This is a genomic window from Paenibacillus larvae subsp. larvae, from assembly GCF_002003265.1.
GTDB classification, from domain to species: Bacteria; Bacillota; Bacilli; order Paenibacillales; family NBRC-103111; genus Paenibacillus_H; species Paenibacillus_H larvae.
Genome location: NZ_CP019687.1, coordinates 4110801 through 4167106, shown reverse-complemented (window position 1 = coordinate 4167106; position 56306 = coordinate 4110801). Strand labels below are relative to the sequence as shown.

The following is a 56306-nucleotide window of genomic DNA, read 5'->3' as shown; positions in this document are numbered from 1 at the left end:
ATAACCAAGCCCTTTGGCTGCTGAACTTGAAAGGAGTTAAGTATGGGTATACAAATTCAAGACAAGAAAATCGCCTGGGCGGAATTTTTACTTCCTTATAAATTTGCCGTAGATGAGCTTTTCACCAAATTTACGAACATTAAAAGTGAATTTCATTTAATAAAACGGACAACCCCCATTGAACATGTAAAACGCCGGGTTAAAACCCCTATGAGCATTGTCAATAAGCTTGAGCGCAAAAGGCTTCCTGTGAATATTGAAAGTGCCAGAGAGCATATTCAGGATATAGCCGGCATTCGGATTATCTGTCCTTTTATCACCGATATCTACCTGGTCTATGAACATCTATTGAATTTACACGGCATCCGTGTAATTCAAACCAAGGACTACATCAAAAACCCGAAAGCAAACGGATATCAGAGTCTGCATATTATCGTTCAAGTGCCAATCAGCCGCCCCCACGGTGTAGAATGGATCTATGCGGAAATCCAGCTCCGCACCATGGCCATGGATTTCTGGGCCAGTCTGGAACATATCATCTATTACAAATTTGACAAAAAGATTCCGGACAAATTGCTCGACGATCTTCATGAAGCTGCGTTAGTGGCGGACCAGTTGGACAAAAAAATGCTGCAAATTCGTAACGAAGTACAAAGTATCAAGGATGAAGATGTTCCTTATCCCTTCCTTGAATCATCATTAACAATTTAAAAGGAACCTTTTTCCCCCAAAAAAACCGGTGATGCCGAATTTTAGCACCACCGGTTTTTCATTTTTATTCTATTTAAGCCGGACCTATCTGGAACCGCGGAAACGCTGGGTAAATTCCTTTGCCTGCTGGGCGGTTTGAATCCGGTTGCGTCCCCATTCCAGCAGAATGCGGTCAATATAACGGAAATGTATCTTTCCGGCAAATACGGCTTCTTTTAAAGCAGCCAGAATAAGTTCTTCAGCATACTGATCCTGATCCAACCACCCGGATATAGTCTCCAGTTCCATGGGAGTGAGGGGTCTGGCAAACTCCTGTTCAAAAATGGAGAAAAGATTCCCACTGCCCTCCGGTTCAGCCGGATGCTCTTCCATTCTTTTGAGCTGCTCATCCAAAACCAAGTCTGCTATCTTGTCATAAAGCGGGTCCAGATTGTACCTCTCATAGTGGATGCCCGTTTCTTCATCCTTGTGATCTTCAATTAGAATAATTTTTTCTTTTAGCAATTTTTGCAGCGAAGAAATAACCAGCTCCGGGGGAGCCGACATTCTTTCTTGAAGCTCCTGAATCGTCGGAAACTGAATTTTTTCTTTATCCACAAAGGCAATCAGATGGAGCAGCAGCATCATATCCAGCTCGGAAAGATGCAGTCGGGAGTATCCCCGCAAAAGTATATAAGGAATGGATAACGATCCTTCCTTGATCCCCTGTCTGAGGGCTGATCTTTGCAGCTTATGCTGCGAAACATGAAATGTCATTCAGATCCCCCCTGGTTGCTTCGTTTACGGATACAAACGATACAAGAGACGAGGGAAAGGAATCGTCTCACGTACATGGTCGAGACCACAGATCCAGGCAACTGTACGTTCAAGGCCAAGTCCAAAACCGCAATGAGGCACTGTTCCGTATCTGCGGAGATCCATATACCATTGGTAAGCTTCCTCGGAAAGTCCGTGCTCTTTAAATCTTTGCTCCATCAGCTCGGGATCATCGATCCTCTGACTTCCGCCAATGATTTCCCCGTAACCTTCAGGTGCGATTAAATCCGCACAAAGCACTACTTCCGGGCGGTTAGGATCAGGCTTCATATAGAAAGCTTTGATCTCTGTCGGGTAATGAGTAATGAATACAGGCTTATTATAAGCCTCGGCAATGGCAGTCTCATGCGGAGCCCCGAAATCTTCTCCCCATTTAAAATCCTCAAAGCCGTTCTCATGCAGAAACTCAACCGCCTCATCATAGGCAATGCGCGGGAATGGTGTCACACATGCTTCCAGCTTGGATGTATCCCGGCCCAGCACTTTCAATTCTTTTTGGCAATGGGTCAATACGGATTTAATAATATGGGCTACGAATTCTTCCTGGATCCTCAGACTCTCTTCGTGTTCCACAAAAGCCATCTCCGGTTCGATCATCCAGAATTCAATCAGGTGGCGGCGGGTCTTGGATTTCTCCGCACGGAAGGTAGGACCGAACGAATACACCCGGCCAAGTGCCATAGCCGCAGCTTCTATATACAATTGTCCACTCTGGGTTAAATAAGCATCTTCATCAAAGTACTTCGTGTGAAACAGATTTGTTGTTCCTTCACAGGAAGATGGAGTCAAAATTGGCGTATCAACAAGGTGAAAGCCTCTCTCATCAAAGTATTCCTGAACCGCACGGATAATTTGGGAACGTATCACCATAATGGCTCGTTGCCGGGGAGCACGCAGCCACAGATGGCGATGATCCATCAGGAAATCAACCCCGTGTTCTTTCGGTGTAACCGGATACTCGTGGGTAATCTGAATGATCTCTACATGATCAACCGTCAGTTCAAATCCGCTTTGGCTGCGGTCATCTTCTCTGACTGTTCCTGTAACATATAAGGAACTTTCCTGAGTCAGCTTGGAAGCCGCATCCCAGACTTGTTCATTCACTTCACTTTTTACTACAACGCCCTGAATAAAGCCTGAGCCGTCACGAAGCTGCAGAAATTGGATTTTTCCGCTGGAACGTTTATTGTGGAGCCAGCATCCGATACGTACGGATTGTCCGACGTGGTGCTTGACATCCCGAATCATGCAAGTAGTGCTCATGCCTAACCAATTCCTCCTAAGGATGAAGTAACATCTTGTGTCTCATCATCCTATTGTACTACATTTTATCCGTTTATGCTTGGTTCTTAACCAGTCTATACGTATCGCTGGCGATAACCCATTCTTCATTGGTAGGGATAACCAGAACTTGTACTTTTGACTCATCTGTACTGATGCTCTTTTCAATGCCACGTCCGGTTGCATTACGTTCTTTATCAAACTCGATACCAAGGAAAGACAGGTTTTCACAAACGGCTTCCCTGAGTATAACCGAATTTTCACCGGCTCCGGCGGTAAATACCAAAACGTCAATTCCGTTCATGGCAGCAGCATATGCACCAATATATTTGCGGATCCGGTACGTGTACATATCAAAAGCGAGCTGAGCTTTTTTGTCGCCTTCTTCCATCGCATTTGTGATTTCGCGCAAATCGCTGCTGATTCCCGAGATGGCCAGGAGTCCGCTATGCTTATTAAGCATGGAATTTACTTCATTAAGGGTTAAATCTTCCTTGCCCATTGCATAAGGAACAACAGCCGGGTCCAGGTCACCGCTGCGGGTTCCCATCATAAGTCCTTCCAACGGGGTCATTCCCATGCTTGTGTCCACAGATTTACCATTCATAATGGCAGTACAGCTTGCTCCATTTCCGATATGGGCTGTTACAATCTTTAGTTCTTCCAGAGGCTTATTCAGGAACTTGGCTGCACGTTCACTGACATACTGATGGGAAGTCCCATGAAAGCCATACCGGCGCACCTTATGCTTTTTATACAGTACTTGCGGGATGGCATACATATAAGCATGCGGTTCCATAGTCTGATGGAACGCGGTATCGAACACAGCCACTTGAGGTACGTCCGGCATGTTTACCTCTACCGCTTGAATACCGAGCATACCTGCCGGGTTATGCAGAGGAGCCAGATCGAAAAGACGTTTAATCTCCATCTTCATTTCTTCCGTCACGATCACTGATCCGGAGAAGGACTCTCCTCCATGCACAATCCGGTGTCCCACCGCGTCAATCTCATTCGTAGATTGAATAACACCATGCTCCTTATGAACCAATTTATCAAGCACTTTCCGGATTGCAGTATTGTGTTCCAGGATTTCGCTTACTTCCCGAACTTCTTCTTTTCCTGTTGGTTCATGGGTCAAGATAGCTGATTCCATTCCAATCCGTTCAACTAGGCCTTTGGCTGATACGGATTGGTCGTTCATATTATACAATTGATATTTCAGAGAAGAACTTCCTGCATTGATTACGAGGATTTTCATATCCGGTCACCATCCTTGTCATACTTGAAAAATCCGTCTCCCGTCTTCACACCCAGGTGTCCGGCATGGACCATTTGCTTCAGCAGGAAAGACGGACGGTATTTCAAATCGCCAAACTCACGGAACATTCTTTCCAGTGCGGCCAATACGGAATCCAAGCCAAAACGGTCCGCCATTTCAAGTGGTCCAAGGCGGAACTCATAGCCGCTTTTCATGGCAAGATCAATATCTTCCGCAGATGCCACACGTTCAGCAAGCGTGTGTACCGCCTCGTTAATGAGCAGGCAAATAAGCCGAGATGTGACAAACCCCGGAGACTCATAAACCTTAATCGCTGTTTTTTGAAGCACTTCTTCCACAAAGCGGCGAGTGCGTAAATAAGTATTCTCGGAAGTTTTCAGACCACGGATAATTTCTACTAAATCCCTTTTTGCAACCGGGTGGATAAAATGCAGTCCGATCACGCGTTCCGGATGCTTGGTAGAGGAGCCCAGTTCTGTCAAACTAAGCGTGGACGTGTTGCTGGCCAGAATAATCTCGGAACCGCAAATGCCGTCCAGTTCTGTAAATAAGGCTTTTTTCAAACCCAATTCTTCACTGATCGTTTCAATTACCATGTCACAATCTGCCACTTCGGACAGTTCGGCAGTTTTATGAATGCGGGAAAGGATAAGCTTTTTCTCTACTCCTGTAATCGCCCATTTTTCCAGTTGTTTGTCCAAACTCACTTCAATTTGGTCCCAGGCAAATTCCATTCTTTCTGTATTTTTTTCTACAAGTACGACATCAATGCCTTTGCCAGCCAGCATTTCGGCAATGCCCTGGCCCATCGTGCCGCCACCAATCACGCCTACTTTTTTAAATTGCATGGTTAGACTCCTTTTCCTACTAAATTGTTGGATTCAATTTATATGGTCACACATCTTTTTTATGATACACCGAATTACCCACATTTTCATTAGTATATACAAAACGTTCAAAAGGCTTTCGCAATATTGGCAGGAAGTGTATGTGCCAGAAAGGGCAAAAGCCGCAAACGAATCCTTTGAGCAGTGCATATGGAATCGTACGGCTTTTTCTAAATTTATTGGCTTTTCTTTCATTGGGGAACAGCCGCCTTAATAGACGATGAATCTGTTTTTTCCTGGTTGATTAGCTGTTTACTTTCTTCCAGCAGCTTGCGGAACTGCTGTCCTGATAGAATTTCCTCTTTCAGAAGGATCGCCAGAGACTGTTCGAAGACAATCCGGTGCTGTTCCAGCATCGTTTTTGTTTTGGCAAACAGCTCATTCATTATCAGCGTATTTTCTTTCATCAGCTCTTCTTTTGTTACCATGTCCAAATCAATAATACCTAGAGAGGTAAGTCCAGAATCCATCATGGTCCGGACCATCCGGAGGGCCTGTTCAAAGTCATTTTTGGAACCTGTACTGCGGTTTCCGTAAAAAATCTCCTCCGAAGCGGCTCCGGCCATTGCGATCATAATTTGTTCTTCAATGGCATCCTTGGTATACAGATAAAGATCCTGTGGGGGATTATGACGTACATAACCAAGTGCTTTACCCCGGGGACTCAGAGCTACCTGGGAGACAGAATCCGGGCGGACCAGCTCTGCCATAATGGCATGTCCCAGCTCATGATAAGCAACACGTTCTTTTTCCTCCTGCGTGGATTCCCGGTCTGTTTTCTCTCCCATCATCACCTTGTCAATTGCGGATGATAAATGTTTCTGGTGAATAACTTCGCAGCTTTCCCTCATGGCATAAATTGCCGCCTCATTCAGAACGCTTTCCAACTGGGCTCCGGAAAATCCGAATGTCTGCTCCGCAACCTTCATCAGGTCAGCACTTTCCTCCAGAGGTTTATTTTGGGCATGGATCTCCAGGATGGCCTGACGGCCTTTCTTATCAGGCAGATCCACTTCTATATGACGGTCGAATCGGCCGGGACGAAGCAGAGCACTGTCCAGCATTTCCTTACGGTTAGTGGCCGCAATAATAAGAATGCGGGGAGTTTGGACCGAATGAATTCCGTCCATCTCCGTCAGCAGCTGGTTCAATGTCTGATCATATTCCCTTTGCTGGCCCCCATCCCTTTTTCCACCGATCACATCAATCTCATCAATAAAGATTACGGCATTTTCTTTGTCTTCTTTCTGAGCCCGGTTTCTGGCATCCTGAAACAGGTTACGGATGCGGCTGGCTCCTACACCTACATACATTTCCACGAATTCAGAGCCGGATGCGGCCACGAAAACCGAATTCGTATAATGAGCGGCAGCCTTTGCCATCAAGGTTTTACCGGTTCCCGGCGGCCCGGTCAGCAGAATGCCTTTTAACGGACGGATTCCCAGCCTTTCAATTTGCTCTGGTTTGATCAGAAAATCAAGTGCTTCGATCAATTCATTCTTGGCGCGGTCCTGTCCCCCGATTTGCTCAAACGTCAAATAGGTGGGCTTGCGGCCCGAGCGCCTTTGTTGGCGGCCCATAAAAACAGCCTGTCCTCCTCCACGTTGTTTGATCAGATAGTAACTCATGCCGATCAGACCCGCTGTGAATAACAGTGGCAGGGGACTTACCCCGATATAAAGAAGAAAAATAATGACAACGGGCAGAGCCCCGATTAAAATTTCTCTACTGTACCTGCTCATTCGGCCACACTCCTATCTTTGCCGATGTCCGCGGCAGGATCAGATTTTTACTTTCCTGACCTTTCGTCAGCGTGATATATACATTCTTGTTGTCCATCTCCGTTTTCACATTCAAACCCGCCATTTCTGCAGCATGCTTTTCCAATGCAGCCGGGATGTCCCCATAATGCCTGGTTTCCATGGCCTGCGCCACATCAAACAGGGACCTGGACCACCATTGTTCCAATTCTTTGGAAGGATCGTTCCCCTTCACCTCTACATTTAATTTCCGGGACCCGAGCAAGGACCTTCCTTCTTTTTCGATATATTGATAGATTTCTCTCAAACTAGCATTCTCTTTAGGTGTGACTTTCACATTCACCTGGCTTTTGCCAAACTCTATGGTAGAATCCTCCACACCGGGAGTTTTACTGATGATCTGAGAGAAAGGACTTTCCATCGCGAAACTTTGATAGGCAAACCATCCGCCAAATAAAACAGACGCTGTTATTACGACACTTATCACAATAGGAAAGAGACGCAGCTTTCTCATAAACGTCCCCCTTTCTGTAGGTTCATCTATACGTTCGTATAGCAAATAAATCTTCAAACAAAAGTATATCATAGTGGAGGACAAAATACCGAAAGAAAAGAGTGGGAAAATGTGAAAAAAAACTCAGCTTATTGTAAGCTGAGCGTATACGTATCTATAAAAGTACCGTCTGCAAATTTATAATAATCGTAATAATAACGTTTGGTTTTATTGTCTTTGACGGAATAAAACACTTCCCATACATATTCGTCCTTTAATTTGCCTGCATTTATGCGCAGGATTTCAGCACCTTCATGCTTTTTTGATACCTCATTACGAACCTGCTGTTCCGTATAATTCTGATCCGCCCGTTCAGTATGAACTTCCCCATTTTCACCTACCCAGACAATGACGGGGTTTCCCAGCTTATCCTGCCCATAGACAATCTGATAACTGCTTGTTCCGTGAAATGGGGTCACTTTGTCGGCCTTAGTCAGCACGGTTTTGGCATACGCCGCCTCCACCGCTTTCGTTTTTTCATTCCAATGTTCAGTCTGGATATTCATATAAAATCGGGTGACAACAAACACTATGGTCATCAACATAAATACAGATCCTGCGATCCATTTCCATTTCGTTGAAATTGCACATCCAGCTCCTTTCCAATTACTTTAGAATAAAGGCGGATGTCCTATTGTACCAGACGTTCAAAGCAAAGCTCAAATTCACGCTTAATCTTTTCTTCATCCAGCGTGAGGCATTTTCCGGATTTGACAAGCTGCCGGCCGTTTACCCAAACATCTATCACATCTTTTGCGGAAGCCGAGTAAACGACGTGGGATACATAATCTGTTTTCGGCAGAAAATGGGGCTGATCGATATCCAGTGCTATAAAATCAGCTTTAGCTCCCTGTTCCAGCTTACCGATATTTTCAAGCCAAATGGATTCAGCTCCTATGATAGTCCCCATACGCAAGGCTTCCGTTGCCGGAACAGCAACAGGGTCTCCGCTTACTGCTTTATGAATTAATGCCGCAAGTCTCATCTCCTCGAACATATCCAGGTTATTGTTGCTTGCCGGCCCGTCTGTTCCAAGAGAGACTTTCACTCCTGCTTGAATTAATTCGGGTACGCGGGCTACCCCGCTTGCAAGCTTGAGATTGCTTCCCGGATTGTGGGAAACCCGGACATCATGCTCGCTTAAAAGACGGATTTCCTCATCCGTCAGGTGAACCCCGTGGGCGATAAGGGCCGGTCTTGTAAAGACACCCAGTTTATAAAGATGCTCCACAGGACGAAGGCCATATTCCTTAACATTGGCCTCCACTTCACGTAAGGTTTCAGACATATGAGTGTGAATAGGCAAGTCCAGATCATGTGCGGCCTGAACGAATTGCTCAATGTAGGAAGGTGGACAAGTGTACGGAGCATGCGGCGCCATCATAGTGGTAATCCGTCCGTCAGCCTTGCCATGCCAGTCTCGGGCAAACCGGGCCGCTTCCGCCAGCTTCTGATCCTGCACTTCTTTTGGACAAAGACCGATCACGCCACGGGTAAGGCAGCCGCGCATGCCGGATTCCTCAACAGCTTTGGCTACCAGATCCATATGATCATACATATCCACGAAAGCTGTTGTTCCGCTCTTCATCATCTCAATTATTGAAAGAAGGGTGGCCCAATAAACGTCCTGGGAAGTAAATTTCGCTTCCATCGGCCACATTTTTTGCTCAAGCCAAACTTGAAGTGCCAGATCATCGCCATACCCTCTGAGCAGTGACATGGCTGCATGACCGTGAGTGTTTACCAGTCCGGGCATAAACAGTTTACCTATACCAGAAATGATTTCATCTGCTTGTTCAAGATCTTGAGGAGACGGATTTTCTCCTATATAAATAATTCGGTCTTCCTCTATAATCATGGACCCTTCCAGAACGGGACATTGCTCTTTTAGAGTCAAAAAAAACCCGTCAGTAATGACAATTTTTTTTGCCAAAGCCATAACCTCTTCTCCACCTTGGTTTTATACAAACGGGAACGACTTCGTCCGTCTACATGGGGACGAAAACGCTCGGTATATCTTCATTTTCACTCTACATCTTCCCTATGTCAAAATCAAGGGTGGCCAGCGTCAAAAAGTTCATTGCTTTCTTTATCTGTGTTATGCTATTTTATTTTTTGTGAGTTTAAGCTACAATTTTCTACATACGCACTTTGCATCCTTCATTCGAATATACAAGACATGTGCAAATTGCTAATTGAATTGTAATTTAAATCTATACGGAAATAAGGTATTCACTACAATTAGGAGGCACTTAAGACTATGGTATCCATTTTCAACAGCAAACGAGATGAAGTCGATTTTCTGGGCTTACTCGTGAAATCTGCCGATAACACACATCAAGCGGCGATCATGTTCCGCGATGCTCTGTTGGGCAATAAGCTCCCTGCTGATTTTTTTCAAAACATCAAGGATATGGAAACTAAAGGAGACCAAATCACTCACGAAATTTTCCGTGAATTAGACAAAGTGTTTATTACTCCTATCGACCGTGAAGATATCATGGAACTAGCTTCCAATCTTGACGATGTGATTGACGGAATTGAAGCAACAGCTGCCCGCTTTGATTATTTGAATATTCAAACGATCGATAAGTACATGCAGGAATTTACAGAAGTAATCGTAAAAGCTTGTGAACATTTGCTTGAAGCCTTTAAGCTGCTATCCAAGAAAAAATACAATTCAATTAAGCAACATACGGTGGAAGTTAACAGCCTCGAAAACGAAGGTGACCGCTTGATGAGAGAGGGAATTCGTGAAATTTTCACAAACCGCCGGGATCCGTATGATGATTTCAACTTGAAAGAACTCTATGAACGCCTTGAAGAAACAACCGATGTCTGTGAAGATGTCGCGAATATTCTTGAAAGCGTAGTTCTGCGCTACTCATAAGCGAAAGCCCAGCTGTAACATTAGGAGGCAAACATGATCACTTTATTCTTTATTGTAGCGCTTGCCCTGGCATTTGATTTTATTAATGGCTTTCATGATACAGCAAATGCTGTTGCCACTTCAATTTCGACCAGAGCCATGAAACCGCGTTTTGCGATTTTGAGTGCTGCAATCCTAAACTTCCTCGGGGCCATTTTCTCCTCGGAAGTTGCTAAAACCGTCGGGGGAAGCATCGCCAACCCTGCTGATATTGAGAACGGTGTTTATGTTGTTATCGCGGCTCTTCTCGCTTCAATTATCTGGAACCTTCTCACCTGGTATTATGGAATCCCTTCATCATCCTCCCATACCCTGATCGGTGCTCTTGCTGGTGCTGTCATGGCCGGTGCTGGTGCAGGGGCCCTTAATTGGGGAGGTTTCGGCAAGATTGTACTGATCCTTATCCTTTCCCCGGTCATTGCATTCGTGGCTGGTTACATGATTATGACGGTGATTAAACGCCTCATCATTCTAAGCGGTAACAAATCCCGTTCGAAGTTAAACCGTGTTTTCCGTTTTTTCCAAATCTTATCGGCATGGCTTCTGTCCTTTTCACATGGCGGTAACGATGCCCAAAAAGCTATGGGGATTATTGTTTTTGGACTCGTCGCTGCCGGTTTACAAGATACATTGGACGTACCTCTGTGGGTTAAACTGGCTGCGGCAACGGCCATGGGGCTTGGAACATCAATTGGCGGAATGAGGATTATTAAAACCGTCGGTTCAAAAATTATCAAGATCGAACCGATTAACGGCTTTGCGTCTGATTTAACATCGTCCGCCATTATTCAGGCCTCAACAGCTATGGGAATGCCGCTTTCTACCACTCATGTTATTTCTTCGTCCATTATCGGAACAGGTAGTGTCATGCGTTTGCATGATGTAAAATGGGGAACAGTTAAGCGGATGCTTGTTACTTGGGTAATTACAATTCCAATCAGTATTGCGATTGCCTATCTGATCTACATGCTCATGTTTAAATTTTTTGTATAAAGACTTAAAAACACCGAAGCTATTAAGCTTCGGTGTTTTTTTCTACCAGATAATAAGCGAGACTTTGAAGATCGGCTGTGAAATCCGCATTATGGACACGTACTTCCGGTGGAACTTTAATAATGATTGGAGCAAAGTTCAGGATAGCTTCCACACCTGCTTCAATGAATTGATTCGCTACATTTTGCGCTTCCGAAGCCGGAACGGTAATAATCCCAATCCGAACCCCCAGTTTTCTAACTGTTGGAATCAGGTCTTCCATCGGTTTCACCTGTAAATTATTGATGGTTTGACCGATTTTGCCCGGCGAAGCATCAAACACCGCTACAATCTTCATCTGATCGCTCAAATAGACGTTATAATTAGATAATGCACGCCCAAGGTTACCGGCGCCTACCAGCACTACTGGGTTTTGTTTGTCCAGATTTAGAATCTGCCGAATTTTTTCAATCAGATAAGCAACATCATACCCGATCCCCTTCTTGCCGAATTCACCAAAGTAAGCTAGATCCTTGCGGATTTGCGCCGGGTTCAGATCCAATTTCTGGCCCAGGTCCTGAGACGAAACAGTCATTACATTCTTTATGGCTAATTCGTTCAAGTACCGTAAATAAATCGGCAATCGCCGAACGACGGCTTCAGATATTTTTTCCGTCTTCATTCCTGCTTCTCTCCCATCCATTCTTCAATTCTTGGCACAATTTGTGTTCTTGTCATGTGCTCCATTTTAGGCCCTGGCAATGAATATAGGAAATATTTGCCATATTGGGTTTCTATTACACGAGTATCATACAGGATGACGATCCCTTTGTCTGTTGCTGTCCGCACAAGCCGGCCAAAACCTTGTTTAAACCTGATGACCGCTTGAGGTACGGATAATTTGATGAATGGGTTCTGATTCATTTTCTTCAATTTCTCACTTTTGGCTTCAACCAATGGATGATTTGGAGGTTGGAAAGGAAGCCTCACAATAGCCAGACAGGTCAGAGCTTGCCCAGGGATATCCACCCCTTCCCAAAATGAACTGGTCCCCAGCAGTACACAGGCTTCACTTTCTTGAAATAGCCTGGTCAGTTTGCTTCTGTTACCGGTATCTACACCTTGGCCCAGGACTTCAATACCATAAGGCCTGAGTTTTTCTTTAAGCTCCTTATGCGTATCTTTCAACATCCGGTTCGACGTAAAAAGCACCAGCATTCTGCCTCTAGTTGTTATAGCCACTTCCATCAGTGAATGAATGAGAGCCTCAACAAAAAGGGCTTCCCCCTGCCTGCCCCGTATACCCGGAAAATCACGCGGTATCATCACTAAAGCTTGTTGTCTGTAGTTAAACGTCGAAGGCAGCATAACCGTTCTCAGTTTAGCTTTCTCTTGCCCTTCTTCCGGAGATTCTAGACCAAACATTCCCAAAGAATAGCTAAAAGATTTGTTCACAGATAATGTAGCGGATGTCATGATAACACTATCTTTGGTATCAAATATCAGGTCACGCAGCAAGGGACTTACATCAAGGGGGACGCATACAAGCTGGACGGACCGGCTTTTGGTGTAAGTATTCGCTTCTAGCCAATATACAAAATCCTGATCTTCCCGTTTCATAAAAAATCGTATATTTTGCTTGTATTGGGCAATCTCTTTGGATATCCCCCCAAGGTCGGTCAATATGCTTTGCAGGTCATATTCATCTTGAACCTCTTTTAACTCTTGGATGAGCTGGTCCAATTTCTTATGAATGTCCTGAAGCGCGAGAAGCAAATTTTCCTCAATTTCTGCAAACTCATGCCAATTGTCAGGAAGAACATCCTCTTTAACCCGAATGATGAGCTGGCCGGTTTCAGCTCCGGAAGATTCATGGTTTCCGGAAAGCCATTCATACATTTTCTCCGTTAAACGGTCCCATTCCTCTTTGGCATCCACAATCCGTTCACTAATCCGTTCAACTGCCTGTAAGCTAACTGTGATTTTGTCGTTCTGTATTCCGTAAAACCGGGATAACAGCATGGGCAGCTGCCCTGAATGGCTGTCTTTGTATAGCTGTGAGAGCTGGTTGGCCAGCCCCATATAATGAAGATCCGTACCCAAATGCTTCCCGGCTACATCTTCAAAATGATGAGCCTCATCCAGAATCAGATGTTTATAAGAAGGAAGGAGCCGATTCTCAGCTTTTGTATCTGTGAGCAGCAGAGAATGGTTTGTAATGACAACATCGGATTCACCTGCTTCATATCTGGCTCTATGATAAAAACATTTCCTGAACCACGGACAATGCCTGTTCATACAGGAATCTGCATCACTGGAAACCTGATGCCAAAAAGACATCCCCCGGTTACCAAAATAAAGCTCCTCATCTTCCCCCGCTCTGTCTCATTAAGCCAGACTGTCATTTGGGCTGCCGTAAGCGTATCTTCCTTCCCGGGATCATAATCTCTGATATTCATTTTATTCTCAAATTTGCGAAGACACAAATAATGACTTCTTCCTTTAAGAACAGAAGCCGTAAACCCAATTGGCAAAATATGGTGAAGAAGCGGAATATCCCTTTCTCTTAGCTGTTCCTGAAGATTAATTGTATGTGTACTGACAACTATTTTTTCTTCATGCTTAATCCCGTAATAAAGAGCCGGAATCAGATATCCCAATGTTTTGCCGGTACCCGTTCCTGCCTCGATCATCAAATGTTTAGTATCTTCAAAAGCAGAAGCTACTTCGTGAATCATCTGTTGCTGTGCTTCTCTAGCTTCATAGTTAGGAAAGACCTTTTTGAAGGAATCATTTACCTGCTGCATATATTCATCAAATGTTCCCAGATTAAGAACATCCTGTTCATCCCGTACAGGCTCTTCTTTCCCCCAGTCATCGACATTTAAGGCAAATTGCCGATAATAACGGTAAGTTTCTTCATCCTCAGCCGTGTGAAGCTCTTTATAAGCGCGGATCTCATTAATAAACCAACCCAGGTCACTAACATTCGGATCCAGGATCTGGCTAATTCTCTGAATAGTAAGCAAAGGAAGTCCAAATAGCTTCTGCATAATGCGAATCCACAGCTCTGCTGTTACCTGGGCATCACAATTTGCCTGATGCGGGTTTTCATGTTCTATTCCAAACAAACTGCACACATGCCCCAGCTGAAAACTGCCAAGGGAAGGGAATGCAACCCTTAAAGCATCGATTGTATCGAGTACCCTTCCTGTAAAAGGAGGATACCCGGCTTTCGTTAGGGAACGCTGTAAAAAGGCGTGGTCAAATGAGGCATGATGGGCCACAAGGACACAATCAGACAACAGCGGGTATAAATCCGCCATTACTTTTTCCACTGAAGGAGCATTCTCCACCATTTCATCCGTAATGCCGGTAAGGGATGTAATAGAAGAAGGTATACGTACCCCTGGATTCACAAGGGAAGTATACCTGTCTGTAATATCGAATTCATCTATAATGACAAGACCGACCTGGATAATCGTATCGGTAGTGCTTGTTCCGGTGGTTTCAAAATCTAATACCGCAAATTTCATTCCTGTAGTTTCCATCCCTTCTTCCTTCTTCTCTTTAGCATACCAAATTATGAACGAAAAAGGGATAGCTGTTATTCTTCCAAATTCAGAAGAGGTTCCACAATAGACGGGTCAGCGCTGTAAGCTTTTTTGAAGTACTCAAATGCTTGCTGGAAAATTGAATACAACCAAGGGCATTATAAGTAATGGCCTTCATTTGAGCATTATCAACCAGAGGGGCAAGCAGCTGGAAATGTCTTTTTGCTTCAGGCAACTCTCCCTGTTTTAAATAACCCATAGCTAAATAAATTCGGGCAAGCAGAAAGTCCGGCTCTTTTTGAACAAGTTTTTCAAACTCTTGAATGGCCTGTCTATACATGTATAGTTTAAAATAACCCTGCCCCGCAGAAATTCTTCGGATTGTTTCCCTGTCCAGTCTAATTCCAATAGATCTTGATGAAGGGTTGGAGTTTTCATTGTTGCGCTATGGACGAATTGCGAGAGCTTCTCTTCAAACAGCAGCCATTGTTCAATGCACTCATCACTCATTGCTTTTAAGGCGGTCAACTGTTCTTCAAGCTCTTGTTTGGCAGCCCCTGTGGCTGTTTTCGACTCCTTGATGATATCATCCAGAACTTCATTCATGGTACCGAATAATTGTTTGAACATGAGTGTATCCCACCTTAACCTGGCATTCAAAGAAGCGATGGACTTCGTACCGATACACTCATTCTTTGCAGGGGCTACCCGTTTCATACATGTAAAACCCTTCAGCGGATCGTGGAATGTGTCTCCTCTTTTAGCACTTCTTCAATCCGGTTTCCTTCACCCATGAAGGCAATTGTAGGGCAGTGGTTCCTGCCTTCCTCGTCAGTCATCAAGGCATAGGAAACAATGATGACAATATCTCCAACCTGTACCAAACGTGCAGCCGCCCCGTTCAGGCAGATCACTCCAGAGCCGCGGGGGCCGGGAATAATATAGGTCTCAAGACGGGTACCATTATTATTGTTGACAATCTGAACTTTCTCACCCGGGAGCATATCCACAGCATCCAAAATATCTTGGTCTATGGTTACACTGCCTATATAGTTTAAATTTGCTTCTGTCACGGTTGCCCGATGAATTTTAGCTTTCATCATAGTTCTAAACATGGCTGATCTCTCCCCAATGAAATATGGCATTGTCAATTAAACGCGTACCACCAAAACGAACGGCTAAAGCAAAAATGATACGCTCGTCTACATTATTACTTAAGGTAAGCCGTTCAGGCAGGGGCTTGAGAGAAGGGTAACTAAGTACCTCTACATAATCGATGTCCGCCAATGGCTGACTGCTAATCTGGTCTACAAGCCTCTGTCTGACTTCCTGAGTATTGAATTCCTTTTGTTCGCTTAGCCAGGTAAGTGTATCGTTCAGTGCCGCGGAAAGAACCAGGGCTTGCTTTCGCTCTTCAGGACTTAAATAAACATTCCGGGAACTTTTCGCAAGCCCGTCCTTTTCACGGACAATCGGGCAGGGAACAATTTCTACATTCATGTTTAAATCTTCTACCATTTGTTCAATCACGGCCACTTGCTGTGCATCTTTAAGCCCAAAAAAAGCTTTATCCGGCTGAACAATATGGAATAACTTTGATACCACAGTTGTAACACCGTCAAAATGATCCGGCCTTGAAGCCCCGCACAGAACGTTCGTAAGTTCGGATATATGAACGGTAGTACGCTGTGACCGGGGATACATTTCCTCAACTGTCGGAAGAAAAAGAAGATCCACACCCGCTTCCGAAGCAAGCTGTTTATCACGCTCTATATCCCGCGGGTATTGATCCAGATCTTCATTCTGCCCGAACTGAAGAGGGTTCACAAAAATGCTCATTATAACGATAAAACACTGTTTTTTGGCTTCTTCCACAAGACTTAAGTGGCCTTCGTGCAAATATCCCATTGTCGGAACAAACCCGACGGGGGCAAGATGAAAACGGTTATGTCCCGTTTTTAATTCCCAAATGGCTTGCTTCAGCTCGGCAATACGTGTGATGACTTTCATCCAGAGTTCATGCTCCTTTGTAATCCTTTAGTCATAAGTTCGTAGGTTAGTTCCCTTTGTTTCCGTACAGACGGTCAACCGCCTCCTGATCCATCTTAAAGGTATGCTCCCCGGCCGGAAATTGGCGGTTTCTCACTTCATTGACAAATTGGGTAATTCCATCCCGGATGAGCTCTCCGGCGTGGACATAAGTTTTTACAAACTTTTTAGGCCATGGTTTGGATTCATAGCCTACAGCATCATGGAAAACAAGCACTTGTCCATCACAGGAAGGACCCGCTCCGATACCGATAGTCGGGATAGAGAGCTGATCCGTTATCCAAGCGGCCAGTTCGTCCGTAACGAGTTCCAGCACCAAACAAAAAGCACCCGCTTCCTGGATAGTCAAAGCATCTTTTAGCAGTTCCCGGGCCTGGTCAGAATTTTTCCCTTGAACCCGGTAACCCCCAATTTGATGAACAGATTGCGGAGTTAATCCCAGGTGGCCGACAACAGGAACTCCCGCTTGGGTTAGAGCCTTCACAGCCGGGGCGATTTCAGCTCCCCCTTCCAGCTTGACGGCTTTTCCCAATCCTTCCCGCATGATGCGCCCGGCATGATATAGGGTCTGGTCAAGACTTCCGTGATAAGTCATAAAGGGCATATCTGTTACAACGAAGGCAGATTTTACGGCACGGGTCACGGCTTTCGTATGGTAAATCATATCATCAACCGTTACAGGAAGGGTTGAATCATAGCCAAGCACCACATTTCCCAAGGAATCCCCTACCAAAATCATATCTACACCGGCTTCCTCAGCCAGCATGGCAGAGGGATAGTCATAAGCCGTGATCATTGTAATGGGAATGCCCTCTTTTTTCATACTTTTGATTTTTGCCGTCGTAAGCGGCTTGCGGTTTGTTTCCATGTCCTCACTCTTTCCTTATCATTGTAGGCGCAAAAAGCGAACTGCTGGTTTTCCCGCTTTAACATGCCGAGCAAAGAGGAAACGACCCTCCTGTCCAATTAAAGGTTTTTTCCCGTTACATGTTTATATTCCGTCAAAAAACCCTTCAGCAAAAAAACGCTAAAGGGCACACGTAAACAAAGAATCGTTGATCCTTCTGTCTCGGTCCCTCCAGGCTCAGAGCAGAATCCGTCATCATCCGTTAAGCTAACAATATGGTTCATGTTAAAAACGTTATAAATGAAGATCTTGTAAGAGTGCAGTTCGATATTGGATACCGCCTCATCAGGTAGTATAACAAATTTATTTGTATCTGGAAATCTAAATTTCAGTTGGGATCAAACAAACGCTCCTTTATTCGGGCTGGGCGGGAATGTCCACTTCGCCGGAATACATCTTATAAATCTTGTTTCCCGGTGTTCGGACAACCAAGGCACCGGCATCATCGAGACATTCGGCTATACCTTCAAACTCTCCGTCCGAAGTGCGCACCCGGATTGTCCGGTGTAAGGAGATGCTCTGAGCTTCCCAGAGTGTGCGGATAGGGGCAAATCCTTTTTCCATATACAGCACATAGATTTGCTCGAATTCCTGTAAAAAGGCCGCGATTAATTCCTCCCGGTCCACTTTATATCCCAGTTCAGCTTCCAAAGAGGTTGCTACCTCGCGCAGGTCCTCCGGAAAATCCCCGGCCTCTATATTCGCACTAATTCCAATGCCGGCAATGATATGCTTCAGTCTTTCATCTTCGCCACTGATTTCCAGAAGAATCCCGGATACTTTGCGCCCGCCGATTAGCAAATCATTGGGCCATTTTATTCCGATGTTCAGTCCATACAGCTTTTGAATAGTCCGGCACAAGGCCACCGCTGCCACAAGAGTAAGCTGCGGAGCGAAGAAAATCGGCACTTTAGGCCTAAGAAGCAAACTCATATAGATGCCTTTTCCCTTTGGAGAAAACCAGTGCCTGCCGTGGCGCCCCCTTCCCTGATTCTGGGCATCCGCCACTACTAATGTGCCGTGCTTGGCCCCTTCTGAAACAAGACTTGCAGCCAGATTTTGAGTAGACGCCGTTTCTTCAGCATAATGGACAGTCTGTCCAAATATATCCGTTTTAAGCAGGCTCTTAAGCCGTTCGACATCCAGACGTTCAGGTTCTTCCAGAAGTTTATATCCCTTCCTCCTGGAGGCTTCAAACCGGTAACCCTGTTGCTTCATGGCTTGGATATGCTTCCATATTGCCGTCCGGCTCACACCGAGTTCCCGGCTCAATTGCTCACCGGACAAATATTCACCAGGGTTCTGTTCAAACATGGCAAGTATACGTTCAATCATGCGCTTTCCTTTCTTTATTCCAGTTCATCATATATCGTTCAGCCTCTTCAAGCAGCTTTTCGCGGTCATTGGGAAGGACATTTAGTGCAACTTTTTCCAAAAGGCACTGCAGCAGCGTTTTTAACCAGGGCCCTCCTTTTTGATCAAAATGCTTCATAAGATCGCGGCCCGTAATCGCCAATGCCTTAACTTCTTTGCAAGGAATTTGTTCAAGCCATCTGATTCCGTTCTTCCAGATGTCTTCTCCTAAAATATGAAGCAGGGCATAAAAAGGCGTCCCCGCCTGAAGGGATTCCGTTTTTCGACCGGGCTTTGCATAGAACCGGGGATATACCGCCGTCACAATTCGGGCAAGCGAGAATAAAGAAATGCCGGACTGGCGGACAGCCGTTAGCTTCCAGAGCTTTTCGCTGGTACAGGATTCCATGGATCCTTTCCGCTCCGAAACTATTTCATTCGCCAGAGTTTCTGCAGAAGCTAGTATATTTTTTACCGTAAAAAGATCCTGGTTCGAGAAAGTAAGACTCCGCATAGCGCGGGAAGCTTCTTTTGCCTTGGCCCCGGCCAGAAGAAAAAGGAGCGTCCATCGGTCTTGTAAGTCGGGAAGTTCATCCAGGACGGGAAGAAGCATTTTAGCAGGATCTTCACCCAGCATGTTAAGTGACACATGGAGCGGATCTTTAAAATGCTCCCATAAACCGCTTTTAAGAAGTAAATCCACTGCATGCTCAGGGGCAGGCCCCGCCACCATCCGTTCAAGCTCAGTCCGGACTCGTTCCATGGCGATATGACGAAGAAGGGGAGCGGCTGATAAAAGAGCCTGCCAGGAACATTCCTCGATCCGAAGCGCATAAGTGGAGGCAAAACGGATGGCCCTTAGCATGCGAAGCGCATCCTCCCTGTATCGCTCATCAGGCTGTCCTACACATCGCAGCAGTCCCTTTGCCAAATCTTCCTGTCCGCCAAACGGATCAATTATACGGCCATCCAAGCCTATAGCCATGGCATTCATGGTGAAATCGCGGCGGCGTAAATCTTCATTGAGATCGGTAATGTAACAGACCTCTTTAGGACGGCGGAACTGTTCATACTCCGATTCTTTCCGGAACGTTGTCACCTCAAATGCGAAGCCTTCTGCCAGAATGGTTACTGTGCCGTGCTGCAAACCCGTAGGAATCACCTTTTCAAAACAGCCCATCACCTGTTCAGGTAATGCTGCCGTGGCTATATCGAAATCCTTTACCGGTCTGCCCAGCAGTTCATCGCGGACGCAGCCGCCTACAAAATAAGCTTCATAGCCATGTCTATGAAGCTGCTGAATGACGCTACATGCCGCTTGTTTCATGTTCATTTCTATCACATGCCATTTCTCTTTATCTTAGTTCATTCAGTCTTTCCGGTATGGGAAGCCCAAGCACCTCATAGTATACTTGTTCATACCTGGCGCGGAGCGAATCATTACAAAACTTTTTGCGGGCCCGCTGCACACAGGCTTCCGATACCCGCTTAAGCAGCTCTTCATCCTCCAGTAGACGTATCGTATACTTTGACATTGTATCTACATCACCAACTTCGGCCATAAAACCTGTTTCACCGTGGGTGATAAGTTCAGGTATTCCACCCGCGTTCGATCCTACCGTAGGCACCCCACAAGCCATGGCTTCCAAAGCTACTAGACCGAAGCTTTCTTTTTCTGAAGGAAGCAGCATCACATCAGCAAGTGAGATCACCTGTGCAACATCATCCTGTTTACCCCAGAATTCCACAAAGTCCTGAAGCCCAAGCTCGCGAACCTCCGAGACTATCCGGGACAATTCCAGACCTTCCCCGACAAGCAGAAGGCGACTGGGTATTTCCCTGTGTACTCTCGCAAAGATCTGTACCACATCATGTACCCGCTTAACCGGCCGGAAATTCGAGATATGAATAAAGAGCTTCTCTCCGGGCCTTGTTACTTCCCTTTTTAAATCTTCGACAGGTCTCGGATAATACATACGCTTATCCACAAAATTGTATATTTTGTGAATTGGTTTTTGTATGTCCAGTGTCTGCCTGGTTTCGCGGATCAGATCTTCAGATACAGCTGTTACCGCATCGCTTTCATTAATGGCGAAACGGATCATATTGCTGATCGATGCGTCCTGTGCAAGAACCGTGATATCCGTCCCATGAAGCGTTGTCACCACTTTCAGATGATCCCCCACCATTTGCTTGGCCAGCAAGGCACAAACAGCATGGGGGATCGCATAATGGACGTGAAGCAAGTCAAGCTCCTGCATCCGCGCTACTTGTGCGAGCTTACTCGCCAGGGAAAGATCATAGGGAGGATATTTAAACACATAATAATCACTGACTTCCACTTCATGATAAAATACGTTTTTATCGAATCTGCCCAGCCGAAACGGCATACTGTGAGCTATAAAATGTACCTCGTGCCCTTGTTCGGCCAGCAATTTTCCCAGTTCTGTCGCAACTACTCCGGATCCCCCTAAAGAAGGATAACAAGTGATGCCTATTTTCAGTTTTTCTTTCATAGGTTTATATCCTCTCCAAACGGCTACAGCAAAGTATCTGGCATGAAGGGAATCCTCGTTATGAACCCCTCGGCACATCCTATTGTTCTTTTCTGTCCCAAGAGTTGATCCCGTGCCCGCACCCGCTCCACATATTCTTGATTAAGCGGAGTCATAACAGTATTCTCTCCCGGAATAAATTGGCTGCGGTACGTTTCCAGCGCCTTCACTTTGTACGGGTAAACCGCCGTGACATCCACCATCACATCCGGCTGTACGACATCATTAATAAAGTAAAAATATACCTGCTCAACCGTCCACGGATCTGCATCCGGAAGATAACGACGCAGCTTCGCATTGAATACCGCTTCCTCTACTAGTTTTGAACAAGCAACATGATCAGGGTGCCGGTCCTCCCAGTAAGGGGCGAAAACGGCACGAGGTTTGTACTTCCGGATCTGTATCGTAACCGCATCGATGTGCTCTTTGCAAAGGCTCAGTCCCCGATCAGGCAGACCCAGGTTTTTACGCAGAGCCAAGCCCAAAATTTCTCCAGCCGCTTCAGCTTCCTTCAGTCTGGTATCCACGTCACCGTTAGAGGACATCTCGGCACGGGTCAAATCACAAATTCCTACCCTGTACCCCTGAAGAACGTGTTTTTTAATCGTACCGCCCATGCCTATCTCAGCGTCGTCCGCATGAGCACCGAATATGAGCAGGTCGAGCCGTTCACTCATGTCCCTCACCCTGCTGCCTATATTTATGTACCACTTCTCTCCAGGCAAAATCCCCACGGTCCAGTGCCTTAACTAATATCTCGGCGGAAGCCACATTTGTAGCCAGCGCAATTCCCTGAACATCACATAGCCTGAGCAAAGCGGTAATATCAGGTTCATGGGGCTGTGCCATTAAAGGATCGCGCAGGAATATAATGAGGTCCATCTCATTTTGTGCGACAAGGGCACCTATCTGCTGATCCCCGCCAAGCGGGCCGGACATAAAACGGTGAATCTGCAGACTTGTTTTTTCCATAATACGAAGCCCTGTAGTACCTGTTGCATATAACTGATGGCCCTGAAATGCTTTCTCATAGGCCGTGGTGAAGTTCACCATTTCTTCTTTTTTTCGGTCATGTGCAATGAATGCGATTTTAAACATAGCTGTCCCCACTCTCCTTATGCCGGGCTACCGATAAAATTCTGGAACAAAGGCTGTTTTTTGTTTCTCCAGTTCCATTTTAAAGTTTTACTCTATGAAATGATCAAAACCATAAACCAGCCCTGTATACTCCATTACTTTTTGTATACCTACCTTAACTCCCGGCATATAAGCTGCTCTATCATATGAGTCATGACGAATTTTCAGAGATTCGCCGAAGGCTCCCATAATCACTTCCTGCTGCGCGAATACTCCGGGAAGACGTACACTGTGAATGCGAAACCCATTATAATAAGCCCCGCGGGCCCCCTCCAGTATCTCCTTTTCCCTAGGGTTGCCTTGTCTTATCTCTTCCCTCACTTGTGAGATCATCTCAGCCGTTTTTACAGATGTCCCCGAAGGTGCATCTAGCTTTTGATCTCCATGGTACTCAATGATTTCAAGATTTGGGAAATATTTTGCCGCTTGAGCTGCAAATTTCATCATCAGGATGGCCCCGATGGAAAAATTGGGGGCTATTAAGCCGCCAATGCCTTTTTCGAGGCATAGCTTGTCCAGCGTTTCGATATCCCCTGGAGAAAAACCGGTCGTGCCTATCACAGGACGCACCCCATGCTTAATGGCCAGGCTTGTATGATCCAGGGCAGACTCAGGAGCCGTAAAATCAACCAAAACGTCCGGCCTTGTTTCTATAAGCGCCTGTTCTAAATTATTCATCATGATAACCCCGCAAGCTTCCATTCCGACCAGGTTTCCAAGATCCAGGGGGCCGCTTGAGCGGTCCACCCCTGCTGCCAGAACCAGTTCTTCATCCTGAAGAAGCATCTTTATTACTTCACGTCCCATTCTGCCGCTTGCTCCGGCTACTGCTACACGTATTTGTCTGGTCATGAATTAAAACCCCTTCCTTATATGCGGCAATGGTATATTTCTTTGTATTTTCATGTTATCTACCCGAATCAATTTCATAAAACAACTGGTCAGCGTTTAATTGAGAAGATGTAGATGAATACGGTTCAGATTTAACTGCATCTTGTACCCGTTCGGATGGAAATCTAAGTTATGAAATTGATTCACCTGTGTAAAAATGCCTTCAATTTGTTCTCATATTCAGCCCGGAGAGTCTGTGCCGTTTCATCTGCCGGATTTAATTTTAGTGCTTCGTGAACGCTTTTTAGAGCCATCGTGTAGTCCTCAAGATCATCATAAGAAACGGAGAGCAGAATGAATGCCTCGAAGAACAGCGGATCCAAAATAACGGCTTCCTTCAACAAACGGATAGCCTTATGCTGTTCATTCTTTCCCTCTTTCAAAAACTTTCCGGCTTGCTGCATCAGGGATTTTGCTTTCAAGTTCCGGGAATGAAGTAAATAAACCTCATCATTCGGGGCAAGCCGCAAGGCATCTCTTGCGTGAGCAAGAGCTTTTTTCAGCTTACCGCTTCTTGCGCAGCTAATAGACAGCTTGTAATGAAAATCCGCATTGAGAGGATCTCTCCTGACAGCTTGTTCAAAACAATCAATAGCCTGTTCAAAATCATTGTCCAGAAGAGCCTGGTAAGCTTTTTGTATCTCCTGTTCACCGTTCATGTACACATCCCCCTCTCAGCCTTACCTTTACTAGAATATTCAAGGAAAGTAGGATGGTACAGCATATGTAATTTAACTTGTTTCGGTGTCCTTTTTCGTCCAGCGTCCGGCATCTCGGGTTTGGAACTTTCTCATTACTTTTCCGTGAGCCTCTGCCAGATCAATACCAAGGGAGTTGGCAAAACAAATCGTGATGAAGAGGATATCTCCGAGTTCAAGCTCGATGGAATTGTCTTCCTCGGTGGGCTTTTTAGGCTTTTCCCCATAATAATGATTTACCTCTCTGGCCAACTCACCCACTTCTTCAGACATTCTTGCCAGCATGGCAAGCGGACTGAAATATCCTTCTTTAAACTGGGAAATATATTCATGAACTTCCGCTTGAAGTTCTTTAAGGGAACGGTCTGTCATATTATGCTTTTTCCCTCCAGTTGTCTTTTTCTTCATGTTATCGCAAAGCCTGACGTATGACAAATTTTTTTATCCTTTTTGGAATCAAAAGAAACAAGGTATAACAGGAAACGATTATCTTTCCATTATACCCTTATTTTAAGGAGGTCATCTATGTCGTCCAAACGTTTTGCCCGGCGCCTTTCCCAACTAATTCCGATAGCTGTAGGCACGGCCATTTTTGCATTCGGACTGCATTATTTTGTCATTCCGAATGAACTTATGGAAGGCGGGGTTACAGGTGTGGCCCTTCTGTTAAAATATGCGTTTGATGTACCTCCATCCATCACGAATCTCGTCATCAACATTCCATTATTTTATTTAGGCTGGAGGGCTTTCGGCAAGGAAGCCATGTCCTATACCATCTTCGGAACTGTTTCCCTGTCCTTCTTTTTATGGGTTATGGAAACGTTTATCAAACACGGATGGATTATTCCGTTTGCAACAAAGCAGGATTATATCCTGGCCGCACTGTATGCGGGAGTTACCATTGGAACCGGCCTGGGATTTGTGTTTCGTTATGGAGGGACCACGGGCGGTTCAGACATTCTGGCCCGGTTTGTCCAAAAGAAAAAAGGCCTGAGCGTCGGGCAGGTCATCTTGTTTATCGATGTGATTGTCATTACCAGTTCATTATTGTACATACCGAAAGAAAAAGTTCTCTACACACTTGTTACCGTATTTGTCGGTTCCAAAATGATTGACTTTATTACAGAAGGTACGCACGCAGCCAAAGCATTTACCGTTATAACGAACCACCCTCAGGAGATTGCGGATGTCATCACGAAAGAAATGGACCACGGAGTTACCCTCTTTCCGGCTAAGGGCGCTTATTCCAAGATGGAAAAGGAAGTTGTATATTGTGTTGTGTACCGGCGCGAAATGAAACAATTCAAAGACCTGGTTAATAAAATTGACCCCCGTGCTTTTATCATTATCAATGAAGTACATGAGGTGCTGGGTGAAGGTTTTAAAGAAAATTAGGGTTTGCGTCTTCCCGGAATGGAGATTGCCTGCTTCCTGAGCCCATACATCCTGTATGCAGCATAAAACAAAGTCAGCACAATGGCGGACCCTATACCCAGAGTCCATATAATTGGTTTTTGAGGATCGGCTACGGGAAGAAACGTGCTTTCTTCTCCTTGATTCCATAAACTGTCTATTGTCCGCTGAAGCGTTACAAGCCGTTCCTGCACCCGTTTACCGGATATGTCAGAACGGGAAAGCTCATTTCTCATCGCCATGATTTCATTGTCCAGCCTTCCTACAGCCCCGGCATCCTTGCTGAGCAGAAGAGCCGGCCTTACGCGGGCAATATGCCGAAGCAAATCATTGAACGCGGCAATCATGGCTTCTGGTGATTCAGACAGGGCGGCAGCCCATAGTTTATGATTATCATCCCGGATCAGCCGGTCATACTGCAACCACAAAGGCTGCTTGGGATGTGCAATAGCATCCATGGCCAGACGGATTTTAGCGGCAGTTCTTTCTTTGTCTTCTGCGGTCTTGCCTGAAGAGGCAAACAGGGTCTGTCCCTCGTCCATAGCTTCCTGCAATGCTTGAGCCGCATGGCTGGAAGCAAAACCAACGATCCCTGTCTCTTGAAGACTTGCTGCCAGTCGTTCCAGTTCCTGTTTTCCGCGACCCTCATCTCCCTGCATGATAGATTCATACATCTGTTCAGCCGTATTATTCAGGGATGCCACTACTTGGGCATCTTCAACGGATTTCATTACGGTTTGAACGGCGTTTTCTTTCCAGCCGCATCCGGTTAGCATAATGAAAAAGACAACCAGACTGATTCCCCATCCGGCTGTCCTTATTTTTTGTTTAAGCAGCAGCATTGGACATCCCTCCTTTAACATCATTTTATGGAGAGATCACCGCTTTTAGACCTACATCCCCCGTTGGTGTTTTTTTGCCTTGAATAAAACGAATACTGCAAGGCCTATTCCCGTAATGCTTAGTGCCACTGTAAACCACTGAATGATAGATAAATACGGGTGAAGCAAAACAAATAAAGAAGGGAAGATCCCGTAATGGTAATCCATATAATCGTTTAGCAGTGTCCAAGAGCCTGCAAGTAGAATTCCCGTCCAAGTAAACTTCATCCATTTCGCGTATATAAACACTTCCATAGTCATTGCCAAATGAGAAACCATCAGCATCCAATCCTGCCATACCAGCGGAAGCCCTTTCCAATTTCCTGCCCAGATCATAGCTACAGCCCAGATTCCATATTTGTAACTTGTTATAAAGGCAAATGCATCTACAAACCCTCTCAATACGGAATGGCGACTGATTAACGGGATATCTTCGGAACCCGTTTGTTTCCCGGTTTTCCCCTTGTTCTGGTCCCAAAACAGAAAACAAACGCTGATAGTAAAAAACAGGCTGGCTGTAGGACTGTCCGGCACAAAAATGGCAAACCAGGCTGGCTGTGTATGGATGGTTTCGATTAATTGATACCGGTACCATTCAAATCCATAGATTGTACCCAGCATATTACATACAAACAATGGCCATAGTACATTTCGATTACACAAAAAAGAATGGCTGAAGAAAAAAGAAATTCGGTTTTTGGTCTCCAACTGGGCTCCTCCTGCTCGCAAGTTTCCTTTATCCTATAGGGGCAAATGAATTTTTGATCAAAGCACATGCCTGCATCCTAATTTCTAAAAAGACCTGACCGCCCTTGTGCGGTCAAGTCTTCCTCCAAAGGATAAAGTAATACAACCTTTACCATATGGTCCTATTTTATCATTTTGCTTATTTCACTTAAAGATGAAATTGTCAATCTTGTCTTTGGGAGATTTAGTGCAAATGCTCGTTCAGGACTGCAAACTCGGTTGTATCTTACTTTCCTTTTTTCTGTTTTGCCAGCCAATCGGACAGCTTATCGATATCATCATCACTAAGTCCCGCAGACTTATTAGCTTCATATTGTGGAGACATTCCGCCCTGGCCATTTTTGATAATATTCAAAATCTCATCCTTATTATGCTTGTCTCCGATGCCCCTTAGTGGTGGGATACCGGATTGGCCCTTTAAATCTGCGGCGTGACAGGATACACAAGTTGCCTTCTTGTAAATCTCCGCAGCCGGATCATCAGCAGCAACAATAGCGGGCAGGACTTGTTTTCCTTGTGGCTTAGGAGCTTCTGTATTTCCGGCTTTGCGCTCCTCTTCCCGTTTAATATGATCGGGGACGGTTCCGGTTTCTGCCAGTTCTTTTTGATAATGGTCCCAGGCAACCCAGGTCAAGTAAGTACAGGAAGCCAAAGCAAGAATCATTAGACCGGAAGCAATAGGCCGTCTATAAAAACGCCTTTCTTTTCCCGTATCGAGGAAAGGGGCCAGCAATAAAGCGCCAAAAGCAATACCTGGTACAAGAAGCGTACCGAAAACAATGTACTGGTCAGATGTATACGGGTATTTCAAAAACTGATACAGGAACAAGAAATACCAGTCCGGCATCGGGATGATATTCGCCCTCGGATCAGCCGGATAGCCAAGCGGAGCCGGGTCCGACATGACCAGCACCAGGATTCCTACAAGCACTACAACGGCAACCATCCATTCCTTCAATAAAAAGTTAGGAATGAACGCTTCCGATTTGCCCGGGTACGCTGAGTAATCTCTTGGATCAGGCCTGCTAGTTTTTTTACGGATACGCGAGTCTCCGACATAGATGACTTTCTCGTTTGGATCATGTCTATGTGCCATTAGAAGGCCCTCCTTTCATTCTTCAGATTCACATTATAGCGGTCCGGAAATCCCCTGTCTGCGGATCATAATAAAGTGTCCGGCAAGCAGGGCAAGTAAAACCGCAGGTAAGAAGAACACGTGAAGGGCAAAGAAACGCGTCAAGGTTTCAGCACCCACGATGGAGCCCCCTTGAAGGAACGTCTGGATATAGGGGCCTAGATAAGGTACAGAGGCGGCAATCTCCATCGTTACCTTCGTGGCAAAATACGCTTTGTTATCCCACGGGAGAAGGTACCCTGTTAAACCCAATCCAAGCATAACAAAGAAAATCAGCATGCCTACAACCCAGTTCATCTCGCGGGGCGCCTTATATGAGCCGGTAAAGAAGACGCGAAGTGTATGTAATAACATCATGACGATAACCAGGCTAGCCCCCCAGTGATGCATCCCCCTGACAATCACACCGAATGCTACCTTATGCTGGAGATAATCCACACTGAGGTAGGCATTGATGATATCGGGAGTATAATACATTGTTAAAAACATACCGGATAGAATCTGAATGACAGTCACGAAGAATGTGAGCCCGCCGAAACAATAGACAAAGGCGGAGAAGTGATGCGCCGGGTTCACATGTTCCGGAACTTCATGATCAGCCACGTCTCTCCACATCGGCGTGATATCAAGACGGTCGTCCATCCAGTTATACATTTTCTTTAACATCTGATGTTACGCCTCCCTTATTTCACTCTACTGTTGGCTTTCAGTTCACCCAGATAGACGAAGCCCTGTTCAATTTTGAGATCATATTGGTCAAGAGGTTTAGGAGCTACGGCCAGGTTCTTGCCATCCTTTGTATAATGCGCACCGTGGCAAGGGCAGAAATACTGGTCCTTATACTCCTTGTTGTTGTTCCATCCTACCGTACAGCCAAGGTGCTTGCAGGTCGGATTCAGCGCGAAGATTTGTCCGTCGCTGCCTTTGGCAATCCATGTGGTGATTTCGGGATCCGATTCGTACCAGCCGTCCACCTGATGAACCTTAAATGTAAATGATTGCGGTTCCTCAGTAATTTTCGACTCTTCAACCACTTTTATCCATTCGGCCTTGGCCTTTGGTTTCAGAACAGGATCCACGGCAAAGCGAAGCATCGGAGCGATCATGCCGGCAGCCATGAAACCTCCAGTGCCGCCCAACGTATAAGCCAGAAACTGGCGGCGGGACATTTCGCGTTTTGTAGTCGCTTTCCTTCCAGTTTGTTCCTCATTTGCCTCAAAGCGGTCTTTCATTCGCATACTTCCCCCCTAACAATTCGCAGCATCCACTTCCGGAGCCAGGGCGAATTTTATATCACGTCTCGTTCGACATTTTATTACACAACATATTCTAGGACATTTCTAATATTATCCTATGGGTATAGGAGCGTCAAGAATATTACCACTTTATTCCGGCTGCTTCAGAGGCATTTTTCACTAAATTTTAATATTTTGTCACATATACGTGGAAATATCGTAATTTAATCACGTAAAAAATCCTTGATTTATTCTTATTATTTGGTTATAATATAGCATTTATTGGACCCGAACCATAGCTGTTGGACCTTTAGAGCAATTTCATTTTTGTATTCTTCGGGATTTACTCCCGATTTGGAAGAATTCAGGAAAAAAAGCAGGTCTGCCTCTGCTAAATGCAAAGAAGCCAAATCTTCATTGGCGGTAACCACCACCACGTAAGAAAAACCCGCTTCTTTAAGCCGGCGGCAACATGTGTTAATAGCCGACTCCCCGTTCTCCTCGTTGATAAAATGAATAGAAGGATAGGTCACAGTCCGTCCTTTGTATGGTATTTCCAGGAAGTCCAGGGCATCCCTGAGCTCTTCCAGCGCCTTGGTCACTTCCCATGGCTGTTCGTTTCCCTTTAAGCCCGTAACCGGTAAAAGGGCGGTATCAAAATATTCCTTGACCGAAGACCATTGATCTTGTTCAATTTCACTAAATTTCACTACACCTTCACTCACTTTCTTTGCCTGGTGCTGTCCCAAAAAGAACACCATAGCCATTTCTGTTTGTTCTTTCAATCCCATCATAACACCTTGCGGGCATCCATGAGGAAAATTTAAACAGGGGTAGTGAGTTTTTTTCATATCTTGTACTAAAGAGCCAATTTGGGAACTTGTATTTCCCCTGGTTAATGAAATTGATTCAGGCAGAAAGAAATTGCGAAAACAATCATAACAAAAAGACATATGAACCTGGTCATATGTCTTTTTGTTGTTCCCAAGGCCCCGGAATCGCTCCTGGACTACCCGTGCGTTACCCTAGGGATTCTGAATCAATTTCAATTCGGCCGTTAAGGCTAGAAAGGCAGCTTCATCCCCCTCGGCTAAGGCACTATCAATTTGTTGGTAGAGATGACTCTCTTTTCTTTTGCGTATGGCCTCATCCAGAATCATCTCAGCAAAAAGAGTCAGCATTGCATCGTTGTATACATTCATTTTTCCCATAGGACTAACCTCCAAAGTATCGTCCGCGCCTTCCTGAGGAGCAGTGGCAGATCAGTCGGTTCCGGCTTGCCCCAACCTGTATTCCTTCCCTTTTTCCACATAGGCTGCCGTAGTGCGTTTCATCCGTTCAAGGTCTTTGTCTGTCAGTTCTCGCACTACTCTTGCCGGCGTTCCCAGCGCTAAGGTATAATCAGGAATTTGTGTTCCCTCCGTGACAAGTGAACCGGCCCCTACTAAAGCATATTCACCAATTTCAGCACCGTTCAGGACGATAGCCCCCATACCGATTAATGTGCCTCTACCTATCCGGCATCCGTGTATGATAGCCCCGTGGCCGACGGAGACATCGTCGTCCAAAATAAGGGGCTGTCCCGTATTAACATGTCCGATGCAGCCGTCCTGAATGTTGCTTCTTTTCCCGATCCTGATGGGAGCCATGTCTCCCCGTAGTACTGCGTTGTACCAGACGGATGCTTGCTCTCCCAAGGCTACATCCCCGATGATTTGGCAGCCCGGAGCCAAAAATACGTCGTCAGCCAGGCTTGGAAATTGGGCATTATACTTGTGCAGCATCTCTACCACACTCCTTCTAGATGAATTTCTCTCATCTTAGTAGGTGCGGAGTAATTCGTCAAATCTTATTAGGGTCCGTTCTTAGTTGTATGTAGTCTTCCTCTGCAACATAGATGCCTTGAATAACCGCATGACCAAGCGGAGTCATTTTTATAACCTGTCCATATTTATCATCTTCCCCAAGCTGAACAAAACCAAGATGCATCATCATCCGAACAAGTCTTTGGTGAAAGATTGACTCCGCCGAATCGTAGTAAAACGGACGGATAAGCTGGACTAAAACCAGCTGCAAAGAGGATACCGTCACCCACTCAGCCGCCAGTGTGTCTATCCAGTGAACCAGAGACTGGATGTTAGGGACCGGATTTTTGTAAAGTCTGAGCCAAATCTTATAAATCTCTGTGATGTCCGGTTTGCTCCCTGATTCCAGCAATTCCTTCCCTTTTTCGGTCACTATCACCCTGCCCCCCTCCTCGGCAATTAGGCGGTCAAAGTAACAGACGTCATAAATCAGCGAAAAGCGGTCAGGGTATTCTTTACATTTACGTCCGTATCCGAATCTCCACGCCCCTTTCGGAACGCCCTTTTCCTCAACAGAAAGCAAATCCAGCAAATGCTGAAGCTGCCTTTTGTACAAGAATAATTCGCCCGTTAAAGGAATTTCATTCATGGAGAAAAACCGCAGCACCGCAAGAATGTCCTGTTGAAAAAGTGTTTGCTCATCCCTGTAAACGTTGGGCTTGCCTGTTGTTACAAGCGAAGATCCGAATTTTTTAGCAAGAGCGGCATTGAACCTTTTCTTCAGATCGGTAGGAACCTGAAACAAGCATTTGGTCTGCTGGGAGAACCCGTGAAATAGCCAGCCATGCTGTTTAAATTTAAGAATCATTTCCCTGGGCTGGATGTCTTTTTGCTCTTCCCCGGAAAATTTGGTCTGCTGGACACGGGCGATAAGCTCTTCCATGCTGAATGAATTCCGCCGATCATAGAGCAGTGAATTTAAAAAACGGATATCTTCCATACTTAACCGGCTGATTCGCTCTTCAAAAACCTCCCTGCGGTTTACCGTACTGAGAATTGATTGGATCAGCTCATTCTTGGAATGGCTATTGCATTCACAAGAGTAAGTAGAAGCGATTTTTTTCAACTCCTGGATATCGGCATAGCTTAGCATATCCGCCAAATTCATGGTTTCTACTTCCTTTCCACTTGCATTTGGTGCTTGTCAGTGCGGCTTTGCTAGTAACCATTATGGGAATATTTTCTGAAAATATTCGTTCATAAATCAATTTCATAACTTAAATTCGCATAAAAAAGACTCTTAGGATACAGGCGTTCCTAAAAGTCTGGCGGGCCAAGCCCCATGATTATACTCTTTCTGTTTTGGCAGAATCGTTCAAATGCGAAGAGCAGTTATACAAGGTACATTCCCACGTGTTCTCTTTTTTTTGCAGACACGTCAGTGACGTGTTGGTCAGCCAATTCCCAGGCTGTTCAATCTCGAGTCTTTTTAAAATCGTTCCTATAAATGAACCGTGACTTACAAGCAGAATACGTCTCTCCGGGTATTTCTTAAAAAGTGTTTCAGTAAAATCATCCCAGCGTTGTAACAATGCTTCATCTGTCTCTACTCCAATGCCGGCATTTCTCCATTCAGATCCCCAACGTTCTTCTCTTTCCTCCAGGGTAGTGCCTTCTGCTTCTCCGAAAAAGCGTTCCCTGAGCCTCTTGTCATACTCTAGGACGGGGATCCCGGAGAGCTGGGAAATAATTTCCGAAGTTTCTTTGGCTCTGCGCAAGTCACTGCTAATAATGCCATCCCAATTTTCATGCTTCAGGCGATTGCCCAATTTACGGGCTTGTTCCCGTCCTTCATCATTCAACGGAATATCCATAACCCCCTGAATTCTCCCAAGTCGGTTCCACTCTGTAATTCCGTGCCGGATAAAACCGATTGTCGTCACTTGTGTCTGTTCCCTCCCAATATTTATGAACCCGTCCAGGATTCTTCTATGCCTTTTTATTATCTTATCTTAAAGTTCGCGGGAAATCCAAGACTTTCTTCTCTTTCGTTCCTAAGCAAAAAAAACCACCTTATCAAAGGTGGCTGCACATTGTGCGATTATCGGATAGGAGTGGAGAGAAACCATACTGTACTTTTATTATATGAATACGGTTTCAATCTGTCAACACTTTTTTTCGAAATCGCTTTCCCGTCCTTTTTTTCATAAACTTGTTAATGTTTTCCGTGTTTTAGGACGACCTGTTATTCATTTGTGAATTTCATACTGCCGGCTTAAAAGAAGAAATCATACCTTTGCGTCTTTCCGGAACAGAGGAGCGAAATTCTCCTGCGGATTTGAATTCATTTTGAATTCCTTCACCATCACATTCAAGCAGCAATTGCCTAAAGTGAGAAAGCTCATAATCCCAATCATTCAGCAATTTGAGTACGATCTCTCTGTTATTAAGCAAAATATCTCTCCATACTTGCGGATCACTCGAAGCGATTCGTGTGATATCCCGGAAACCGCCGGCTGCCAGCACTTTATATAAGTCATCTGCTTCATGGTACTTGCGGATCTGGTTGACGAGTGCTACTGCAATAACATGAGGAAGGTGGCTGATCGCGCCGACAATATCATCATGACGGGCCGCTTCAACCTGAATGACCTTTGCCTTGGTCCAACCGATGATTTCCGATAGCCGTTCAATTGCCGTTTCTGGCGTTCCCGGAAGTGGTGTCAACACGTAGTACGCATTCTCAAACAGGTAGGAAGTAGCTGCTTCTACCCCTGAACGTTCCGAACCGGCCATCGGATGCCCCCCGATAAAATGTACACCGGTCATGTTCAACTTTTCTGCAGCTTCTACAATGGAAGCTTTTGTACTGCCCACATCAGTTATGATGCATCCTGGTTTTGGATTACACCCTAATACTTGTTCCATGTAAAAAGATAATAACCCGACAGGAACACTTAGGAAAATGACATCTGCATCTTCCACGGCTTCCTGCAGGGAAGTGGTCACATGGTCTGTCACCTGCCGGCGCCGGACACGCTCCGCTGTCTGCCCGTCATGGCAAAAGCCGGTTACGGCAACTCCGTGTTTACCTTTCATGGAAAGGGCCAGCGATCCTCCGATCAGGCCGACCCCGATAACAGCAATTTTCATACATTTACCGATATATCCGCCAATACCTGTTCCAAGGCAGCAACGAATTGTTTATTTTGTTCATTGTTCCCAACCGTAACGCGAATATGGGACGGGAAATCCAGGTTATCGCCGCTGCGGACAATAAATCCTTTTCGGAGCAGCCCTTCAAAGACCTTTGCGGCGGGACGGCCGGTATTTACCATGATAAAGTTTCCGTGGGCAGGAAATGCTTCCAGATTCAATCGTTTGAACTGTTCATTCAGATAACGGAGCCCTTCCGCATTCTTAAGCCGGCAGCTTTCAATAAAGTCTTGGTCCGAAATGGCTGCTTTGGCAGCGGCCTGAGCCATGCGGGTTGTATTAAATGGTTCTCTAACCTGATTAATAGTATGGATAACGTCAGGATGACCGATTCCATATCCGATTCTCAAAGAAGCAAGACCGTATATCTTCGAGAATGTACGCAGCGCAATGACATTAGGATGCTGCTCAAGCAGTTCAAAAGTTCTCGGATAATCGCCTGTCGTATCGTATTCACAGTATGCTTCATCCAGGACTACCAAAACACGGTCCGGTACTTGTTGTAAGAACCCGGCAATCTCATCGTGGGTAAGTAACGTTCCCGTCGGATTATTCGGGTTGCAAATCCAGACAATCTTGGTCCGTTCGTTTATGGCCCCGAGCATACTAGCCAAATCGTGAGTCCCTTGGATAAGGGGGATCTCTACGGCTTTGGCGTTTTCGATTTCCACGTTATGTTTGTACTGTGGGAACGTGTGCGTAGCCATGATGGTTTCATCCCCAGGCACCAGGAAAGCTCTGGCAATCATCAGAATGACTTCATCCGAACCTGCGCCGAAAATTAGCTGATTGCTCTTGACACCCAGAAAGTCAGCTAATGTCTGGGACAGTTCCACGCTTCCTCCGTCCGGATAGGTATGAAGCTTATTCAATTCTTCTTTCATCGCTTCACGGACTTTTGGGGAACAACCAAATGGGTTCTCATTAGAAGCTAATTTTGTTACATGAGTCAATCCTAGTTCCCGCTTCACTTCTTCGATTGGCTTGCCTGGCTGGTAAACAGGCAGATGTACAATATTAGGTTTCGGCTGCACGGTTATCACCTCTTTATCAGTTTATTCTTTTAATTGTCGCACAAATTCTCCGATTTGCAAGAGGGCTTTCTTTTTCTCCTCCGGATTCCCGGATTGCAGCTGCGGTAAATGAGCCTCAACCTGTTTCACTATCGCGCTTCCTACCACAACCCCGTCACACTGGGAAGCAAGTTCTTTCACCTGCTCCCGGCTTGATATGCCAAAACCGACGGTGATAGGAAGATCTGCCAAGGCCCGCACCATTTGCAAGAATTCACCGATTCCTTCATAGAAATTTTTTCTTACTCCCGTTACTCCTAAAGAAGAAACACAGTAAATAAACCCGCTGGCCCGGCTTACGATTCTCTGAATACGGTCACCTGAAGTGGGAGCTACCAGCGGAATCAGATGAATGTTATAAGCATCCGCCATTTTTTTCACTTCATTATCTTCTTCCATCGGAAGATCAGGAATGATGAGTCCGCTGATATCGTGTTCCAGCATCAAATTGAACATATTTTTCAAACCGACCTGCAAAAAGGGGTTAAAATAGGTAAATAAGACAAAGGGAAGCTTAGAGCCGCGTCTTCTTGCCATGCTTGCGGCTTCAATACAATCCAGAATAGTAATGCGGTTTTGCAGCGCTCTCAATGAAGATTTCTGAATCACGGGTCCGTCCGCCAAGGGATCTGAATACGGAACTCCTAACTCCAGCGCATCAGCCCCTGCCCGCTCTAGTTCCAAAATCAAATCTACGGTTGTTTCCAGGTCAGGATCTCCAGTGGTAAGAAATGGAATAAGCGCTGTTTTATTCTGGTTTTTTGCCTGTTCCAACGCTTGATCTAAGCGGTTCATGCCAGATCACCTCCGAGATATCCCATAATGGCTTCCACATCTTTATCTCCCCGGCCCGAAATATTTATCACAAGAAGCTGGTCGGAAGATAAGGTTGGAGCCACTTTGATAGCCTGAGCTACGGCATGTGCGCTTTCCAGTGCAGGGATTATGCCTTCAGTCCTGCTAAGAAGCTGAAGAGCATCCAACGCCTCCTGATCTGTAACCGGATGATATTCAGCACGTTTGATATCCTTCAGGTATGCATGTTCGGGTCCGATCCCCGGATAGTCAAGACCGGCTGAGATGGAGTGGGCAGGCAGTACTTGACCATATTCATCCTGAAGTAAGAAGCTATAGGACCCTTGAAAAACCCCATCTGTACCTTTATTCATCGTGGCGGCGTGCTCATTTGTATGAATTCCCCGACCAGCAGCTTCAACCCCGACCAGTCTGACCGCATTATCCTTTACGAAAGGATAGAACATGCCAATGGCATTGCTTCCCCCACCGACACAAGCAATCACTACGTCAGGAAGGCGTCCTTCCGCTTCAAGGATCTGCTTTCTGGTCTCATCTCCGATGATGCGCTGAAAATCCCTGACCATCATCGGATAAGGGTGCGGACCTGTAGCCGACCCCAGAATATAGAAGGTATCCTGAACGTTGCTGACCCAATAGCGGAGCGTTTCATTGCACGCGTCCTTCAATGTCTGTGTACCGGAAGTTACGGGGACCACTTCAGTACCCAGAAGTTTCATCCGGAACACATTCAGCTGTTGGCGCTTCATATCCTCCTGTCCCATAAATACCTTACATTCCAGCCCCAACAAAGCAGCTATCGTAGCGGTTGCCACTCCGTGCTGTCCGGCCCCCGTTTCGGCAATTACTTTGGATTTCCCCATTTTCCGGGCAAGAACGGCCTGGCAAATCGTATTGTTAATTTTATGTGCTCCCGTATGATTAAGGTCTTCCCTTTTCAAGTATACTTTAGCCCCGCCTAAGTGGCGGGTAAGCCTATCAGCAAAATACAAAGGGGTAGGTCTTCCGGAGTATTGCCTGTACAGATAGTTAACTTCCTCTTTGAACTCATCTGTTCCTGCAAAGGTGCGGTAAGCTTCCTCCAGCTCCAGAAGTGCGTTCATCAAAGTCTCGGGTACATATTTTCCGCCAAACTTTCCAAATCTACCGTGTTGATCCGGTACACTAACCACAAGCAGCCACCCTCTCCACAAAGCGTTTAATTTTATCTGGATCTTTCCATCCGTCCGTCTCTACTCCGCTCGAAACATCCACCCCATAAGGATGATAGTCCGATATCAGTTCTGAGACGTTATTGTCATTCAAACCGCCCGCTACAAAAAGCGGGACATGATGCCGGCGGGACCATTCCAGGTAAACCGGAAGCTTCCCCCAGCAAAATGTTTTCCCTGTTCCCCCCTGTTGGTCCGGGTCCAGTGTATCCAGCAGGAAAGCATCCACTCCGGCTTCCGAATAGGGCCCCCATTTGTTATCCACAACGGAATTGGATTCCGTGTGGTCCTTTTTGATATCAGGCGTAATGCAGAAAGCCTTGAATATCCCGACATTTAGATTTTCTTTGACCCAACAGCAAAATTCGGGAGACTCATCCCCATGAAGCTGGACGAAATCAAATCCGGCCTTATGGACCGCATCAGTCAATTCTTCCCGGATTGGATTAACAAAAACACCTACACTTTTTGGGGGTCGGGAAATGGAGTGCGGCGAAGGTAAGCTGTCAGTTCCGCAGCCTGATCAATACGGATCCGCCGTTTGCTTGCGGCAAAAACCAGTCCTACATAAGAGACAGGTAAACGCATAAGGTAGTTTAGTGCTTCAACGCTTTGGAGTCCACATATTTTTATTCTGGTTGATAGCATGTCCGGCATGTCTCCTTCCTCCTTTCATCCTCTATTTACCGTTCCGTTTTTGTCATCATACAGACAGAAGTGCCTGCATAAGCTTTTTAACTGCCTTCTCCACATTCTCTTGGCGCATGAAATATTCTCCGATCAGAACTCCTCCTGCACCTGCTGACAGTACAAATTTCAGGTCTTCCCCGCTGTGAATACCGCTCTCGCTGATTACAAAAATATCGTCCGGCAATAAAGGAATAAGATCCTTTGTTGTTTGAAGGCTGGTTTCAAATGTGTGTAAATTACGGTTATTGATCCCGATTAGAGAATGATTCAAATTCAGGATCTCTTCCAGTTGCTCCCGGTTATGAATCTCTATAAGCACATCCAGTCCAAGAGCCTTTGCCTCCCTGAGACATATTTCCATAATAGGCTTATCCAATGCTGCTGCAATCAGTAAGACCGCATCCGCTCCCAGTACCTTGGACTCATAAACCTGGTAGGGATCAATGACAAAATCTTTACGCAGAATGGGCAAACCAACTTCCTGCTTAATTCGCTGAAGATATTCCGCTTTCCCCTGAAAATAAGTTTCATCCGTCAATACAGACAAACAATGTGCTCCTGCCCTTTCGTACGACTGTGCCAAAGTGACCGGGTGAAAATTTTCCCGGACCAGCCCCTTTGATGGAGAAGCTTTTTTGACCTCAGCAATTAAACCGAGACCATTTATCTTTCGTCCATTTCTCAATGCCTGTTCAAATCCTCTGCACATTGGTATTGCGGCTGCCATTTTTTCAAGCTGATTCAGGGATGTTTTGATTTGAAGGCCAGCCACTTCCTGCCTCTTCGTTTTTAAAATCCGTTCAAGAAACATAGCTCAAATCCCTCGTATAACGGACAAGTTCCTGCAGTTTTTGCCTGGCCTTCCCCGAATCGATCAAATCCTTGGCCAGCTTAACCCCTTCCTGCAATGATCCCGCTTTTCCAGCGACATAGAAGCATGCTGCAGAGTTGGCCAATACGATATCCCGGCAAGCTCCCGGCTCTCCTTCAAAAATCCGATTGATGATCTCTGCATTCTCTAATGCATTCCCGCCCTTCACCTTCTGGAGCGGATATTGTCCAAGTCCCAAATGATCGGGATTTATCTCATAGGTCCGGATTTTTCCGTCCTTAAGTTCGCTAATCTGGGTGGCTTGAGAAATACTGATTTCATCCAATCCATCCAGGCTAGATACGACAAGGGCTCTTTTCAATCCTAATGAACGCAGCACACTTGCCATAACCGGAGTTTTATTTCGGTCAAAAACACCCAGGAGTTGGTGATCTGCGCCGGCAGGATTCGTCAGCGGTCCGAGAAGGTTGAAAACAGTACGCACACCCAGATCTTTCCGTGGAGATGCCGCATACTTCATGGATGGGTGGTAGAGCTGGGCAAACATGAAACAGATGCCGATAGAATTCAAGCAATCGATTGCCTGCTCAGCAGTTAAACTAATATTAACGCCAAGGGCCTCCAGAACATCCGCACTTCCGCTTTTACTTGAGACTGCCCTGTTCCCATGCTTTGCTACACGAACACCCCCGGCCGCTGCAACAATAGCCGATGCAGTAGAAATATTAAATGTATTGGCTCCGTCACCACCGGTCCCTGCTGTATCCAACAGGTTTTGTTGGGCTAGACCGATTTGCGCAGCTTTTTGCCGCATGGCTTCTGCAAAACTGGTAAGTTCCTCTTCCGTCTCCCCTTTCATGCGCAAGGCTGTGAGCAGGCTTCCGATCTGGGCCTGGGTCACCAGTCCGTCCATTATATCGCTCATCATTTTTCTGGCTTCTTCTCTATTTAAATGTTTGCCGCCAATAAGTGTCTCAATGGCTTTTCGAGCTGCTATACCGTTACCGTTACTCATTTCCGGTTCCTCCCCATCCTTTATTTCGCGTCCACAAAATAATCACTATTAATATCTGAATGTTCCCGAAGCGGCCTGAACAAATTCTCTGCCATACGGATTGAATTGAGCAGTGCTTTCGCTTTGTTAAAGGACTCTTCGTACTCCTTTTCCGGGACAGAATCGCCGACAATTCCACCACCGGCCTGCACATACGCCTTACCGTTTTTAAATACGATAGTCCGGATTGTTATACAGGAATCCAGGTTGCCTGTAAAACCGAGATATCCAATGGCCCCCGCATAAGTCCCCCGGCATGTTTTCTCCAATTCCGCTATAATTTCCATAGCCCTGAGCTTGGGCGCTCCGGAAACGGTCCCAGCAGGCAGACAGGATAGAAAAGCATCGAATATATCCTTATCTTTCCGCATTTGTCCAGCTACAGTGGACACAATATGCATCACATGCGAAAACCGCTCAATCTCCATAAATGTCTCGCAATGTACGGAGCCGTATTCGGCTACACGGCCAATATCGTTACGGCCCAAATCGACAAGCATAACATGCTCCGCAAGTTCTTTCTCATCTGCCAGCAATTCCCGCTCCAAACTTATATCCTTGGCAGAAGTCTGTCCCCGCGGTCTTGTTCCGGCAATCGGTTTTGTTTCCACTTTCCCGTCCTCGACCCGAACCAGAAGCTCCGGGGAAGACCCGACAATAACTTCATCCCCCAGTTTCAAGTAATACATATAGGGAGAAGGGTTTACCGTTCTAAGAACCCGGTATACCTGCAGAGGTGAAGCAGCCGTCTCCATTTCAAAACGCTGGGAAAGGACAACTTGAAAAATATCACCTGCCCGGATATATTCCTGGGCTTTTTTAACATTCTCTATATAGGTTTCTTTCGATATATTTGACCGTATTTCGGATGCTTTCACTTCTTTATGGGTTACTTGCGGAATAGCCGACATGGATGGAAGCGGCTTTTGCAGCCTGGCTAAAGTCCGATCCACTTTCCGGCATGTTTCCAGGTAAGCCGCTGCGATGATAAGATCATCCGCCTCCGGAGGTATATGCACATTAGAAATGACCAGAACCTGCTGTTTTACATGATCGAAAACAATAATCTGGTCAAAAAACATAAACTCCATATCCTGCATATCCAAATCATCCTGTTCATGGGCTGGAAGCTTTTCATAGTAACGGAGTAGATCATATCCGAAGAATCCGATCGCCCCCCCTGTGAAACGGGGAAGATGTGGAAACTCGGGGCTCCGGTAACCATCCAGGTTCGATTTAAGAATTTCAATCGGTTTTTCCTGATAAACCTTATGCTTTCCGTTCTTTTCAACGGTAGTGAGGCCTTTTTTACTTCGAATTATCAGAAACGGATCAGTTCCGATAAAGGAATAGCGGGCCCATTTTACACCGCCCTCCACACTTTCCAGCAGGAATGCATGCTGGTCCTCATAAAAATGTTGGAACATCCGGATCGGGGTTTCAGTATCTGCCAACAATTCACGGACAATGGGGATTAAATTGAAATGTTCAGATAAACGAAGGATTTCTTGAAGTTCATACTGTTTGTGAATGTCCATCTCTCACCTCTCCTTTACATTAAAAAAACCTCTACCAAAGTAGAGGTTAATAAGTATGAGTATCAAGATGGAAATAAAAGGAATTCGGCTGTGCGCGAGAGAAAACAATTCCCCGCCTTAAGGGCGGAAAAAGATAAGGAAAATGAAGTGGAACTTATCTCTCCTGATCCTTAAGAAAAATATATACGGCTATAACCCAAAAATCAGCTTCCTTACTCTAAGCCTTTGGGCCTTTCGCTTTCTCTTCTCAGCTCTATCCTATCTCATCTCAACTGTACTCAGGCTCATCTAAACTAAACTCTACTCTGACTCTTCTATGTCCACTATACAATCCGCTTACTTTGCTGTCAATTCCAAAATATCGGGACGGAGCTTTTTTGCGGTTTTTAAGTAAATATGCCTGATTTCATTTTGGTTTTTGCCTGTATTGGTTAAAACCATCATCCGGATACAGCGTTCAAGGCTGCCTGGAACCGGTATCTCCATTGAACACATAAGCGGAACCAGTTCCCATCCTTTCATTCCCCGAATGGCTTTTGCCGGAAATGCGGATGTCAAATCATGAGTAACGGTGATCAGCACGGAACAGATGTCCTCGGGCCGAATAGCATTGTGAGCGACAATCTGTTCCAACAATTCCGTAGTGGCTTCTAATATCTGTTTCTCTTCGTCGGCTTCGACCGTCGTTGCTCCCCGAATACCGCGCACATACATCACTATTCCTCCTTTTTCAATTCCTCAATGACTTCACGTACCCAGGCAGATTGTACATCCCTGCGGATTTCCACTTCACCCAGATTTTTCGGAATAATAAATGTCATTGTGCCTTCAGTAAATTTTTTATCGTGCATCAAAGCTTTCAGTATAGCCTCGGTCCCGTAATGTTCTGGAAGTCGGACAGGTAATCCAAACGCCTTAAGAAGCCGTTTCGTTTCTGTATAGATGTTCTCCTGATAATCAAAATAACGGGCCAGCTTCGCAGAACCGATCATGCCTATGGAAATGGCTTCGCCATGTAAAAACTCGTGGTAACCGGAAACCGCCTCAATGGCATGACCGATTGTATGTCCCAGATTAAGAATGGCGCGTAGTCCCAATTCCGTCTCATCTTGGGATACTACTAAAGACTTGATACGGCAGCCTTGATATAAGCCGTAAATAAGTGCTTCTTGGTTCAGGGACAGCAAATCATCCGCATGATCTCCGCACCACAGGGCAAAATTATGGTCCCAGATGAGCCCTTCCTTGACCAGTTCCGCATACCCTGCCCGAATTTCCCGGATCGGAAGTGTCTTGAGTGCGCTCACATCATACAAAACGAATTCCGGTTGGTAGAAAGCACCGATCATGTTTTTGGCCAGCGGGTGATTAACTGCAACTTTCCCGCCAACACTGCTGTCATGGGCAAGAACAGTCGTAGGCAGCTGGACGAAACGGATGCCGCGCATAAAACTGGCAGCAGCAAATCCCGCCAAATCTCCAACCACTCCTCCTCCTAATGCAAGCACGGTTGATGCCCGGTCCAAACCTGCCTCTAATGCCGCAGTGATCACTTTTTCCAGCATCGCTAATGACTTGGAGGATTCCCCGGCAGGCACGACATGGGAAAAGGCCTTATAACCTTTCATTTCGAGATCCTGCATCACAATTCCCAAATGTAGGGCTGCCACATGTTCATCTGTTACAACCAGTACAGGTGAACGTTTAGGAACCTCATGCCGTTCCAAATAAGCGCCTGTGCCGGAAAGCAGACCTTCCCCGATATAAATGGGGTAAGACCGCTTCCCCAGTTTAACCTTCAGTTCCTTAATCCCCGGGTTCATCTTAGTAACTCTCCACTTGTTTGATGTATTGTTCGTAATTTCTGCGGATTTCTTCCAGGGAATCCCCTCCAAATTTCTCCATAAATGCATGGGCTACTTCCCAGGCAACCACGTTCTCCATAATAACACCTGCTGCAGGAACTGCGCATGTATCCGATCGTTCCACTTGTGCCGTAAAAGTTTCTTTTGTATCAATATCCACGCTTTGCAGCGGTTTATATAGCGTTGAAATTGGCTTCATGACACCCCGGACCACGATTGGCTCGCCAGTCGTCATGCCACCTTCAAATCCCCCTGCACGGTTGCTTGCCCGATAGAATCCGTCTTCTTCCCGGTAACCGATCTCATCGTGGACTTTAGATCCCCGAAGCTGGGCCGCTTTAAATCCGATTCCAAATTCGACTCCTTTAAATGCCTGAATAGAAAGCACTGCCTGAGCTATACGGCCATCCAATTTGCGATCCCATTGCACATGGCTTCCAAGTCCAACAGGAACCCCTTCGACGATGACTTCCACAATGCCGCCAAGGGTATCCCCTTCTGCTTTTGCCGCATCAATAGCCGCAACCATTTGAAATTCGGCGTCTTTATCTACTACCCGGACAGGGGATTCTTCCGTAATCCGAATCAGTTCATCCAGAGGAAGATTCTGCCTTTTTACTTCGACGTCCCCGATCCGGATGACCTGAGATGCGATTTGAATTCCAAACTCCGCGAGCAGTTGCCGGGCAACAGCCCCAACAGCAACGCGCATGGTGGTTTCCCTGGCACTCGAACGTTCAAGGACATTCCGCAAATCCTTCAGGTTATATTTCAAACCGCCATTCAAATCAGCATGTCCCGGTCTCGGCCGGTTTACACGACGTTTAGCTTCATCTCCCTCAGCCACATCCTCAATTCCCATTATTTTTGTCCAGTTTTTCCAGTCATTATTTTCGACAATGAGGGCAATCGGAGCACCAGTTGTCTTTCCGTGGCGTACCCCTCCGACGATTGAGGCTCTATCCTTTTCAATCTGCATCCGGCGCCCGCGTCCATAGCCTTGCTGTCTTCTATGCAGTTGCACATTCATTGCATCAAAATCTATCCTCACATTGCTTGGAAAACCCTCAATAATTGCAGTAAGCTGCGGGCCATGGGTCTCCCCAGCAGTTAAGTATCTCATTTTCCGTTCTCCTCTCTACCTATCCGAATACTTTATCGCTGTGACGTGTGTAAGATTAGGTTCATTATAGTATAGTGATTTCCGTTTGACAACAAGAAGCAGAAAAAACACGCCTCGCCGGTCCTTGCCGCATCAAGCGTGTTTTTGTAATCATACGTGCTTGTTCCATTGCATGGCCTATTCGTTAGCAGCAGGTTTTCCCTTGACCACCCGCGGCTTCTCTATCAGGTTCGGATCGTTGACCATGCCTTTTATCTGCAAAGAATCTACCCCAAGGATCTGCGCGCATTCCTGCATCGTCAGGATCCCCCTGCGATAAGCGGTTATCACTTTTCGTTTATCCATGAGATTGGCCTCCTAAACTACCCTGTATTCTAAGTATAGGACGAACCTGAAACATTTTATACGGCCTAATCCATTTTATTCTTAATTTGAATCCGGTTAAAGTCCTATTTTGCGGTAAAAGAATGTATCCGCGGGCTCTAGTCCATATTGCCCCGGTGAAAATATCTGTTCCGTAGATCCCACAAACAAAAGGCCTCCGGGTTTTAAAGACTGGGCGAATTTTTGGTAGAGCTTGTGTTTGGCTTCTTCGGTAAAATAAATAATGACGTTACGGCATACAATCAGATCAAAACCGGTTTCAAAACGGTCCTCAAGCAAATTTTGCTTTTGGAATTTTACCCCCCGCTTTACATCTTCGGAAATAAAATAGGTCCCCTGCTCTTTCCGGAAATACTTGCTGATGTAGGCAGCAGGCACATCTTTTAGGGAACGTTCCAGATACATTCCTTTCTCTGCTTTCGCTAGAGCTCCGTCGTCGATATCCGTAGCCAGCAGCAGGGTATCCTGCAAAGCTTTCTGTTCGGCAAGGATCATGGCCAGGGTATACGGTTCTTCCCCGGTTGAGCAGGCTGCACTCCATATCTTCAGACGTCTGGTCAGCTTGAGCATTTCAGGGATAAAACGTTTTTCGACCTGTTCCCATCTGAGCGGATTACGCCAGAATTCCGATACATTTATCGTCATCCGGTCCAAAAATTCGTGAAGCAACTCCGGATCTTTCGTGATCGCGTCAAAGTAAGACTGAAACGTAGAAAATCCTTTCTTGGTCCGAAGGGTTGTCAGCCGCCGTTTCATTTGAGCTTCTTTGTAAAGGGTGAGGTCAATTGTAGTATAATCTTTTATTTTCTTCATGAATAATGTAAAATCCTGGTCTGTCAAGTTGTGTCTCCCACCTCTGATTATCGTACTTTCTTTTATTCCCCTTACTTATATCGGAATCCTGCTAAAAAGAATCAAGTGAAAGTTCTTCCCAAATTAAAAAGACGAAAACACTTAAGGTTCCGTCTTTTTTAAAAATCAAATGTTATAGCCAGGCTTGAAGCTCACGGCTGTATGTAACCAGCTCTTCGGGTTTGAAGAAATGATTAATCTCACGTTCCGCACTTTCCGGGGAATCAGAACCGTGAATCAAGTTATTACTGGTATGAAGGGCAAAATCTCCGCGAATGGTTCCGGGAGCAGCATCCATCACATTCGTTTTTCCCATCAGAGTACGGGAAAGGGCAATAATCTGATCTCCTTGCCAAACCATGGCGAGCACTGGTCCGGATGTTATAAAGCCAACCAGTTCGCCAAAGAATGGCTTGTCCTTATGCTCGGCATAATGTGTCTCGGCCTGCCCTTTAGTCATCTGAAATAATTTGCAGCCAATCATTTGAAATCCCTTTTGCTCAAGTCGTTTTACAATTTCACCTATTAATCCTCGTTGTACTCCATCGGGCTTTACCATAAGAAACGTTTTTTCCATGTTGATGCCTCCATAGAAAGTTAATTTATTCCAAACAATAATTACTTTACTATGTTTCTTGCCAAATGACAATTGTTTGGATCAAATATTGAAACCGTTCCCTCTCATTAGTAGGATCTCTTCGCGATAAAATAAGCAATATTAACTAAATCTTTTTTGGCCTGAATATCCGGCAGCGGATCGATTGAGGCAATAGCTTTTTGAATGCAGGTTTCCGCAATTTCATCTGCCTTTTCAATGCCACCGCTTTCTCTAACAAGATTTAAGAATCGGCTTACATCGGTTTGACCGTCTGCTTTCCGGATACGATCCAGTTCTTCCAGCATCGGCTTTCGTAATTTTGGTTCTTGAAGGGCATATAGAACAGGCAGTGTTATATTCCCCTGTTTGATGTCACTACCCGGAGGCTTCCCAATCTGTTTCTCCGTTCCTACCAAATCCAGAATGTCATCCCGGATCTGAAAGGCCATTCCCACATAATACCCAAAATGAAACAAACGCTTGGCATAATTCTCGGAGGCCTCTGCCGTCATAGCGCCTAACTGACAGCTCACTGCAATCAGAAGCGCCGTTTTTCGTTTAATTCTCCGCAAATAATCTCTCAGCGTTTGACCATGTTCAAAGAATAAACGGATCTGTTCCATTTCTCCTATACTCATCTCGATCATGGCTTTAGACATGATTTGATGAATGGCAGGATTTTTAAGTTCCGTCACCAAAGTCAGTGCTTTGGCATACACGTAATCACCCGTATACATAGCAATACGGTTGTCCCATTTGGATCGGACCGTAGCTTTCCCCCTTCGGGTCTCCGCATCATCAATGACATCGTCATGAACCAAAGAAGCCATATGAATAAGTTCCAATGGAACTGCTATATGCTTCATTCGTTCCAAATCATAGTGTCCGAATTCTCCGGCCAGAAGAACAAAAACCGGACGGATTCGTTTTCCTCCTGCCTTTAAATAAAGAAGGGAAGCATCGCGCAGTGTCGGGAGGTCCACATCTATACTGCGTTCCAGCGATTTTTCAATGAACGCAATATCCTTTTTCTTACGTGAATATATATCCAGTAGTTTCATTCCATCCCCCGTGCCGTCTTTTTATTTATGAGACCAGATTTCCATATGTACTTGTTTTGGAAGAAGTCCCAGTTCCCAGGCATGCCGATAATACAAGTCAAGCCCCTTCCACTGTTCCTCTTGAAATTCATAGACAAGGTTTTGGAAATAGCCCATCCAGTACTCCTCGCTTCCTCCGATCAACTGTTTGGCGTCCCTAATCATGGACAACGGATCTTCCAAAGCCATCTTCCTGCTGTTTTTAAAAGCCTGGTATACCTCTTGAATAAGTTCGGGGTACCGGGTTACAGCATCTTTGCGGACTGCCCAGACAGCGAAAGTCATACCATGCCCCGTCCGTTTTTTCCATTCTTGCCCAAGGTCTGTTACGGTATACCCGTGCTGCTCCCAGCTCGCTCTTATAGCGGAGTCCCCGATCAAAAGGGCAGCATCATGATCCTGCATCATTTCTTCCAAAAAAGGGTCCGTTATAGAATAGTGAGGGTTACCGCCAAGAAAAGTCTCAAAAATGATCTTTAGCAAGTTCACGGAAGTAGCTGATGTGCGTGTCAATGCAATGCGTCCATTCCGTATCTCTTCAAGCGGTTTTTTGTGAAATAATAATATGGACTTTACCTCGCCGTCAGCACTTACCGACAGGTCCGGCAGCAATACGCAATCTTCGAAAGATTCTCCGTATGTAAATGATGATACCGTACTCACATCAACAGTCCCCTCCTTAAGGGCCTGATTAAGCTCAGCGGGAACTTTACGAATAATGCTGACTTTATCTTTGAGAGAGGATGATGGAAAATAGTGATAGACCGGCCATACATTGGTGTAATCAATTCTTCCGATACGCAGCGGTTCAATGTTAGTGTTCATCTGATTCTCCCCATCTTTTAAACAATTCGTGCTCAATTCCCATGTTATCAAGAACTTTTCCTACCAAAAAACGGACGATGTCTTCCAAAGTTTGAGGGCGATGATAAAAGGCCGGCATGGCCGGGATCATCCTTGTTCCCATCTTAGATAGCTTCAGCATATTTTCCAGATGGATGGCGTGAAGCGGAGTTTCCCTGGGTACCAGGATAAGCTTACGTCCTTCCTTTAACATCACATCAGCCGTACGCTCAAGCAAGTTGTCAGAAGCTCCGTGAGCAATCCCCGACAACGTCCCCATTGAACATGGAATGATCACCATCCCGTCCGTCCGGAACGATCCGCTCGCCACACTAGACCCGATATCTTTATTGAAATGGTAGGTGTAAGTGCCCGGGAAACCGCCAAAATGCTGTTCCAGGACTTCTTCCCGTTTATTTACCTGCCAGTCAAGTTCTTCGTGAAGTACCCGCCATCCGGCTTCCGTTATTATGAGATGAATGGAATATCCCCGGGAAAGAAGTTCCTGTATTAAGGTTACTCCATAAATAGCTCCACTGGCTCCTGTCAGTCCAATAACCCAACCTCTCATCTAACCACCTGCCACAAAAAGATCCATACATGTAAATACAAACACCACTGTGCTTAATATTCCATTCATGGTGAAAAAAGCCTGGTTCAGCTTGGACAAATCGTCAGGCGAAACCAGCTTATGCTCATAAAACAAGATCACATATGCGATCAGGATACCAATGAGATATACCCAGCTCAGATTCGTTATAAAGAAGAGACTGACCAGCCCGACTGCCGTAAGTACATGGAGTATCCGGGCGATCCATAATGATTTTGGAATCCCAAACCGGCTAGGTATGGAATGCAGCCCCTCCTTCCGATCAAATTCTTCATCCTGGCAAGCGTATACGATATCAAACCCGGCACTCCAGAAAACAACAGTGATAAACAAAATCAGTGCAGCGGCAGACATCTCCCCGGTAACTGCTACCCATCCGCCCAACGGGGCAAATCCCAGCGTAATTCCGAGCACAAAATGACATAACCATGTAAACCGCTTTGTATAAGAGTATAAAACCACAAAAAAGACTGCAATCGGCAGCAGTTTCATGGAAAGTACGTTCAAATGATACGTCGCCCAGAATAAAAGCCCGAAAGAAGCGACAATATAAATAATTACTTCCAAATTACTGATAAGTCCAGCCGGTAGGGCTCTGCCCGCCGTACGCGGGTTTCTGGCATCAATGTTCTTATCAATTAAACGGTTTAAAGACATGGCAGCAGTCCGGGCACCTACCATCGCTACGGTAATCCACCAAATTTGCCACCAGGTTGGTAAAGCGCCTGTTTCTACAATAGCTCCAAGCAAGGTACCCATAAAAGCAAAAGGAAGGGCGAATAAAGTATGTTCGAACTTAATCATCTCAAGAAATGTTATAAATTTTTTCCACATGTACACCCATTCTTTCCTATTTTAGCATTTGCATAAATTCGATCAGTGCGCCGATATGCAATTGCTCAGTTCTTTTTAGGCCCTCTTCACTCCGATGTGCAAGGCTGCAATGCCTCCCGTTAACGGATAAGCCTCCACATTTTTTAGCCCAATCTCCCGGAAAATATCAGCGAGCTGTTTATGGTCCGGAAATTGTATTAACGAATCAGGCAGCCATTTATACTGTTCGTAACTTCTGGCTATAAGCTTACCTAGTAAAGGCAATAAATAGCGGAAATAAAAATAATAAATAGCTTTAAAAGGCTGCCAGGTTGGTTTGGATAGTTCTAATGAAACGACCAGGCCGCCAGGCTTGACCACTCTTTGCATTTCCCGAATGACCTGCTTCAAATCAGGAACATTACGCAAACCAAAACCAATCGTCGCGTAATCAAAAGAATTATCTTCAAAAGGCAGACTCATGGCATTACCCTGGACTAATTCAATTTGCTTGTCCAACCCAGCTTCACTGACTTTGTGGGCCCCGTACCGCAACATGTTATCGCTAAAATCCAGGCCCACAATGCGTCCGGTACCGCTGGCCTTTGCCAGGCTGATCGTCCAATCACCTGTGCCGCAGCACAGATCAACGGCCGTCTCCCCGGGCTTCACATTCATTTTTTTCATGGTAAACTTCCGCCAGGCTTTGTGCCTGCGGAAGCTGAGCAAATCATTCATAAAATCATACTTCGGGGCAATCCTTTCAAAAACGGAGTGCACAAACTTTTCTTTTTTGGTCTCCATGCCGAATCTCCTTACATTTCTTCCAAAATTTTCGGTTTAGACAAAAATCTATGAAAGGGTTCGCTTATATGAAATAATTCGCTGGCCAGTTTTTCGGAATCCAGCGTTTTCATTTTGGCGTACAGCTGTTTCCACTGAACCACAAATTGTTCATATAATTGTGAGGGGACACCGTATTTGTGTATGAGCGATCTGATTTTGACAGGGTCTTTCTCTTCGGTTTGCAGTTGTTTCCGCTCATCCTTGGAACCGTTCTGAATAATATGCCAATACGCCCAGCTTCCCGCAAATTCATCTACATGATCCGCTCTGAAAATTTCCTTAAACAAAACTTCACATCGTGTAAATCCCTCCAAAATATCCGGCCATACCCGATGATGCATTTCCTCCATCAAAGTTGCGAAAGATTGGAATAATACCGTTTTGATCCGCACAGTCTCAGAGATGTAATCTTCCGCCGTCAGTTTGAACTGCTTCACTTTCTGATAAAAGAGTACTTTCAGCCGGTTGACTTCACAAATAGACTGGGATATGCGCTTGATCAGTTCAATCTGTCCCGCTTCTGAGAGCAGGTTATAAAAATGTGAACTGAAATAATCCCCGGCCAGCACTTTCAATTGCCTGGAGCGTGAAGCCTTTTTTTCTTTTTTTTCATTGGTTACGGACACCAGATCATGCGTATCCAGACCGATCTGAACGAGTGAAGTCACTAAAGTAAACAGCTCTCCTGAGCTGGTAAGATTGGAATCCCCATTCAAAAAAGCATAGAGCAACCGCGTACGGAATTCGGGAAATTCCGGCAGGTTAGTATGCTTTTGAATCATATCATATTCCGTATATTTTTTCGCAATCTCTGGGATTCGATAAGAATTCATACATTGCCTCCGTAACTGTGCCAAAAATTCATGTTCCCTTTTTATCTAGTTAATTATAGCACATCCTGTTTAAAGAAGTACAAACACTTATAGGTTTAGATATCTCTTGATCCAAGTATCTGTGAAGATTAGAGATACCTTGCTCTGCAAGGATTCCCGGGCTGTTTCGGCACTCTGTGGAACCGGTAGTTCAACAGGCAGGGAATTGGCATTCTCTCTTGTAGCATCCATAGCAATCAGCAGTTGGGCGTTCGCTTGTTGATTATTTTCTGGGGAGTAATCCAAAACCCGCACAAGCACCCGGTTGATATTATCGGTATGTCCGGCCGCGTATTTGGCGATAGTATGTAAGTCCTGATAAACAGTTAGTTCATCTGCATATTTAGGCATATGTAGATCCAAAGACAGAATGGAGTGCGTGAGCTCCACTTTTCTGATCCTCAGTTGAACAGGCAGACGGACAATAAAATCCGGCAGATTCTGTTCGGTCATTTGCAGGGTACGGCCCTGGGACCAGCGGCTTTCCATACGTTCCGAAACATTGGCATCCAGCCACGGTATGATGTATAGCATCATGCATCCCATACCCGCTATCAAACAGGAATATATGAACCATCTCCGCATTTTCATCGTACTCTGACTCCTTGGCAGATTGGCTGAGCCTTCGGTAAATTTATTAAGTGGCTGTCTTACGTATCTTAAAAAGGCTCTCTACTCATTGTACAATGAAAAAAAGCAGGCTATGCCTGCAATTTAGGTACTTACTCCGTTTCGACATTTCCGAATTTCGTCATAATGGTTGCTTTCCCGCGTACTTTTACCGCCGATGTATGCTCGGTAAACTGGGCAATCATTACTTCTCCCTTGTCCAGTTTTTCCGTATGATGAAATCTGGTGTCCTGACCTCTCGTTAGGCCGATTACGTGAACTCCGTTTTCTTTAGCTTTTATAATAAAATATTCACCTTGACTATTTTCCATCATTTTCCCCCACAAGCAATGTAAATTGCCATATTGTTAACCTCTCTTTATGATGCTAAAAAAGCCAGAGAATGTCAACCGGATAAAGACATTTTGTGCGTTAATCTTCCGGATTCCGGTCCAGGTAAAGGCGGGTAACCTCAGTATAGTTTCCGGTTTTAATGTCTTCTTCAGAAGCCTTCTTTTCCAGTGGATCATGAGTATTCATGCCCGGTGCTATAGTCGGCTCTTTCTTCTTGTTCTTTTTTTCCTTATGCATATAAGCACACTCCTTTTCAGTTATGATGCCAACGTTAGAAGCAAATATACAAAAAGCCTCTTATTCGATTAGTAATCAAACAAGAGGCGTTAACCTTTTTATGTATTCCTGTACCGTCCTGACCACAGGATTACGATGCGGTCTAAGGACCTGAGTTACCGATCTGGCTTCGGGTTTGCTACAGCCACAATCTTCGTTATTACGGCCAAGTGCCAAAAACGCCGCCACGACGGTAAAATGATAAATGGTCGGAGTAACAGGATTTGAACCTGCGACCTCACCCACCCCAAGGGTGCGCGCTACCAGACTGCGCCATACCCCGACTTTCCATAGCCATTATAATGAACAATGTGTGTATCTGTCAACTCTTAGAAGGGCAATATTTTCAAATAAACCTGCAAATAACAGAAAAGACCGTGCCTTGAAAAAAGGAAACGGTCTTCGGTTTCCGTCCTTGCGAAGGACGGAAACATTTCTGCTTGCTATGTAAGACTAGCAATTATTGAATGCCTTCTTTCAAAGCTTTACCAGGTTTGAAAGCCGGAACTTTGCTTGCAGCGATTTCGATTTCTTCACCGGTTTGCGGGTTACGTCCTTTGCGTGCGGAACGTTCACGGACTTCGAAGTTACCAAAACCGACAAGTTGAACCTTGTCACCTTCTTTTAAAGCTTCAGCAATCGCCTCAAAAACAGCATCCACTGCTTTTGTAGCGTCTTTCTTGGAAAGCTCGGAGGCTTCTGCTACCTTAGCAATCAAATCAGATTTATTCATGCTATTTCACCTCCCCCCAAAAATTCTACTTATCTCTTATTTTCTTTCTTCACCGATTTAAGTGAATTTATACCTAAACTACGGAAAAACGTATGTCCCTTCTGGCCCTGAGTCTTCATGAACAGATTTATAGTAATATACGAAAGCTTTAATTTCAAGTCCTGCCCCATGATTTTTAACAATTTTCGTCTGAAATATGACAATTTCACTTTCTTATCAAGGATATTCAAACAAAAAACACCCGGGCCGGGTGTTTTCATAGGCTCATTCATCCAAAACGCAATTACCTGTTATAATATGATCGCAATAAGCCCTCCGGAGCCTTCATTGATAATACGCCCCAAAGTCTCCTGAAGTTTGTATCTTGCATTGTCCGGCATCATGGCAAGTTTACCTTGAATGCCTTCCCTGACTATGGAATGCAGGGAGCGCCCAAAAATATCGGAATCCCAGATCTTAAGCGGATTCTCCTCAAAATCTTGCATAAGGTAACGGACCAGCTCTTCACTTTGCTTCTCTGTTCCAATAATCGGCGAGAATTCCGATTCCACATCGACACGGATCATATGAATGGAAGGTGCTGTAGCTTTGAGACGGACCCCGAAACGCGATCCCTGTCTGATAAGTTCCGGTTCATCCAGAGCCATTTCGGCAAGTGTTGGAGGCGCAATACCGTAACCGGTTGTTTTCACCATTTCCAGCGCTTCCGCAAATTGATCATATTCCCGCTTGGCATGGGTGAACTCCTGCATCAGCTGGAGCAGATGGTCTTTCCCCCTGATTTCCACTCCTACCACTTCCATCAGGATCTTATCGTACAGTTCATCGGGGGCATAAAGGTCAATTTCAGCAACCCCCTGTCCCATATCCATTCCGGCGAGAGCGGCTCTTTCAATAAATTCATACTCAGAAAATTGCCCGACAACCCGGTCTACATCGCGAAGACGGCGAATGTCCTGAACGGTATCCCTTACCGAATCCTCGAAGTGAGAGCGAAGCCAGTGTTTTTCCTGCAGGACCATTACCCAGCTCGGCAGGTTGACATTAACTTCGTGAACCGGGAATTCGTAAAGAACTTCGCGCAGCACGGAGGTCATTTCATCTTCCCCCATGTTGGCTACACTCATAGTAACTACCGGTATGTCGTATTTTTCTTGAAGTTCACTTCTAAGCTCTTGTGCAGGTTCACTATTCGGTTTTTGCGAATTGACAATGACAATGAACGGCTTACCAACTTCCTTGAGTTCTGCAATCACCCGTTCCTCGGCAAGCACATAAGAAGAGCGTGGGATGTCGGAAATAGTTCCATCTGTCGTGATTACGACTCCAAGAGTAGAATGCTCCTGAATGACTTTGCGTGTTCCGATCTCGGCAGCTTCCTGAAAAGGAATCGGTTCATCAAACCATGGTGTTGAGATCATTCTGGGCCCATTCTCATCCTCGTAACCTTTGGCCCCCTCTACCGCATAACCTACACAATCAACCAAACGCACATTAACATTCAGCCCTTCAGCGACCGATATTTGCACAGCATTATTCGGTACAAACTTGGGTTCCGTCGTCATGATGGTCCGGCCTGCTGCACTTTGCGGCAGTTCATCCGTTGCCCGGATACGGTCAGATTCGCTTTGTATGTTCGGCAGTACAACCGATTCCATAAAGCGTTTGATAAAAGTCGATTTCCCCGTACGAACCGCTCCAACGACCCCCAGGTATATATCCCCGCCAGTTCGCTCTGCAATGTCCTTAAAGATATCCACTTTCTCCAATGAGATCCCCTCCTACAGGTTGTTAAATGAAGCAAGAGCCACAATACGATTCAATCAGGCTTTCCTTATGATCCGTATGCGGGCAACCCTCGTACATTCATTTGGACTAGTAAAAATATATGTACGGTTGCTAGAAATATGCTTTGATACATCCAATTCATAAAACTGCTGATAATTCTTATACCATCAGGTGTGTCTATGTCTTGCACCGTTTGAATGGAAATCGGAGTTATAAAATAGAGATCAAACTTATTGTTTTCTCCGTAGCATCCGGATAAAATGCCTTTAGGCCAATTCTAATTTTTCAAAACGTGGGGCTGTGCTGCCCTCATAAAACTATATGGGCTTTACAAGGATAATATGCCTATGCCGGACATCAATATTAAAAAAACCTTTCATCCCGAAGGAAAAAAGGCTGGATTTAAGCAAAGTTATTGATAAACAAAAATACAAAAACCGGACGAAAATGTCTTTGAATTTACCGCTGCAGATAAAAGGTTTTGGCTGGAGAGCGGACACCTTTCATTCAGACCGGAAGCAATATCTTTTGCCCCCTTTTATGGCGTTTCTTGAACCGGTTCCAGAACAGGCACAGGCTGTCCCTTCTCCCAATGGTAGGAAAACGACGGAACCGGAACAAAAGGTGTAGACTGAATCAATATCTCCCGTAAATCTTGT

At 45.4% G+C, this 56306-nt stretch carries 63 protein-coding genes, 1 tRNA gene and 1 pseudogene (1 of these 65 only partly in view); 4 read left to right on the top strand and 61 right to left on the bottom strand.

Annotated elements, in window-relative coordinates:
* Window positions 1-42: 42 nt before the first annotated feature.
* Window positions 43-711: a GTP pyrophosphokinase gene (locus BXP28_RS21760; RefSeq protein WP_023482698.1), complete on the top strand. Its 669-nt coding sequence runs from the start codon at window positions 43-45 to the stop codon at window positions 709-711.
* Window positions 712-795: 84 nt separating this feature from the next.
* Here BXP28_RS21760 and BXP28_RS21755 read toward each other — a convergent pair whose 3' ends face one another.
* From BXP28_RS21755 to BXP28_RS21720, 8 genes are all read right to left on the bottom strand, one after another.
* Entirely contained in the window at window positions 796-1467 is a 672-nt protein-coding gene (locus BXP28_RS21755; protein WP_023482697.1) for a DnaD domain-containing protein, read from the bottom strand.
* Window positions 1468-1491: 24 nt separating this feature from the next.
* Window positions 1492-2790, bottom strand: a complete 1299-nt coding sequence (gene asnS, locus BXP28_RS21750; RefSeq protein WP_024093784.1) for an asparagine--tRNA ligase — start codon at window positions 2788-2790, stop codon at window positions 1492-1494.
* Window positions 2791-2863: 73 nt separating this feature from the next.
* On the bottom strand, window positions 2864-4069 hold the full coding sequence (locus BXP28_RS21745; protein ID WP_023482695.1) for an acetate/propionate family kinase: 1206 nt from the start codon (window positions 4067-4069) through the stop codon (window positions 2864-2866).
* On the bottom strand, window positions 4066-4938 hold the full coding sequence (locus BXP28_RS21740) for a 3-hydroxyacyl-CoA dehydrogenase family protein (protein WP_023482694.1): 873 nt from the start codon (window positions 4936-4938) through the stop codon (window positions 4066-4068). Before BXP28_RS21740 ends, BXP28_RS21745 begins: the two co-directional genes overlap by 4 nt.
* Window positions 4939-5168: 230 nt before the next feature.
* Complete coding sequence (locus tag BXP28_RS21735) at window positions 5169-6719, bottom strand: AAA family ATPase (RefSeq protein WP_023482693.1); 1551 nt, start codon at window positions 6717-6719, stop codon at window positions 5169-5171.
* Window positions 6703-7251: a hypothetical protein gene (locus tag BXP28_RS21730; RefSeq protein WP_036657923.1), complete on the bottom strand. Its 549-nt coding sequence runs from the start codon at window positions 7249-7251 to the stop codon at window positions 6703-6705. Before BXP28_RS21730 ends, BXP28_RS21735 begins: the two co-directional genes overlap by 17 nt.
* Window positions 7252-7379: 128 nt before the next feature.
* Entirely contained in the window at window positions 7380-7835 is a 456-nt protein-coding gene (locus BXP28_RS21725) for a cell wall elongation regulator TseB-like domain-containing protein (RefSeq protein ID WP_023482691.1), read from the bottom strand.
* A gap of 86 nt (window positions 7836-7921) precedes the next feature.
* Window positions 7922-9223, bottom strand: coding sequence for an amidohydrolase (locus tag BXP28_RS21720; RefSeq protein WP_241466827.1), 1302 nt, complete (start codon window positions 9221-9223; stop codon window positions 7922-7924).
* 327 nt (window positions 9224-9550) lie between these two features.
* Here BXP28_RS21720 and BXP28_RS21715 point away from each other — a divergent pair, with 327 nt between their 5' ends.
* Window positions 9551-10180 carry a DUF47 domain-containing protein gene (locus BXP28_RS21715; protein ID WP_023482689.1) on the top strand — a complete coding sequence of 210 codons (630 nt, stop codon included), beginning with the start codon at window positions 9551-9553 and terminating at the stop codon, window positions 10178-10180.
* A 33-nt stretch (window positions 10181-10213) separates the two neighbouring features.
* Window positions 10214-11212, top strand: a complete 999-nt coding sequence (locus BXP28_RS21710; RefSeq protein ID WP_023482688.1) for an inorganic phosphate transporter — start codon at window positions 10214-10216, stop codon at window positions 11210-11212.
* 22 nt (window positions 11213-11234) lie between these two features.
* Here BXP28_RS21710 and BXP28_RS21705 read toward each other — a convergent pair whose 3' ends face one another.
* The 15 genes and pseudogenes from BXP28_RS21705 to BXP28_RS21640 all read right to left on the bottom strand — a co-directional run bounded on the left by BXP28_RS21705 (window position 11235) and on the right by BXP28_RS21640 (window position 24707).
* The gene (locus BXP28_RS21705; protein WP_023482687.1) at window positions 11235-11873 is read right to left on the bottom strand and encodes a redox-sensing transcriptional repressor Rex; all 639 of its coding nucleotides are present in this window, start codon (window positions 11871-11873) and stop codon (window positions 11235-11237) included.
* Window positions 11870-14727: pseudogene (gene dinG, locus BXP28_RS21700) on the bottom strand (ATP-dependent DNA helicase DinG). The gene BXP28_RS21705 and the pseudogene dinG overlap by 4 nt, the downstream one beginning before the upstream one ends.
* Window positions 14728-14812: 85 nt before the next feature.
* Complete coding sequence (locus BXP28_RS24735; RefSeq protein ID WP_235430622.1) at window positions 14813-15085, bottom strand: tetratricopeptide repeat protein; 273 nt, start codon at window positions 15083-15085, stop codon at window positions 14813-14815.
* A complete protein-coding gene (locus BXP28_RS24730; RefSeq protein ID WP_235430623.1) occupies window positions 15007-15462 on the bottom strand; it encodes a hypothetical protein in 456 nt (151 codons plus the stop codon). Before BXP28_RS24730 ends, BXP28_RS24735 begins: the two co-directional genes overlap by 79 nt.
* 14 nt (window positions 15463-15476) lie before the next feature.
* Window positions 15477-15860 carry an aspartate 1-decarboxylase gene (panD, locus tag BXP28_RS21690; RefSeq protein ID WP_036657918.1) on the bottom strand — a complete coding sequence of 128 codons (384 nt, stop codon included), beginning with the start codon at window positions 15858-15860 and terminating at the stop codon, window positions 15477-15479.
* Entirely contained in the window at window positions 15853-16755 is a 903-nt protein-coding gene (gene panC, locus BXP28_RS21685; RefSeq protein ID WP_023482683.1) for a pantoate--beta-alanine ligase, read from the bottom strand. Before panC ends, panD begins: the two co-directional genes overlap by 8 nt.
* 46 nt (window positions 16756-16801) lie before the next feature.
* The gene (panB, locus tag BXP28_RS21680; RefSeq protein WP_023482682.1) at window positions 16802-17662 is read right to left on the bottom strand and encodes a 3-methyl-2-oxobutanoate hydroxymethyltransferase; all 861 of its coding nucleotides are present in this window, start codon (window positions 17660-17662) and stop codon (window positions 16802-16804) included.
* Between the two features lie 393 nt (window positions 17663-18055).
* Window positions 18056-19036, bottom strand: coding sequence for a biotin--[acetyl-CoA-carboxylase] ligase (locus BXP28_RS21675; RefSeq protein ID WP_023482681.1), 981 nt, complete (start codon window positions 19034-19036; stop codon window positions 18056-18058).
* A complete protein-coding gene (locus BXP28_RS21670) occupies window positions 19029-20387 on the bottom strand; it encodes a CCA tRNA nucleotidyltransferase (RefSeq protein ID WP_024093772.1) in 1359 nt (452 codons plus the stop codon). Before BXP28_RS21670 ends, BXP28_RS21675 begins: the two co-directional genes overlap by 8 nt.
* A gap of 22 nt (window positions 20388-20409) precedes the next feature.
* Window positions 20410-21570 carry an N-acetyl-alpha-D-glucosaminyl L-malate synthase BshA gene (bshA, locus tag BXP28_RS21665; protein WP_023482679.1) on the bottom strand — a complete coding sequence of 387 codons (1161 nt, stop codon included), beginning with the start codon at window positions 21568-21570 and terminating at the stop codon, window positions 20410-20412.
* A 23-nt stretch (window positions 21571-21593) separates the two neighbouring features.
* Window positions 21594-22286 carry a bacillithiol biosynthesis deacetylase BshB1 gene (bshB1, locus tag BXP28_RS21660; protein WP_023482678.1) on the bottom strand — a complete coding sequence of 231 codons (693 nt, stop codon included), beginning with the start codon at window positions 22284-22286 and terminating at the stop codon, window positions 21594-21596.
* The gene (mgsA, locus tag BXP28_RS21655) at window positions 22279-22707 is read right to left on the bottom strand and encodes a methylglyoxal synthase (protein ID WP_040932014.1); all 429 of its coding nucleotides are present in this window, start codon (window positions 22705-22707) and stop codon (window positions 22279-22281) included. The genes bshB1 and mgsA overlap by 8 nt, the downstream gene beginning before the upstream one ends.
* Before the next feature lie 87 nt (window positions 22708-22794).
* Window positions 22795-23598 (bottom strand): 4-hydroxy-tetrahydrodipicolinate reductase, encoded by an 804-nt coding sequence (gene dapB / locus BXP28_RS21650; RefSeq protein WP_023482676.1) that lies wholly within the window; start codon window positions 23596-23598, stop codon window positions 22795-22797.
* A 182-nt stretch (window positions 23599-23780) separates the two neighbouring features.
* A complete protein-coding gene (locus BXP28_RS21645; protein WP_023482675.1) occupies window positions 23781-24296 on the bottom strand; it encodes a tetratricopeptide repeat protein in 516 nt (171 codons plus the stop codon).
* A gap of 72 nt (window positions 24297-24368) precedes the next feature.
* Window positions 24369-24707, bottom strand: coding sequence for a nucleotide pyrophosphohydrolase (locus BXP28_RS21640; RefSeq protein ID WP_036657911.1), 339 nt, complete (start codon window positions 24705-24707; stop codon window positions 24369-24371).
* Window positions 24708-24860: 153 nt separating this feature from the next.
* Here BXP28_RS21640 and BXP28_RS21635 point away from each other — a divergent pair, with 153 nt between their 5' ends.
* Window positions 24861-25730: a YitT family protein gene (locus BXP28_RS21635; RefSeq protein WP_023482673.1), complete on the top strand. Its 870-nt coding sequence runs from the start codon at window positions 24861-24863 to the stop codon at window positions 25728-25730.
* On the opposite strand, the gene BXP28_RS21630 is transcribed toward BXP28_RS21635, so the two are convergent.
* From BXP28_RS21630 to BXP28_RS21445, 38 genes are all read right to left on the bottom strand, one after another.
* Window positions 25727-26590 (bottom strand): sporulation protein YpjB, encoded by an 864-nt coding sequence (locus tag BXP28_RS21630; RefSeq protein WP_023482672.1) that lies wholly within the window; start codon window positions 26588-26590, stop codon window positions 25727-25729. The genes BXP28_RS21635 and BXP28_RS21630 overlap by 4 nt on opposite strands.
* Window positions 26591-26641: 51 nt before the next feature.
* Window positions 26642-27337 (bottom strand): DUF1405 domain-containing protein, encoded by a 696-nt coding sequence (locus BXP28_RS21625; RefSeq protein ID WP_042118831.1) that lies wholly within the window; start codon window positions 27335-27337, stop codon window positions 26642-26644.
* A gap of 265 nt (window positions 27338-27602) precedes the next feature.
* Entirely contained in the window at window positions 27603-28472 is an 870-nt protein-coding gene (locus BXP28_RS21620) for a menaquinol-cytochrome c reductase cytochrome b/c subunit (RefSeq protein ID WP_036657907.1), read from the bottom strand.
* 33 nt (window positions 28473-28505) lie between these two features.
* Window positions 28506-29177, bottom strand: a complete 672-nt coding sequence (gene qcrB / locus BXP28_RS21615) for a menaquinol-cytochrome c reductase cytochrome b subunit (protein WP_023482669.1) — start codon at window positions 29175-29177, stop codon at window positions 28506-28508.
* A gap of 17 nt (window positions 29178-29194) precedes the next feature.
* On the bottom strand, window positions 29195-29743 hold the full coding sequence (locus BXP28_RS21610) for a QcrA and Rieske domain-containing protein (protein ID WP_023482668.1): 549 nt from the start codon (window positions 29741-29743) through the stop codon (window positions 29195-29197).
* Window positions 29744-30003: 260 nt separating this feature from the next.
* Window positions 30004-30531, bottom strand: a complete 528-nt coding sequence (locus BXP28_RS21605) for a DUF2487 family protein (RefSeq protein WP_235430624.1) — start codon at window positions 30529-30531, stop codon at window positions 30004-30006.
* A 240-nt stretch (window positions 30532-30771) separates the two neighbouring features.
* Window positions 30772-30957, bottom strand: a complete 186-nt coding sequence (locus BXP28_RS21600; RefSeq protein ID WP_024093765.1) for an IDEAL domain-containing protein — start codon at window positions 30955-30957, stop codon at window positions 30772-30774.
* A gap of 51 nt (window positions 30958-31008) precedes the next feature.
* Window positions 31009-31530 carry a gamma carbonic anhydrase family protein gene (locus BXP28_RS21595; protein ID WP_036657906.1) on the bottom strand — a complete coding sequence of 174 codons (522 nt, stop codon included), beginning with the start codon at window positions 31528-31530 and terminating at the stop codon, window positions 31009-31011.
* A gap of 58 nt (window positions 31531-31588) precedes the next feature.
* Window positions 31589-32719: a hypothetical protein gene (locus BXP28_RS21590; RefSeq protein ID WP_023482665.1), complete on the bottom strand. Its 1131-nt coding sequence runs from the start codon at window positions 32717-32719 to the stop codon at window positions 31589-31591.
* 178 nt (window positions 32720-32897) lie between these two features.
* Window positions 32898-33494 carry a histidine phosphatase family protein gene (locus BXP28_RS21585; protein WP_023482664.1) on the bottom strand — a complete coding sequence of 199 codons (597 nt, stop codon included), beginning with the start codon at window positions 33492-33494 and terminating at the stop codon, window positions 32898-32900.
* 319 nt (window positions 33495-33813) lie between these two features.
* Window positions 33814-34704, bottom strand: coding sequence for a prephenate dehydrogenase (locus tag BXP28_RS21580; protein ID WP_023482663.1), 891 nt, complete (start codon window positions 34702-34704; stop codon window positions 33814-33816).
* Window positions 34701-35801, bottom strand: coding sequence for a histidinol-phosphate transaminase (gene hisC, locus BXP28_RS21575; protein WP_023482662.1), 1101 nt, complete (start codon window positions 35799-35801; stop codon window positions 34701-34703). The genes BXP28_RS21580 and hisC overlap by 4 nt, the downstream gene beginning before the upstream one ends.
* Before the next feature lie 21 nt (window positions 35802-35822).
* Complete coding sequence (gene trpA / locus BXP28_RS21570) at window positions 35823-36635, bottom strand: tryptophan synthase subunit alpha (RefSeq protein ID WP_023482661.1); 813 nt, start codon at window positions 36633-36635, stop codon at window positions 35823-35825.
* Entirely contained in the window at window positions 36632-37828 is a 1197-nt protein-coding gene (gene trpB, locus BXP28_RS21565) for a tryptophan synthase subunit beta (protein ID WP_036657905.1), read from the bottom strand. The genes trpA and trpB overlap by 4 nt, the downstream gene beginning before the upstream one ends.
* The gene (locus tag BXP28_RS21560; RefSeq protein WP_313780167.1) at window positions 37821-38297 is read right to left on the bottom strand and encodes a phosphoribosylanthranilate isomerase; all 477 of its coding nucleotides are present in this window, start codon (window positions 38295-38297) and stop codon (window positions 37821-37823) included. Before BXP28_RS21560 ends, trpB begins: the two co-directional genes overlap by 8 nt.
* Window positions 38298-38326: 29 nt before the next feature.
* Window positions 38327-38524 (bottom strand): hypothetical protein, encoded by a 198-nt coding sequence (locus BXP28_RS25440; RefSeq protein ID WP_313779193.1) that lies wholly within the window; start codon window positions 38522-38524, stop codon window positions 38327-38329.
* A 46-nt stretch (window positions 38525-38570) separates the two neighbouring features.
* The gene (trpC, locus tag BXP28_RS21555; protein WP_023482658.1) at window positions 38571-39368 is read right to left on the bottom strand and encodes an indole-3-glycerol phosphate synthase TrpC; all 798 of its coding nucleotides are present in this window, start codon (window positions 39366-39368) and stop codon (window positions 38571-38573) included.
* Window positions 39358-40404, bottom strand: a complete 1047-nt coding sequence (gene trpD / locus BXP28_RS21550) for an anthranilate phosphoribosyltransferase (RefSeq protein WP_023482657.1) — start codon at window positions 40402-40404, stop codon at window positions 39358-39360. Before trpD ends, trpC begins: the two co-directional genes overlap by 11 nt.
* 20 nt (window positions 40405-40424) lie before the next feature.
* Window positions 40425-41981 carry an anthranilate synthase component I gene (gene trpE / locus BXP28_RS21545; protein ID WP_023482656.1) on the bottom strand — a complete coding sequence of 519 codons (1557 nt, stop codon included), beginning with the start codon at window positions 41979-41981 and terminating at the stop codon, window positions 40425-40427.
* A 336-nt stretch (window positions 41982-42317) separates the two neighbouring features.
* Complete coding sequence (gene aroH, locus BXP28_RS21535; protein ID WP_023482655.1) at window positions 42318-42695, bottom strand: chorismate mutase; 378 nt, start codon at window positions 42693-42695, stop codon at window positions 42318-42320.
* Window positions 42696-42697: 2 nt separating this feature from the next.
* Window positions 42698-43804 carry a 3-dehydroquinate synthase gene (gene aroB / locus BXP28_RS21530; RefSeq protein WP_023482654.1) on the bottom strand — a complete coding sequence of 369 codons (1107 nt, stop codon included), beginning with the start codon at window positions 43802-43804 and terminating at the stop codon, window positions 42698-42700.
* Window position 43805: 1 nt separating this feature from the next.
* On the bottom strand, window positions 43806-44969 hold the full coding sequence (aroC, locus tag BXP28_RS21525) for a chorismate synthase (protein WP_023482653.1): 1164 nt from the start codon (window positions 44967-44969) through the stop codon (window positions 43806-43808).
* A gap of 177 nt (window positions 44970-45146) precedes the next feature.
* A complete protein-coding gene (locus BXP28_RS23420) occupies window positions 45147-45314 on the bottom strand; it encodes a hypothetical protein (RefSeq protein WP_024093756.1) in 168 nt (55 codons plus the stop codon).
* A 96-nt stretch (window positions 45315-45410) separates the two neighbouring features.
* A complete protein-coding gene (locus tag BXP28_RS21520) occupies window positions 45411-46166 on the bottom strand; it encodes a CheR family methyltransferase (protein ID WP_023482652.1) in 756 nt (251 codons plus the stop codon).
* 172 nt (window positions 46167-46338) lie between these two features.
* Window positions 46339-46782 carry a nucleoside-diphosphate kinase gene (gene ndk / locus BXP28_RS21515; RefSeq protein ID WP_036657899.1) on the bottom strand — a complete coding sequence of 148 codons (444 nt, stop codon included), beginning with the start codon at window positions 46780-46782 and terminating at the stop codon, window positions 46339-46341.
* A 107-nt stretch (window positions 46783-46889) separates the two neighbouring features.
* Window positions 46890-47864, bottom strand: a complete 975-nt coding sequence (gene hepT / locus BXP28_RS21510) for a heptaprenyl diphosphate synthase component II (protein ID WP_023482650.1) — start codon at window positions 47862-47864, stop codon at window positions 46890-46892.
* 21 nt (window positions 47865-47885) lie between these two features.
* Window positions 47886-48728, bottom strand: a complete 843-nt coding sequence (locus BXP28_RS21505) for a menaquinone biosynthesis protein (RefSeq protein ID WP_023482649.1) — start codon at window positions 48726-48728, stop codon at window positions 47886-47888.
* Entirely contained in the window at window positions 48718-49317 is a 600-nt protein-coding gene (locus BXP28_RS21500; RefSeq protein ID WP_023482648.1) for a UbiX family flavin prenyltransferase, read from the bottom strand. Before BXP28_RS21500 ends, BXP28_RS21505 begins: the two co-directional genes overlap by 11 nt.
* Window positions 49318-50190: a UbiA-like polyprenyltransferase gene (locus BXP28_RS21495; RefSeq protein ID WP_023482647.1), complete on the bottom strand. Its 873-nt coding sequence runs from the start codon at window positions 50188-50190 to the stop codon at window positions 49318-49320.
* A gap of 75 nt (window positions 50191-50265) precedes the next feature.
* Window positions 50266-50973 (bottom strand): demethylmenaquinone methyltransferase, encoded by a 708-nt coding sequence (locus BXP28_RS21490; protein WP_023482646.1) that lies wholly within the window; start codon window positions 50971-50973, stop codon window positions 50266-50268.
* 11 nt (window positions 50974-50984) lie between these two features.
* Window positions 50985-51848, bottom strand: coding sequence for a heptaprenyl diphosphate synthase component 1 (locus BXP28_RS21485; RefSeq protein ID WP_023482645.1), 864 nt, complete (start codon window positions 51846-51848; stop codon window positions 50985-50987).
* 87 nt (window positions 51849-51935) lie between these two features.
* Window positions 51936-52424, bottom strand: coding sequence for a hypothetical protein (locus BXP28_RS21480; protein ID WP_024093753.1), 489 nt, complete (start codon window positions 52422-52424; stop codon window positions 51936-51938).
* A gap of 185 nt (window positions 52425-52609) precedes the next feature.
* Window positions 52610-52828: a trp RNA-binding attenuation protein MtrB gene (mtrB, locus tag BXP28_RS21475; RefSeq protein ID WP_036657895.1), complete on the bottom strand. Its 219-nt coding sequence runs from the start codon at window positions 52826-52828 to the stop codon at window positions 52610-52612.
* Window positions 52829-52928: 100 nt separating this feature from the next.
* Window positions 52929-53087: a hypothetical protein gene (locus tag BXP28_RS23415; RefSeq protein WP_167552510.1), complete on the bottom strand. Its 159-nt coding sequence runs from the start codon at window positions 53085-53087 to the stop codon at window positions 52929-52931.
* 245 nt (window positions 53088-53332) lie between these two features.
* A tRNA-Pro gene (locus BXP28_RS21470) sits at window positions 53333-53409 on the bottom strand.
* A gap of 177 nt (window positions 53410-53586) precedes the next feature.
* Window positions 53587-53859 (bottom strand): HU family DNA-binding protein, encoded by a 273-nt coding sequence (locus BXP28_RS21465; protein ID WP_023482642.1) that lies wholly within the window; start codon window positions 53857-53859, stop codon window positions 53587-53589.
* A 290-nt stretch (window positions 53860-54149) separates the two neighbouring features.
* Window positions 54150-55628, bottom strand: coding sequence for a stage IV sporulation protein A (gene spoIVA / locus BXP28_RS21455; RefSeq protein WP_023482641.1), 1479 nt, complete (start codon window positions 55626-55628; stop codon window positions 54150-54152).
* Between the two features lie 557 nt (window positions 55629-56185).
* A protein-coding gene (locus tag BXP28_RS21445; protein WP_235430626.1) for a YphF family lipoprotein crosses the window boundary here: on the bottom strand, window positions 56186-56306 show its end. Its footprint extends 674 nt past the window's final position; only the last 121 of its 795 coding nucleotides appear in the window; its start codon lies beyond the right edge, outside the window — the gene reads right to left on this strand; its stop codon occupies window positions 56186-56188.

Excerpts from the sequence above, each read along its gene's own strand:
- BXP28_RS21620 (WP_036657907.1), bottom strand. The coding sequence starts at position 28,472 with ATGGCACATAGACATGATCCAAACGAGAAAGTCATCTATGTCGGAGAC.
- BXP28_RS21595 (WP_036657906.1), bottom strand. The coding sequence starts at position 31,530 with ATGCTGCACAAGTATAATGCCCAATTTCCAAGCCTGGCTGACGACGTA.
- BXP28_RS21705 (WP_023482687.1), bottom strand. The coding sequence starts at position 11,873 with ATGAAGACGGAAAAAATATCTGAAGCCGTCGTTCGGCGATTGCCGATT.
- BXP28_RS21635 (WP_023482673.1), top strand. The coding sequence starts at position 24,861 with ATGTCGTCCAAACGTTTTGCCCGGCGCCTTTCCCAACTAATTCCGATA.
- BXP28_RS21490 (WP_023482646.1), bottom strand. The coding sequence starts at position 50,973 with ATGGAGACCAAAAAAGAAAAGTTTGTGCACTCCGTTTTTGAAAGGATT.
- panB (WP_023482682.1), bottom strand. The coding sequence starts at position 17,662 with ATGGAAACAAACCGCAAGCCGCTTACGACGGCAAAAATCAAAAGTATG.
- BXP28_RS21670 (WP_024093772.1), bottom strand. The coding sequence starts at position 20,387 with ATGAACATGAAACAAGCGGCATGTAGCGTCATTCAGCAGCTTCATAGA.
- BXP28_RS21675 (WP_023482681.1), bottom strand. The coding sequence starts at position 19,036 with ATGATTGAACGTATACTTGCCATGTTTGAACAGAACCCTGGTGAATAT.
- BXP28_RS21500 (WP_023482648.1), bottom strand. The coding sequence starts at position 49,317 with ATGAGAGGTTGGGTTATTGGACTGACAGGAGCCAGTGGAGCTATTTAT.
- BXP28_RS21610 (WP_023482668.1), bottom strand. The coding sequence starts at position 29,743 with ATGAAAGACCGCTTTGAGGCAAATGAGGAACAAACTGGAAGGAAAGCG.
- asnS (WP_024093784.1), bottom strand. The coding sequence starts at position 2,790 with ATGAGCACTACTTGCATGATTCGGGATGTCAAGCACCACGTCGGACAA.
- BXP28_RS21480 (WP_024093753.1), bottom strand. The coding sequence starts at position 52,424 with ATGATGCTATACATCATACCGTGGCTGGATGCCAATGTTTCGGAACGT.
- BXP28_RS21745 (WP_023482695.1), bottom strand. The coding sequence starts at position 4,069 with ATGAAAATCCTCGTAATCAATGCAGGAAGTTCTTCTCTGAAATATCAA.
- BXP28_RS25440 (WP_313779193.1), bottom strand. The coding sequence starts at position 38,524 with ATGCCGGACATGCTATCAACCAGAATAAAAATATGTGGACTCCAAAGC.
- BXP28_RS23420 (WP_024093756.1), bottom strand. The coding sequence starts at position 45,314 with ATGGATAAACGAAAAGTGATAACCGCTTATCGCAGGGGGATCCTGACG.
- BXP28_RS24735 (WP_235430622.1), bottom strand. The coding sequence starts at position 15,085 with ATGTATAGACAGGCCATTCAAGAGTTTGAAAAACTTGTTCAAAAAGAG.
- bshB1 (WP_023482678.1), bottom strand. The coding sequence starts at position 22,286 with ATGAGTGAACGGCTCGACCTGCTCATATTCGGTGCTCATGCGGACGAC.
- trpC (WP_023482658.1), bottom strand. The coding sequence starts at position 39,368 with ATGTTTCTTGAACGGATTTTAAAAACGAAGAGGCAGGAAGTGGCTGGC.
- BXP28_RS21715 (WP_023482689.1), top strand. The coding sequence starts at position 9,551 with ATGGTATCCATTTTCAACAGCAAACGAGATGAAGTCGATTTTCTGGGC.
- panC (WP_023482683.1), bottom strand. The coding sequence starts at position 16,755 with ATGAAAGTCATCACACGTATTGCCGAGCTGAAGCAAGCCATTTGGGAA.
- panD (WP_036657918.1), bottom strand. The coding sequence starts at position 15,860 with ATGTTTAGAACTATGATGAAAGCTAAAATTCATCGGGCAACCGTGACA.
- trpE (WP_023482656.1), bottom strand. The coding sequence starts at position 41,981 with ATGGACATTCACAAACAGTATGAACTTCAAGAAATCCTTCGTTTATCT.
- BXP28_RS21740 (WP_023482694.1), bottom strand. The coding sequence starts at position 4,938 with ATGCAATTTAAAAAAGTAGGCGTGATTGGTGGCGGCACGATGGGCCAG.
- BXP28_RS24730 (WP_235430623.1), bottom strand. The coding sequence starts at position 15,462 with ATGAAACGGGTAGCCCCTGCAAAGAATGAGTGTATCGGTACGAAGTCC.
- BXP28_RS21640 (WP_036657911.1), bottom strand. The coding sequence starts at position 24,707 with ATGACAGACCGTTCCCTTAAAGAACTTCAAGCGGAAGTTCATGAATAT.
- BXP28_RS21520 (WP_023482652.1), bottom strand. The coding sequence starts at position 46,166 with ATGAAGAAAATAAAAGATTATACTACAATTGACCTCACCCTTTACAAA.
- BXP28_RS21730 (WP_036657923.1), bottom strand. The coding sequence starts at position 7,251 with ATGAGAAAGCTGCGTCTCTTTCCTATTGTGATAAGTGTCGTAATAACA.
- mgsA (WP_040932014.1), bottom strand. The coding sequence starts at position 22,707 with ATGTTTAAAATCGCATTCATTGCACATGACCGAAAAAAAGAAGAAATG.
- aroC (WP_023482653.1), bottom strand. The coding sequence starts at position 44,969 with ATGAGATACTTAACTGCTGGGGAGACCCATGGCCCGCAGCTTACTGCA.
- BXP28_RS23415 (WP_167552510.1), bottom strand. The coding sequence starts at position 53,087 with ATGCATAAGGAAAAAAAGAACAAGAAGAAAGAGCCGACTATAGCACCG.
- BXP28_RS21755 (WP_023482697.1), bottom strand. The coding sequence starts at position 1,467 with ATGACATTTCATGTTTCGCAGCATAAGCTGCAAAGATCAGCCCTCAGA.
- aroH (WP_023482655.1), bottom strand. The coding sequence starts at position 42,695 with ATGTATGTGCGCGGTATTCGGGGAGCAACGACGGTCGAAGCCGACGAA.
- aroB (WP_023482654.1), bottom strand. The coding sequence starts at position 43,804 with ATGAACCCGGGGATTAAGGAACTGAAGGTTAAACTGGGGAAGCGGTCT.
- BXP28_RS21725 (WP_023482691.1), bottom strand. The coding sequence starts at position 7,835 with ATGTTGATGACCATAGTGTTTGTTGTCACCCGATTTTATATGAATATC.
- BXP28_RS21590 (WP_023482665.1), bottom strand. The coding sequence starts at position 32,719 with ATGAATTTGGCGGATATGCTAAGCTATGCCGATATCCAGGAGTTGAAA.
- BXP28_RS21645 (WP_023482675.1), bottom strand. The coding sequence starts at position 24,296 with ATGAACGGTGAACAGGAGATACAAAAAGCTTACCAGGCTCTTCTGGAC.
- BXP28_RS21465 (WP_023482642.1), bottom strand. The coding sequence starts at position 53,859 with ATGAATAAATCTGATTTGATTGCTAAGGTAGCAGAAGCCTCCGAGCTT.
- BXP28_RS21600 (WP_024093765.1), bottom strand. The coding sequence starts at position 30,957 with ATGGGAAAAATGAATGTATACAACGATGCAATGCTGACTCTTTTTGCT.
- qcrB (WP_023482669.1), bottom strand. The coding sequence starts at position 29,177 with ATGTTAAAGAAAATGTATAACTGGATGGACGACCGTCTTGATATCACG.
- BXP28_RS21760 (WP_023482698.1), top strand. The coding sequence starts at position 43 with ATGGGTATACAAATTCAAGACAAGAAAATCGCCTGGGCGGAATTTTTA.
- BXP28_RS21580 (WP_023482663.1), bottom strand. The coding sequence starts at position 34,704 with ATGAAAATTGCTGTTATCGGGGTCGGCCTGATCGGAGGATCGCTGGCC.
- BXP28_RS21485 (WP_023482645.1), bottom strand. The coding sequence starts at position 51,848 with ATGAATTCTTATCGAATCCCAGAGATTGCGAAAAAATATACGGAATAT.
- trpA (WP_023482661.1), bottom strand. The coding sequence starts at position 36,635 with ATGAACCGCTTAGATCAAGCGTTGGAACAGGCAAAAAACCAGAATAAA.
- BXP28_RS21710 (WP_023482688.1), top strand. The coding sequence starts at position 10,214 with ATGATCACTTTATTCTTTATTGTAGCGCTTGCCCTGGCATTTGATTTT.
- BXP28_RS21630 (WP_023482672.1), bottom strand. The coding sequence starts at position 26,590 with ATGCTGCTGCTTAAACAAAAAATAAGGACAGCCGGATGGGGAATCAGT.
- mtrB (WP_036657895.1), bottom strand. The coding sequence starts at position 52,828 with ATGGAAAATAGTCAAGGTGAATATTTTATTATAAAAGCTAAAGAAAAC.
- trpD (WP_023482657.1), bottom strand. The coding sequence starts at position 40,404 with ATGAGTAACGGTAACGGTATAGCAGCTCGAAAAGCCATTGAGACACTT.
- dapB (WP_023482676.1), bottom strand. The coding sequence starts at position 23,598 with ATGACCAGACAAATACGTGTAGCAGTAGCCGGAGCAAGCGGCAGAATG.
- BXP28_RS21735 (WP_023482693.1), bottom strand. The coding sequence starts at position 6,719 with ATGAGCAGGTACAGTAGAGAAATTTTAATCGGGGCTCTGCCCGTTGTC.
- BXP28_RS21505 (WP_023482649.1), bottom strand. The coding sequence starts at position 48,728 with ATGAACACTAACATTGAACCGCTGCGTATCGGAAGAATTGATTACACC.
- ndk (WP_036657899.1), bottom strand. The coding sequence starts at position 46,782 with ATGGAAAAAACGTTTCTTATGGTAAAGCCCGATGGAGTACAACGAGGA.
- bshA (WP_023482679.1), bottom strand. The coding sequence starts at position 21,570 with ATGAAAGAAAAACTGAAAATAGGCATCACTTGTTATCCTTCTTTAGGG.
- hepT (WP_023482650.1), bottom strand. The coding sequence starts at position 47,864 with ATGAAACTACTGGATATATATTCACGTAAGAAAAAGGATATTGCGTTC.
- BXP28_RS21495 (WP_023482647.1), bottom strand. The coding sequence starts at position 50,190 with ATGTGGAAAAAATTTATAACATTTCTTGAGATGATTAAGTTCGAACAT.